The sequence below is a fragment of the Allobosea sp. MMO-172 genome (assembly GCF_037147855.1).
Lineage (GTDB): Bacteria > Pseudomonadota > Alphaproteobacteria > Rhizobiales > Beijerinckiaceae > Allobosea.
In genome coordinates this window covers 218,935-274,337 of sequence record NZ_JBBCUM010000004.1, presented here as the reverse complement: position 1 = coordinate 274,337, position 55,403 = coordinate 218,935, and the positions used below count along the sequence as shown (strand labels likewise).

Sequence of the window (55,403 nt, the reverse complement as noted above, 5' to 3'; positions counted from 1 at the left end):
CACCGGCACGCATTTCGCCCGTCCCGGCCCCGAGGCTGCACAGCGCAAGGCGATGAAGCTGATGCGCGGCAATGGCGGCAAGGTCGTGCTCGACATCGACTACCGCCCCAATCTCTGGGGCCTCGCCGGGCATGATGCCGGCGACAACCGCTATATCGCCTCGCAGGCCGTCTCCGAACGGATGAAGACCGTCCTGCCCGGCTGCGACCTGATCATCGGCACCGAGGAAGAGGTTCTGATCGCCTCCGGCGAAAGCGAATTGCTGCCGGCGCTGAAGACGATCCGTGCGCTCACGCCTGCGACCATCGTGCTCAAGCGCGGCCCGATGGGCTGCATCGTCTATGAAGGCGCGATCCCCGACGACCTCGAAGAGGGCATCATCGGCAAGGGCTTCCCGATCGAGGTCTATAACGTGCTCGGCGCCGGCGACGCCTTCATGTCCGGCTTCCTGCGTGGCTGGCTCGGCGGCGAAAGCCTCGCTACGGCCGCGACCTGGGCCAATGCCTGCGGCGCCTTCGCCGTCTCGCGCCTGCTCTGCTCGCCGGAAAGCCCGACCTTCGAGGAACTGCAATATTTCCTCAGGAACGGCAGCCCGCACCGGGCGCTGCGCAAGGATGCGGACATCAACCACATCCACTGGGCGACAACGCGCCGCCGCGACATCCCCTCGCTGATGGCGCTCGCCTGCGATCATCGCTCGCAGCTCGAAGAATTGGCCGCGAAGCTCGGAGTCGAGCCCGCCCGCATCCGCGACTTCAAGGTTCTGGCGGTCAAGGCCGCCGCCCGCGTTGCTGGTGGCCGCCCGGGCTACGGCATGCTGCTCGACGAGAAGCATGGCCGCGAGGCGATGTTCGAATTCGCCCGCCACCCCTTCGCCTGGCTCGGCCGCCCGGTCGAGCTGCCGGGCTCGCGCCCGCTGCGCTTCGAGACGAGCCAGGATATCGGTTCGCTCCTGCCGGAATGGCCGGTCGATCACTGCATCAAGGCGCTCTGCTTCTATCACCCCGACGATCCGGAAGAGCTGAAGCGCGCGCAGCAGGAGAAGCTGCGCGGCCTGTTCGAAGCGGCGCGCAAGGTCGGCCGCGAATTGCTGATCGAGATCATCGCCAGCAAGAACGGCCCGCTCGGCGCCGATACGATCGCCCGCGCGCTGGAGGAAATCTACGCGCTCGGCATCAAGCCGGACTGGTGGAAGCTGGAACCGCAATCCTCCCCCGCCGCCTGGGCCGCGATCGAGAAGACCATCGCGAAGCATGATCCCTGGTGCCGCGGCGTCCTGCTGCTCGGGCTCGATGCGCCGGCCGAGGAGCTGGAGGCCGGCTTCGCCGCCACAGCCTCGGCCCCGATCGTCAAGGGCTTCGCCGTCGGCCGCACCATCTTCATGAGCGCGGCCGAGGGCTGGCTTGCCGGCAAGCTCGACGACGAGGCCGCGATCGCCGACATGGCCAGGCGTTTCGAAGCACTGACCGGCCTCTGGCTTGCCACGCGCGGCCGCAAGGCGGCGTAAGCTTGGTTCTGCCTTTTCATCCTCGCGGGTCATCCCGGACAAGCCGCGACAGCGGCGTCGATCCGGGATCCATTCCGGAGCCTTCATCAGTTAGGCTCCGGAATGGATCCCGGGTCTCCCTGCGGTCGCCCGGGATGACACCGTCACTTGTTGCAAAGAGTCGGAAACCGAAATGACCCGCACCGTCCGCCTCACCATGGCGCAGGCGCTGACGCGCTATCTCGCCGCGCAGATGACCGAGATCGACGGGCAGCGCCTGCCGATCTTCGGCGGCGTCTGGGCGATCTTCGGCCATGGCAATGTCGCCGGCCTCGGCGAGGCGCTCTGGCATGAGCGCGAGCGCCTGCCGACCTTCCGCGCCCATAACGAGCAGGCGATGGCCCATGCGGCGATCGCCTATGCCAAGGCGAACATGCGCCGCCGCTTCATGGCTGCGACCACCTCGATCGGCCCCGGCGCGACCAATCTCGTCACCGCCGCGGCGCTCGCCCATGTCAACCGCCTGCCGGTGCTGCTGCTGCCGGGTGACGTCTTTGCCAATCGTATCCCTGATCCGGTCCTCCAGCAGGTCGAGGATTTCGGCGATGGCACCGTCTCGGCCAATGACTGCTTCCGGCCGGTCTCGCGCTATTTCGACCGCATCACCCGGCCCGAGCAGATCATCCCGGCGCTGACCCGTGCCATGCAGGTCCTGACCGATCCGGCCGAGTGCGGCCCGGTGACGCTCGCGCTCTGTCAGGATGTGCAGGCCGAGGCCTACGACTATCCCGAGAGCTTTTTCACTGAGCGAATCTGGACACCGCGCCGTCCCCGCTCCGACCGCGACGAGCTCAAGGCTGCCACTGAGGCGCTGAAGGCGGCGAAGAAGCCGCTGATCGTCGCCGGCGGCGGCGTGCTCTATTCCGGCGCCAGCGACGAGCTCGCCCGCTTCTCGGCCGCGACCGGCATCCCCGTCTGCGAGACGCAAGGCGGCAAATCCGCCCTGCCCGACGACAACCCGCTCAACATGGCCGCCGTCGGCGTCACCGGCACGGAAGCCGCCAACCGCCTCGCCGCCGAGGCCGATCTCGTGCTCGCCGTCGGCACCCGCCTGCAGGATTTCACCACCGGTTCCTGGGCGCTGTTCGGCGCGGACGAGAAGACGATCATCGGCCTCAACGTCCAGTCATTCGACGCCGGCAAGCATCGCGCGCTGCCGGTTGTCGCCGACGCTCGCGAAGGTCTGGCCGATCTGGCGCAGGCCATCGGCAGCTGGAAGGCTCCCGAGAGCTGGACGGCCAATGCCAGGGCCGGCAAGGCCGACTGGCTGAAGGAAGCCGGCAAGGCGACCGCCGCCAGCAATGCCGCCCTGCCCTCGGATGCACAGGTCATCGGCGCGGTCCAGCGCACGCTGGGTTCCGACGTCATCCTGCTCCATGCCGCCGGCGGCCTCCCCGGCGAATTGCACAAGCTCTGGCAGGCCGGCGCGCCCGGCTCCTACCACGCCGAATACGGCTTCTCCTGCATGGGCTACGAGATCGCCGGCGGGCTCGGCGCCAAGATGGCCCGGCCCGACAAGGAGGTCGTCGTCATGGTCGGCGACGGCTCCTACCTGATGCTCAATTCCGAGATCGCGACCTCGGTGATGCTCGGCCTCAAGCTCACCATCGTCCTGCTCGACAATCGCGGCTATGGCTGCATCAATCGCCTGCAGATGGCCACCGGCAGCCAGAGCTTCAACAACCTGCTCAAGGACAGCAGGCACGAAACGCTGCCGGAGATCGACTTCGTCCAGCACGCCGCCAGCATGGGCGCGATCGCGGTAAAGGCGGCCTCGGTCGCCGAGCTCGAAACCGCGCTGGCGCAAGCCAGGGCCAACACCCGCACCACCGTCGTCGTCATCGACACCGACCCGCTGATCTCGACCGGCGCCGGCGGCGCCTGGTGGGATGTCGCGGTGCCCGAAGTGAGCCAGCGCGAGCAGGTCCGCACCGCGCGGGCGAATCACGACGAACGACGCAAGCGTCAGACCATCGGCAACTGAAGCCGTTTCCATTGGCAAGAAAGACCCGACACATGATCCGCATCGGCGCGAACCCCATCGGCTGGTCGAATGACGACATGCTGGAGATCGGCGGCGACATCCCGCTCGAAACCTGCCTGAAAGAGGCCCGCGAGGCCGGCTTCACCGGTATGGAGCTCGGCAACAAGTTTCCGCGCGAGGCCGGCAAGCTGAAGCCGATCCTCGACGCCCATGGCCACGCGCTGGTCTCCGGCTGGTACTCGACCGAGCTGCTCGTCCGCGACGTCGCCGCCGAGATGGTCGCCGTGAAGGCCCATGCGACGCTGCTGCGCGACATGGGCTGTTCGGTCCTGATCGCGGCCGAAACCTCGAACGCGATCCATTCCGACATCGCCAAGCCGCTCTCGGCCCGGCCCGTGCTGCCGAAGAACCGCTGGGACGATTTCGGCACGCGCTACTCCAACTTCGCCGAGGCCGTGAAGGCCGAATACGGCCTCCAGCTCGTCTATCACCATCACATGGGCACGGTGGTGCAGACCGAGGCCGAGATCGACCGGTTCATGGGCGTCACCAGCCCGGCCGTCGGCCTGCTGCTCGATACCGGTCACGCCACCTGGGGCGGCGGCGACCCGGCCCGCATCATCAGACACTGGAAGGCGCGCATCCACCACGTCCATTGCAAGGACATCCGCGAGGCCGTGATGTGGCGCTCGAACCGCGAGGACTGGTCCTTCCTCGAATCCGTGCTTGCCGGCGTCTACACCGTGCCGGGCGACGGCCTGATCGACTATGTCCGCGTGCTCAAGGAATTGCAGGGCTATTCCGGCTGGATCGTCGTCGAGGCCGAGCAGGATCCGAAGAAGGCGGAGCCGGCGACCTATGCCAAGCTCGGCCACGCCAATCTCAGCCGCTTCATCAAGGAAGCCGGGCTGGCTTGAGTTTGACCAACAAGCCCTCATCCTGAGGAGCCGCGTCAGCGGCGTCTCGAAGGATGTTCCAGGTGGTTCCGGAGCCTCCTGGAACATCCTTCGAGACGGCCCTACGGGCCTCCTCAGGATGAGGGCTATGCTGACTTCCGGCCCGAGGAGCACCCCATGTCCCATCTCAAGGTCAAGCCGCAGGGCAAGAGCGGCCGCGTCACGCATGTCACGCCGGAAAACGCCGGCTGGACCTATGTCGGCTTCGACCTGCACCGTCTGAAACCGGGCGAGACCGTCTCGGCTGAGACCGGCACCCGCGAGACCTGCCTCGTCTTCGTCACCGGCAAGGGCAAGATGACGGCCGGCGGCGCCGCGCTCGGCGAACTCGGCCAGCGGATGAGCCCCTTCGAGGGCAAGCCCTGGTCGGTCTATCTCCCTGAGGGATCCGACTGGTCGGTCACCGCGACGACCGACCTCGAACTCGCTGTCTGCACGGCGCCCGGTCTCAAGGGCGGCCTGCCTGTCCGCGTCATCAGCCCGGACGATCTCGGCCAGGAGATCCGTGGCAAGGGCTCCAACACCCGCCACGTCACCAACATCCTGCCCGAGAACGAGCCGGCGGATTCATTGCTCGTCGTCGAGGTCATCACCCCGGCCGGCAATACGTCCAGCTACCCGCCTCACAAGCACGACCGGGACGACCTGCCGCGCGAATCCCATCTGGAAGAGACCTATTACCATCGGCTCAACCCGCCGCAGGGCTTCGGCTTCCAGCGCGTCTACACTGATGACCGCAGCCTGGACGAGGCCATGGCGATCGAGGACGGCGACGTCGTGCTGGTGCCCAAGGGCTACCACCCCTGCGCCACCTGCCACGGCTACGATCTCTATTATCTGAACGTCATGGCCGGCCCGAAGCGGACCTGGAAGTTCCACAACGCCGCCGAGCACGAGTGGCTGCTGAAGGCCTGAGCCCCCTGCCGGGAAGCCATCGAGGCGCGGTTCGTCCGCGCCTCAGGGCTTGCACTTGTAGACGGTGCCGTTGGTCTCCGGCCCCTTCCACTTGATGTCCGCGGCCTTGGCGAGGACATGGGTCCCGCCGAGTTCCCCGGCAGCGATCTTCAGGCGCACGATCACCGAATCGCGCGTCTTGTCGAGCGGCATCATCGAATGGGAGCTGTCCTGACCGTCGACCTCACCCAGCATCGTGCAATTCTCCACAACGCTTTGCGCATCGGTCACCACGACGATGCTGCTGCGCGAGGTGTGATAGGCGCAGGCGCCGAGCAGCAAGGCGGGCAGAAGGATGAAAAGGCGGGGCATCGTCACGTCCGGACTGTGCTGATCGGGTCAGCGCCATGTTCCGCCGCTGCGAGGCAAATGCAAGCCCGGACCGTCGCGAAACCGCTCCGAAGCCGCAGCCTCTCCCGCAACCTTCGCGAGATTGTCGCGATTGCAGCGGAATTGTCGCGATTTGACGTTGCGAACTTTAACGCAAAGACCGCGTCATTCTTGACCTGCCGTCCCAGCTGCTCTTAAGTCGGATCAGGCCAATGGGAGGCTGAAAAGGATAAAATATGCGTAGCATTCTGATTGTTGGCGCGATGGCTGCGCTCCTCGCCGGTTGCCAGACCGCGCAGGAGTCGATGGCCGACGCCGAAGTGACCTGTGAGTCCCAGGGCTTCCGTCCCGGCACCCGTGCCTATCAGCAGTGCCGTTCGGCGAACTATGTCGAGAACCGTCGCGCCTCGAACGAGGCCGGCTCGGCCGTCGCTGCCGGCGTGGCCGCTGGTGTCATCGGCGGCGCCCTGATCGCTGCCGACAACCGCTCCTATTACCGTGGCGGCTACTACGGCCGTCGTGGCTACTGGTGGTGAGATAACGGGGCGCCTTCCTGAGGAAGATGCCCTAGGAATAGAGAAGCCCTGCGGTGCTTTGCGCCGCAGGGCTTTTTCTTGGAATGGGTAGTAGGAGTCGCTAGCGCGATTAGCGCCGGGCAGCCCGCTTGCGGGCAGGAGCGGCCGGGCGCTCGCTGGCTGAACTCGACATCAGCAGCGAGCCGATGACATAGGCTGCAAGACCCAGCCCGACCACGACCGCCATCGGCTCCCGCTCCGCCCGCTTCGCGAGCATGCGTCCGCCGCGATCGGCATAGGCACGCGCCACCGCCGCATAATCGCCGGCACGGTCGGCATAATCATCCGCGACATCGCGCTGCGAGCGCAGCCAGCTGCCGCCTGATTTCAGGGTCCGGTTGCCGGCATCGGCCGCTTCGGAACCGTAATCCTGGAGCCAGCCCCGCCAGCGCCCGTAATCCGGCTGATAGCGCTCCCACCCGGACGAGGGCTGGCTGCGCAGCGCCGCCCAGGCGACGAGGCCGATCCCGGCGAGACCGAGGCCGAGCGCGGCGAGCGGGTGGCGCTCCACGCTGCGCACCACCGCCTGCCCGCCGTCGCGGACGGTCTCGAGCGGCTCCGCCTCGTCCCAGGCCTCCTTGGCGCGCTCGTAGCCGCCCTTGACGGTCTCGCTGGCCTTGTCCGCGAACTCCGCCGCCTTGCCGCGCAGGCTGCTCACGCTCGCGCCGATGGTCTCGCGCGCCTCGTCGGCGGGCTTCGGAACGTCGGGCGGGAAGCTGTTGCTGCTGATCGCCATGGCGGTCTCTCCGTTTCTGACAGGGAACATGACGAGAGAACGAGGCGGGCGCGGCCGGGTTCCAGCCCGCGACAAAACAACTGGGTCACGATTCGACATCTGTTCGGCCATGACCGCGTCATGATTGGATGCGAGCTACTAAAGAACAGGGGCATTCAACGAGAAGGAGACGCGCATGCACGTTCAGCACCTCCAGATCGCTCACCCGTTCGTTCTCTCAGATCCCGAATGGATCGCGCTGGAGAGCATCGAAGAGGAAACCCGTCACTTCATCTTCGACGAGACGATGCTGCATTCGCTGCAGGATCGCGGCCTCGTCGAGTCGGACGGGACCATCTGGCGAGTCACCCAGTCGGGCCAGAAGCGCCTGAGCAATCGCGACTGAAGCCTATGAAAGCCGGCTGTTCCGGCAAAGCGATCGACAATCAGGCCCGCCCTTTCGGCGGGCTTTTTCATGCGGCGCTGGCAAAGCGCCCGCCTCATGGCCATATACCGGCCTCCTTCCCTTTCCGATGAGCTGACATGGGCAAGCCGGTTTCCATCACCATCTCGCATGATCTCGGCCGGGACGCGGCGCTGGCACGCCTGCGCGGCGGCGTCGACAAGATCCGCGACCGACTCGGCATGGTCCGGATGCAGCTGGTCGAGGAGCGCTGGGAGGGCGACGCGCTGCATTTCGGCGTCGGCGCGCTCGGCCACACCGTCCATGGTCGCGTCGAGGTCGAGGATCGGCTGATCCGCGTCGAGGTGACGCTGCCCTGGATGCTCGCGGTCTTCGCCGAGAAGCTCAAGATCGGCGTCGAGAAGCAGGGCCAGATCCTGCTGGAGAAGCCGAAGGCGTGAACCGTATCGCCCGCCATTCCCGACGGCCGGAATTTTCGGCAGCCAAAGCCTGAAAAGTCGTACGTCCTTCGGTTGAAATCGACGGCTCGAAACCCCATGCTCCGAAAGTTCAAACAATCTTGATTTCTTGACCTTTCGGATTCGGGAGACCCATGCATCACGGCCCGCTGATCGCCATCATCGTTGCGGGCCTTGGCCTTGCTTTCGTCTTCGGGGCGCTTGCCCAGAGACTGCGGATTTCGCCTCTCGTCGGCTATCTCCTCGCCGGCGTCGCCGCCGGCCCCTTCACGCCCGGCTTCGTCGGAGACCAGAACCTCGCCAATGAACTGGCCGAGATCGGCGTCATCCTGCTGATGTTCGGCGTCGGCCTGCATTTCTCCCTGAAGGACCTGCTCTCGGTGAAGGCGATCGCCGTGCCCGGCGCCGTCGTCCAGATCGGCATCGCGACGCTGCTTGGGCTCGGGCTCGGCACCTGGCTTGGCTGGAGCTGGTTTTCGGGAGCGGTCTTCGGTCTGGCACTCTCCACCGCTTCGACGGTCGTGCTGCTGCGCTCGCTGCAGGAGCGGCGCCTCGTCCAGACCGAGCGCGGACGCATCGCGGTCGGTTGGCTCATCGTCGAGGACATCGCGATGGTGCTGGCGCTGGTGCTGCTGCCGGTGTTGGCCGAAATCATCAACGGCACGCCATCCGGTGGCAGCGCGCCGCTCGCCACCCGCTTCGACCTCGGCGTCTGGGGCGTGCTCGGCCTGACCTTCGCCAAGCTGATCGGTTTCCTCGCCTTCATGCTCGTCATCGGCCGGCGCGTCATTCCCTGGGTGCTGCACTGGGTCGCCCATACCGGCTCGCGCGAGCTGTTCCGGTTGGCGGTGCTCGCTGTCGCCCTCGGCGTCGCCTACGCGGCCGCGACCCTGTTCGGCGTCTCCTTCGCGCTCGGCGCCTTCTTCGCCGGCATGATCCTGTCGGAATCGCCGCTCTCGCAGCGCGCGGCCGAGGAAACGCTGCCGCTGCGCGACGCCTTCGCAGTGCTGTTCTTCGTCTCGGTCGGCATGCTCTTCGATCCCGGCATCCTTCTACGCGCACCGGGTCCGCTGATCGGCACGCTGGCCATCATCTTGATCGGCAAATCCGTCGCGGCCTGGTTGATCATGCGCGCCTTCGGCCGCTCGCAGACCGCCGCCCTGACCATCTCCGCCTCGCTTGCCCAGATCGGCGAGTTCTCCTTCATTCTCGCCGGCCTCGGCACCGCGCTCGGCATCCTGCCGGCACAGGGGCGCGACCTGATCCTCGCCGGCGCGATCCTCTCGATCCTGCTCAATCCGGTCGTCTTCGCCCTGGCCGAACGGTTGGCGCCGGAAGCTCCGGCCGCAAAGCCGAAGCCGGCGACCACTCCCGAGGCCAGCGAGCCCGAGGCCAAGGCTCCCGAGTCGCAAGCCGCCCCCCCGCCGGAGCGCGACATCACCACGACCAGCCTCGCCGATCATATCGTGATCGTCGGCTATGGCCGCGTCGGCAGCCTGCTCGGCGCCGGCCTGCTCTCGCAGGGCGCCAAGCTCCTGGTCATCGAGGACAATCCTGACGCGGTCGCGACGGCGAAGCGCGACGGCGCCGAGCTGCTCGTGGGCAATGCCGCCGATCCCGAGGTTCTCGCCGCCGCCGCCGTCGGCCGGGCCGTGCGTCTCTTCGTCGCCATCCCCGGCAGCTTCGAGGCGGGCCAAGTCTGCGAGCAGGCCCGCGCCGAGAACCCGGCCCTGCCGATCGTCGCGCGTGCGCACTCCGACGCCGAGGTCGCGCATCTCACCAAATGCGGGGCGACGCTGACGATCATGGGCGAGGCCGAGATCGCCCGCGCCATGCTCTCGCTCTGCCAGAACCTCCAGGGCACCGCCAGGCCCGCGCCGGCTGAACCGGAAGCCCCCTCCGAAGCGGCAAAGCCCGACACGATTGCCGCCTTGCCGGTCCCCAAGCCGCCCGCGGCCAAGCCAACGGAAGACCCGCCGGCCGATCCTCCGGCTGCGGCATAAGAAAAGGGCGGGGTGCCAGGCACCCCGCCCTTTCTCATATCCAGTCGCTGACCGCGCTCAGTCGACGAGGTCGAAGCGCACGTCCTGCACGCCTTCATAGAGCGTCTTGCGGCCGAGCGTGTAGAGGTTCTCAAGGCCCGAGGTCAGGGTGATGAAGTGGTTGCCGGAGAGCACGCCGGCTTTGCTGGCGAACTGCACGCCGCCATAGGCGAGCAGGATCTCGGTCTCGCTGACGCCGCCCGGATACAGGATGATATGGCCGGGGGCCGGATAGGCCGTGTTGTTCTCGTAGCCGACGCCGAAATCGAGATCGCCGAGCGGCATCCAGACGCCCTCGCCGCTCCAGCGCACATGCACCATCTTGCTGATGAACGGCATCTGCTTCTTGAAGGCGGCGCAGGTCTTCGGCGCGGCTTCCAGCTCGAACTTGGCGTCGAACTTGAACGGCCCGGCGGTGACGATCAGCTTGCTCATGAAATCCCCGTCTTCTTGGAAGCGTTTCGAACCCGCTGAATGACATCAGCCCCGAGGCCCGCGCAAGAGCACTCCCGGAACAAGTGAGACGCCGGAACGTGAAGGATGTGCGGCGCTAGCGGATTCGCCTGCGCCACCCTTTCACAAAAAAGCGCGCGTCATCCCGGACGGAGCGCAGCGGAGATCCGGGATCCATGCCTGAACCTCTTTCGGATGCGTTCGGGAATGGATCCCGGGTCTCCCTACGGTCGCCCGGGATGACCCGCCAGGTTCCATGGAAAATCACGCAGCCGCTCAGCCGATCGCTTCCCGCAGGTCGAGCGTGCCGGTCTTGCCGATCGCCTCGTAATTGCGCTTCAGCCAGCGCTTGCCGGCAGTCCGGCCCATGTCACGCAGCTTCAGCAGGAAGGACCATTCCGCATTCATCCGCGACGAAGAGGTCAGCTCCGCCAGCGGCGGCCCGCCGTCGATGCGATGCATCAGCACGCGCTTGTATTCCTCGCGCGGCAGCTTGCCGTCATCGATCAGCCGGTTGACGAAATCGATCGCGCGCAGCTCGCGCAGCATCGAGGCGTTGAAAGTGATCTCGTTCAGCCGGTCCTGAATCTCGCGCGCCTTGGTCGGCAGCTCGCGCCGCTGGATCGGGTTGATCTGGACGAGCAGGATGTCGTCGCAATGCGCCTGGTAGAACAGCGGAAACAGGGCGGGATTGCCCATATAGCCGCCGTCCCAATAGGCCTCGCCGTCGATCTCCACCGCCTGGAACACCATCGGCAGGCAGGCCGAGGCCATCACATGGTCCGGGGTCAGGTCCTTGCCGTCGAACACCGCGATCTTGCCGGTGCGGACATTGGTCGCGGCGATGAACAGCTTCACCGCGTCGCAGGCCCTGACCTTCTCGAAATCGATGAGATCGGCAACCACGCCGCGCAGCGGATTGATGTTCAGCGGGTTGACGTCATAGGGGCTCGCCACCTTCGCGAACATCTCGAAGAACAGCATGCCCGGCGGCGTGCCGTTATTGTTGCCCCAGGCGCCGAGCATCGTGTCGAGCAGCGAGCGTTCCGAGCCGCCATATTTGCCGTCGACGCTGATCGCCCGCCAGAAGGCCTCGAGCTTGGCGCGGGCACCGTCGATGCCACCGTCGATCCAGCCCTCGGCTAGCACGACGGCGTTCATCGCCCCCGCGCTGGTGCCGGTCAGCGCCTCGATGCCGAGGCGCCCGTCTTCGAGCACGGCGTCGAGCACGCCCCAGGTGAAGGCGCCATGCGCGCCTCCGCCCTGCAGCGCGAGCGAAACCGTCTTCTCCGCCTTGGGCCCGACCAGTCCCTTGACCGGCTCGGGCTTGCGGGAGGGGCGACCGCTCACGCGGCGGTCCAGCCGCCATCCATCGGCAGCGTCGTCCCGGTGATCGACTTCGCCGAATCCGTGCACAGGAACAGGGCCAGCGCCGCGACCTGCTCGACCGTGACGAATTCCTTGGTCGGCTGCGCCGCGAGCAGCACGTCGTTCATGACCTGCTCCTTGGTCATGTTGCGCGCCTTCATCGTGTCCGGGATCTGCTTCTCGACCAGCGGCGTCCAGACATAGCCGGGCGCGATGGCGTTGACGGTGATGCCCTTGGTCGCGACTTCGAGCGCCACCGTCTTGGTCAGGCCGGCGATGCCGTGCTTGGCCGCGACATAGGCCGACTTGAAGGGCGAGGCGACGAAGGCATGCGCGGAGGCCGTGTTGATGATGCGGCCCCAGCCCTTCTCCTTCATCTTCGGCAGCGCGGCGCGGATGGTGTGGAAGGCCGAGGACAGGTTGATGGCGATGATCTGGTCCCATTTCTCGATCGGGAACTCGTCGATCGGCGAAACGAACTGGATGCCGGCATTGTTGATCAGGATGTCGATGGCGCCGAAGGCCTTCTCGCCCTCGGCGATGAAACCGGCGATTTCGGCAGGCTTGGTCATGTCCGCGCCCGAGAACACCACCTTGATGCCGAATTCCTTTTCGAGATCGGTGCGCAGCTTCTCGGCATCGGCTGGGGGCATGATGCCGTTGATGACGAGGTTGGCGCCCTCGGCGGCAAGTGCGCGGGCATAGGCGAGGCCGATGCCGGAGGTCGAGCCGGTGATCGCAGCAGTACGGTCTTTGAGGAACATGAGCGTCAAGGCTCCTGACAATCGGGGAGAAAATGCTTAGGTTCGGGCCAGACAGGGCAATGGAACGGCAGGATATCGCCGCACGTTGCCCGATGACCCTTCGCAACGCAACATGACGAAAATGCAGTCAGACGCGCATATGCATGACGACCATGTGCACCACACACATGACGGGCACGATTGCCGCCACGCCGAGGATCACCGCCGCCATGCGGCGGAGGCGCTCGCCCGGGCCGAACGGATCTGCCGCGAGCGGGGCCTGCGCCTGACGCCGATCCGGCGGCAGGCGCTGGAAGCCCTCCATGCCGACCATCGCCCCGTCGGCGCCTATGACCTGGCCGACCGCATCTCGCCGGCCGGCGGGCGCCGGCTCGCGCCGATCTCGATCTATCGCGCGCTCGATTTCCTGGTCGAGCAGGGCTTCGTCCACCGCCTCTCCTCGAAGAACGCCTATATCGCCTGCCTGCACGGTCATGGCGCGGGCGAGGTCGTCGCCTTCCTGATCTGCGAATCCTGCGGCGGCGTCGACGAGGATTCCTCGCCTGCGATGAAGAAAGCGGTGGCGGCGATCGCGGAAAACCGGCAATTCTCTCCCTCGCACCAGATGGTCGAGATCGTCGGCCGTTGCGAGCATTGCCGGAATGCCGGTTCATGATAGAGCAGCCGCATGAATGAGCGCGCCTTTTCCTATCTGACGCCGGAACGTGCGGGCCCGCTGGGCCGCCAGCTCACCGTCCCCGTCAAGGTCGGCCATGTCACCGTCGGCGGCGGCGCGTCCATCGTCGTACAGTCGATGACCAATACCGACACCGCCGATATCGCGGCGACGGTAGCCCAGGTCGCCGCGCTCGCCCGACAGGGTTCGGAGCTCGTCCGCATCACCGTCGATCGCGACGAGGCGGCGGCGGCCGTCCCGAAGATCCGCGAGAGGCTCGATCGCATCGGCGTCGACGTGCCGCTGGTCGGCGACTTCCACTATATCGGCCACAAGCTGCTGACCGACCATCCGGCCTGCGCCGAAGCTCTGGCGAAATACCGGATCAACCCCGGCAATGTCGGCTTCAAGGACAAGAAAGACAAGCAGTTCGGCCAGATCATCGAGCTTGCGATCAAGCACAGCAAGCCGGTGCGCATCGGCGCCAACTGGGGCTCGCTCGATCAGGAGCTGCTGACGGCGCTGATGGACGAGAACGCGCGCGCCGTTCGCCCGCTCGATGCCCGCGCCATCATGCGCGAAGCGATGGTCCAGTCAGCCCTGCTCTCGGCCGAGCGTGCCGAGGAACTCGGCCTCGCCCGCGAATTCATCATCCTCTCAGCCAAGGTCTCCGGAGTGCAGGATCTGATCACGGTCTACCGCATGCTGGCGAGCCGGGCGAATTACGCCATCCATCTCGGCTTGACCGAGGCCGGCATGGGCTCGAAGGGCATCGTCGCCTCCTCGGCCGCGCTCGGCATCCTCCTGCAGGAAGGCATCGGCGACACCATCCGCTACTCGCTGACGCCCGAGCCCGGCGGCGACCGCACGCTCGAGGTCAAGACGGCGCAGGAGCTGCTCCAGACCATGGGCTTCCGCGCCTTCGTGCCGCTGGTGGCCGCCTGCCCTGGCTGCGGCCGCACCACCTCGACCGTGTTCCAGGAGCTGGCGCAGGACATCCAGAGCTGGATTTCCACGTCCATGCCCGAGTGGAAGACGCGCTATCCCGGCGTCGAGAACCTCAACGTCGCGGTGATGGGCTGCATCGTCAACGGCCCCGGCGAGTCCAAGCATGCCGATATCGGCATCTCGCTGCCCGGTACCGGCGAGGCGCCGACCGCCCCCGTCTTCGTCGATGGCAAGAAAGTCGCGACGCTGCGCGGCGCCGGCATCGCCGCCGAATTCAAGACCATGGTCGCGACCTATGTCGAGCGGCGCTACGGCGCCGGTCTCGGCGCCACCGGCTGATCGCGCCTTTGCGCGCCGCCCGCAACGTGCTAGAGGCCCCGGCCTTTCGCTGCACCGCAGCATGCGCGGAGATCCCTGATGGGGCATGAGAACCCGAATCCTGCGACCGTCCGGCCGGAGGATTCCCGCTTCGGCATCGATGCCGGCCATGGCGAGAATGGCGGCCACGGGCACGGCAAGATGGGCTACGGCGCGCTGGCTTTGGGCGCGCTCGGCGTCGTCTACGGCGATATCGGCACGAGCCCGCTCTACGCGCTGCGCGAAACGCTATTGGCCGCGACCGGGGGCGAACAGGGCGCGGTCATTCCCGCCAGCGTCGTCATTGGCGTGCTCTCGCTGATCCTCTGGTCGCTCGTCGTCGTCGTCACGCTGAAATATGTCGTGCTGCTGATGCGCGCCGACAATAACGGCGAAGGCGGCATTCTCACCCTCGTCGCGCTGGCCCAGCGCAGCCTCGGGCGCGCCCGCAGCCATGTCGCCCTGCTGCTCGGCATGATCGGCGCCGGCCTGTTCTACGGCGACACCGTCATCACCCCGGCGATCTCGGTGCTCTCGGCGATCGAAGGCATCAAGCTCGTCACCCCGGTGCTGAACGACTACATCCTCTGGATCGCCTCGGTGATCCTGATCGGCCTGTTCGTGATGCAGAGCCACGGCACGCATCGCGTCGCGACCTTCTTCGGCCCGATCATGCTGGTCTGGTTCCTGACGCTGGCAGGGCTCGGCATCTACCATATCGCCGACGATCTCAGCGTCTTCCGCTCGATCAACCCGTATTACGCCCTGCTCTTCTTCCGCGATCATGCCGGCGTGGCGCTGGCCGTGCTCGGCTCGGTCTGTCTCGCTGTGACTGGCGCCGAGGCGCTCTATGCCGATATGGGTCATTTCGGCCGCGGCCCGATCCGGGGCGCCTGGCTCTATGTCGTCTTCCCGGCACTCTGGCTCAACTATCTCGGCCAGGGCGCGCTGATCCTCTCCGACCCCAGCGCCATCGACAATCCGTTCTACCGGCTCGCACCGCAGGGTCTGCTGCTGCCCTTCGTGATCATGGCGACGGTCGCGACCATCATCGCCAGCCAGTCCGTCATCACCGGCGCCTTCTCGCTGACCCGGCAGGCGATTCAGCTCGGCCTCCTGCCGCGCATGGAGATCCGCCACACCTCGGAGCAGACCTCCGGCCAGATCTACGTCCCGCGCGTCAACCTGCTGCTCCTCGTCGTCGTGCTGATCCTGGTCTGGTCGTTCCGGACCTCGTCGAGCCTGTCGCATGCCTATGGCATCTCGGTCTTCGGCACGATGGTGGTCTCGTCGATGCTCGCCGCCATCGTCATCCGCCGCCACTGGGGCTGGAGCCCGCTGGCGACCGCAGCGCTCATCCTGCCCTTCTTCCTCGTCGACGTGTCCTTCTTCTCGGCCAACATGCTGAAGCTGTTCCACGGCGGCTATGTGCCGGTGCTGCTCGCCATGGGCCTGACGCTGGTGATGTGGACCTGGATGCGCGGCACCAAGATCCTGTTCGACAAGACCCGCAAGACCGACGTGCCGCTGCTCGAGCTCGTCACCATGCTCTCGAAGAGCCCGCCGGCCCGCGTGAAGGGCATGGCCGTGTTCCTGACCAGCGACCCGGAGACCGCGCCGGCCTCGCTGCTGCACAACCTCAAGCACAACAAGGTGCTGCACGAGCGCAACGTCATCCTGACCGTGCGCTCGGCCGACACGCCGCGCGTGCTGGAAGAGGAGCGCGTGCGCCTCGCCCGCATCACCGACGATTTCTGGCGGGTCGACATGGTCTACGGCTACATGGAGAGCCCGAACGTACCGAAGGGCCTGGCCATGCTGCGCAAGCAGGGCTTCAAGTTCGACATCATGTCGACCTCGTTCTTCCTGTCGCGCCGCTCGATCAAGGCCTCGCCGCAATCGGGCATGCCGGTCTGGCAGGACAATCTCTTCATCGGCCTGACCAAGAGCGCGACCGACGCGACGAACTTCTTCCAGATCCCGACCGGCCGCGTCGTCGAGGTCGGCACGCAGGTCACGGTCTGACGCGTCTTTTCGGCCCTCAATCCAGCCTGGCCGAAGCCGCTTCCTTCGGCACATGCTGCACCCGCTCGCGATAGAGCAGGTAGAGCCCGGACGAGATCACGATCCCGGCGCCGACGAAGGTCCAGCGGTCCGGCAACTGGTCGAAGACCAGCCAGCCGAGCAGCAGCATCCAGATGATCTGCGAATAGATGAAGGGCGCCAGCACCGTGGCCGGCGCCAGCCGGTGCGCCAGGATCAGCAGCCAGTGGCCGAAGCCGCCGAGCGCGCCGACGGCGATCATCAGCAGCCAGGGCAGCAGTGTCTGCGGCGTCTCCCAGATCCAGGGCAGGAGCGGGATGGTCGCCAGCGTCCCCGCCGCGCCCGAGTAGATCATCGTCGTTTCCGATGAATCATGGCCGGAGAGCATCCGGGTCGAGAGCGAGTAGAAGGCGTAGCACAGGCAGCCGAGCACGATCAGCAAGGCCGCCGGATGCATGCCGCCGATGCCGGGCCGCGTCACCACCAGCACGCCGATGAAGCCGACGCCGATCGCCGCGAGCCGGCGCGGCCCCGGCCATTCGCCGAGCAGCGGGCCGGAGGCCAGCGCCACCAGCAGCGGCGTCGCGAACATGATCGAGATCGTCTCGGCGAGCTGGAGATAGCGCAGCGCCACGAAGTTGAGCGCGGTCGAGCCGAGCAGCAGCAGCGAGCGGCTCCATTGCAGCCACGGGCGCTTGGTCCGCAACACGCCGGGCCGCGTCCACGGATTGATCACCGCGAGCACCAGGATCATGCTGCCGGCATAGCGCGCGAACACCACTTGCAGCGGGTTCATCGACTGGCCCAGCCATTTCGCGCTGGTATCCAGCATCGAGAACAGCAGAACGGCCGCGCACATCAGGCCGATAGCGGCCATGCGCGCCCGGCCCGTCTCGGAAGGCGCCACTGGAGGGGAGGACACAGAGTCTCGCCATGCTCTGGAGGAATGACGAGAGCAGATTGAACCGATTTAGACAGCCTGGCCACTACGTTGAAGCATGCGCTCCATGCAGAAATCAGGCGTCGCTATCGGCCTCGTCGAGATCGCCATCGGCGTCGTCATGCTCGGCGCCGGCCTTGGAGAGGCCTTTGGCCGCCTTGCGCAGGAGCTTGCGCAACTGCTTGCGCTCCTTGCCGTCGAGCTTGTCGAGGAGTTCTTCCTCGACCTCGTTCCAGACCGCATCGAGTTCGGCGGCGGTGCTCTGGCCGGCCTCGGTCAGGGCGACCTGAACGAGGCGGCCGTCGCGATTGCCGCCCTCGCGGGTCACGAGGCCCTGCAGCGAGAGCCGCCCGATCGTCTTCGACACGGTCGGTGGCTTGACGCGCAGCAGCGCAGCCAACTCGCCCATCGTCATCGGGGCCGGCTGCAGCGCCTTCAGCGCCTGCTCCTGCCCGGGAAACAGGCCCAGCCCGTTCAGCCTCTCGCCCATCCGCGAGCGGTGCAGCCGCGCGGTGACGAGCAGGGCACGGCCGACACTCTTCTCGATTGCCTTGGTCATGAGGTCGATCCTTCGGGCCGATCCTTGGACGGGTAAGCAGACGCTTCGCCGGCTGCGTACTCGCGCGCGAACATGACAACGAGATGACAATCGGATGTCAGAGCTACGAGAGCGTGAGTTTGGTCGCGACTTTTTTCAGGAAAGCGGCCCGGCTGGCCGGAGTCGAGAGATTCATCTCGTGATGAGCGAGATAGGTCGTGCGCGTCAGCGGGTGACAGACCGCCCGCAATGCCCGGCAGACCGCCTTGCGCGGCGGGTCGCCCATCAGGAAGGCGCGCCAGCGCGAGCCGCCATAGCTGGTCACTGCGACCAGCCGGCGAATATTGTGCAGAGCCGGCTGCGCCTTGCCGTCGACCATCTTGAACGAGACGCCGGGCAGGAAGACGCGATCGAGGAAGCCCTTGAGAATCGCGGGATAGCCGAAATTCCAGACCGGGAAGCACAGCACCAGCGCCTCGGCCCGCTTCACCCGCTCGACATAGTTAGCGACCGGCAGCGTGTTGCTGGCCGTGTCGTGATAACCGCGCCGCTCTTCCCGGCTCAGCACCGGGTCGAAGCCCTCGGCATAGAGATCGCAATCGTCGACCTCGTGCCCCGCCGCTTTCAGGCTGGCAACGACCGTCTCGTGGATGGCGGCGCCGAAGCTTTCCGGCACCGGATGGGCATAGAGGACGAGGACGCGCATGGCGGGTGTTTCCGAGAGCGGATTGCTTTCCGAAGGAGCCACGACGTCATCCCGGACAAGCCGCGAAGCGGCGCCGATCCGGGATCCATCGTAGAGCTCGGGCGGCCTTCGATGGATCCCGGGTCAAGCCCGGGATGACGTCGTGTTTCCCTGCAAACTCGACACGATCCTTAGCCGACCCCGGCCTCGCTGAGGCTGCGGAACAGGAAGGTCTTGCCCGAGCGGTAGTCGTAGGACGGGTCTTCCCAGGCGATCATCTTGCCGGGGTTGAGCAGGCCTTGCGGATCGGCCTCGCGCTTGAAGGCGAGCTGCGTCTCGTCGGTCTGCTTCATGCCGCCCTCCTCCAGCGTGTAGCGATGCGGGTTGAAGATCGGCGCGCCCATCTCCTCGTGGATCGCCATGATCTCCTCCAGCCGCTCCTCGCTGGTGAAGCGCACCAGCGGCAGGCCGAAGCAGGTGATCTTGCCGTCGAAGCGCACGAATTCGAGATGGCAGGTCACCTCGTCGCCGAAGCGGGCATGGATCTTGTCCACCAGCTCGACCTGGTTGGGATAGGGATAGAGCACCTGCAGATAGGTGATCGCCGGATCGACGCGCAAAGCCCTGAGCGTCGTGTGGTTCCAGCCGAGCTCATAGGCCGGCGGCAGCCCCTTGGCGTCCTCCGGCGCGAGCTTGTCGGTGCGCAGCAGCAGCTCCGCACCCTTGAAGCGGCGAGCATAGGCGCAGAGCGCATCGACGGCGAAATCGGCGGCCATGACGATGACGAGATGGCTGTCGCGCGGCAGGAACTTGCGATGGCGCAGGAAGTAGTCATGCGGGGCCGGGGCCGCGACGACGCAGAGATTCTTCAGCGCTAGCCCGTCCTGCTCGCCGACCGCATTGGCGAATTCGGTCGCAGCCCGCAGGTCATCGAAGCCGACGATGACATCGACCCAGTTATAGGCCGGGCCGAGCGGCATCTCGACCTCGGTGATGATGCCGTTGGTGCCATAGGCATGGGCGACCTTGTGCAGGTCCTCGCCGGAGAATTCGAGGATGCGCGGGCTTTTTTCCATCGTCGCGACCTTGAGCCGGATGATGTTGCCCCAGTCACGCAAGCCGCCCCATTTGATCGAGCCGACGCCGCCCGAGCCGCCGGCGATGAAGCCGCCGATCGAGGCCGTCTGGTAGGTCGAGGGGTGCAGACGCAGCTCCTGCCGCGAATGCGCCCGCGTCTCGTCGTCGATCCGGGCCATGATCGCGCCGGGCTCGGCGACATAGCGGCCGGCAGCGATCTCCTTGACCTTGTTGAAGCCGGAAAGGTCGAGCAGCACGCCGCCGGAGAGCGGCATGGCCTGCCCGTAATTGCCGGTGCCGGTGCCGCGCGGCGTCACGGGGATGCCGAGTTCGTGGCAGGCGGCGAGCACCTGCACGACCTCCGCCTCGCTCGTCGGCGAGACCACGATATCGCCGACGACATGGTCGAGCTGGCGCTTGAGGATCGGCGAATACCAGAAGAAGTCGCGGCTCTTCTGCTTCACCAGCGCCGGGTTCTCCTCGGTGCGGATGCCACCGAGGCGCGTCTTCAGCGTGGCGATGTCGTAGCGTGCGGTCATGATGCTCTGCCCATCAGATGGTCGAGTTCGCGGTAGTCCGGCAAGGTTCGGTCGACCGCACGGCCGGCAACCAGCACGGTGCGGTCGGCCTGCGGCCGGGAGAAGAGTTCGGTCCAGTCGCGCGCCCGCGTCAGGATGAGATCGGCCGGCGCGCCGACAGCGATGACGCCGGCTGCGATGCCCATCGTCTGCGCCGGCGTGCGCGCCACGGCATCGGCCCAGTCCGGCCCGGAATGGTCGAGCTGGAGGATGCGCGTGCCCTCGCGCAGCACCTCGACGAGATCGAGATCGCCATAGGCGTAGAACGGATCGCGCGTATTGTCGGAGGCGATCATCACCGGCACGCCGGCCGCCTTCAATTCATGCAGCGCCGTGACGCCACGCCAGCGCGGCGTACGGCCGGGCTGGCGATCCTGAAGGTACATATTGCACAGCGGCAGCGAGACCACGGCGATGCCGGCCTCGCGGACCTTGGCGATGATGCGCGCCTCGTCCTCCGGCGCCTGAAGCGCCAGGGAGCAGCAATGCCCGCAGAGGATTCTGCCCTCGAAGCGATGGCGCAGAGCCGCATCGGCGATGTGCTCCAGCGAGCGCGCCGCCGGGTCATTGGTCTCGTCGACATGGAAATCGAGATCGAAGCCGTTCTCGATCGCCGCCTGGAACAGGATGTCGAGCGCCCGGTCGAGCTCGGGGATCATATAGGTCACGCAGCCGAGCAGCCCGTCGCCATGCGCCTTCACGGCCGCGACGATCGCCTGCATATGGGCAGGGTCGAGCGCGGCATCGGCCCCGAACAGCGGCGAGGCCTGCAGCGCGATGCGCCCGGCCCATTCCGCCCGCAATTCCGCATAAACCGGCCAGGAGATGCTGATCTGCTTGCCCAGCGAGTCGAGATGCGTCCGCATCGCCGCCGTGCCGTGGGCGAAGGCACCGCGCAGCGAGAAATCCATCCGCGCCCGCACATCCACAGCCGACCAGTTCGCCTCGCGGTCCGCACCGACGGTGGCGAGCGCGCCGGGAAAGGTCCCGTCCGGATTGGGGCTGCGCGGCCAGATATGGCCCTTGTCGAGATGGACATGGGCATCGACGAGCCGCGGCAGCGCGATGCCGCCATCGAGGCTCACGACCGCCCCCACCCCGGCGGCTGCCGCCCCGGCAGGCTCGATCACGGCCACGCGGCCATCTGCGACCGCGATATCGACACGCGCCAACCCATTGCGGTCAGCGGGGAGAGCGACGCCCTCGATCAGGCAGGCGGGCACGCGCAGATCGGTCAGGCGAAAGGCAGGCGCATCGGGCAGGCGGGCGAAACCGGTCGTCACGTTGTCTCGCCTCTCCTGCCGCTCAAGCTCCGGTTCGGAGATACCGGGCCGATGGAACAGCCGCAAGCCGCGCCGGCCCCTCCTCCCCTGCTGATGGCGTCGCAGCCGGAAAAGCCTTGTATTCGGGCTTGTTCAGGCGAGCCGGATCGCGCATGAGGGCGGCGTCATCAGCCAACACGAGGTCGGACCATGACCGGCGACGCCCGCATAATCGACGGCAAGGCCACCGCGGCCGCGCTCAGGGCCGAGATCGGCCGCGAGGTCGCGGCGATCAAGGCCGCGCGGGGCATCGTGCCCGGCCTCCATGTCGTCCTCGTCGGCGAGGACCCGGCGAGCAAGGTCTATGTCGCCTCGAAGGAGAAGCTGGCCGTCGAGGTCGGCATGAACTCCGTCGCCCACCGGCTGCCGGCGGAGACCACCGAGGCGCAGCTCCTCGCCAAGCTCGCCGAACTCAATGCCGATGACAGCGTCGATGGCATCCTCGTCCAGCTGCCACTGCCGAAGCATATCGATACCGGCCGCATCATCGACGCCATCGACCCGGCCAAGGATGTCGACGGCCTGCACCCGATCAATGCCGGCCTCCTCGCCGGCGGCAAGAACGGCCTCGTGCCCTGCACGCCGCTCGGCTCCATGCTCCTCCTGAAGCAGGCGCTGCCCTCGCTGTCCGGCCTCGACGCCGTGGTGATCGGCCGCTCCGAGCTGGTCGGCCGCCCGGTCGCCCAGCTCCTGCTCCAGGCCGACTGCACCGTCACAATCGCCCATTCGCGCACGCGCGACCTCGCCGTCGTGGTGAAGCGCGCCGATATCGTCATCGCCGCCGTTGGCCGCCCGCGCATGGTCAAGGGCGACTGGATCAAGCCCGGTGCGACCGTGATCGATGTCGGCATCAACCGCCTGCCCGACGGCAAGCTGACCGGCGACGTCGATTTCGCGGAAGCCGTGAAGGTCGCAGGCGCGGTCACCCCGGTTCCCGGCGGCGTCGGCCCCATGACCATCGCCTGCCTGCTCAAGAACACGCTGACGGCCTTCCACGCGCGGCGGGGATGAGTTCAGCGGCGCGCTTGCGCGAGAAGATGTTCTATCGCCGCACGCAAGGGCGGCAGATCGTCGGTCACGACGGCCCAGACGATATCTGGATCGACGCGCCAATACTCGTGGCGAATGAGGTTGCCGATCGCCCGGATATCGACCCAGGCGATCTCCGGGCGAAGCGCGAGCAGATCGTCCGGCAGATGGCGAACGGCTTCGGAAATGATCTCCAGCAACCGCTCGATGCCACGCTGTGCAAAAGCGGCCTTGGCGAAACTTGTGCGATGATGACCTGAGGCCGCATCCTCGATCATCCCGATGGCATCGAGAATGTCTTCGAGAACGACATCGACACGCCTCGCCATCAGAAGATCCGAACGGCCTCGCTTTCGATCTGATCCCGCAGCTTCGGATGCAGGCTCGATCGCGTCGTCAGATCGATCGCAACACCGAGCTCTTCCATCAGGTAGCGCTGCATCCCCGCGAGATCGAGCAGCGAGAACTTCCGGTCGGGATCGACATCGATGAAGATATCGATGTCACTGTTCTCCCCCGCCTCGTCGCGAGCGGTCGATCCGTAGACGAAGGCTGCCTGCGCGCCACGATCGCGCAAGACCTTGGCACGGCAGATCAACTCGGCAGTGGCTTCGTCGCGGGTCATGAGACCGATCCTATATCAGATCGACCATGAACCAAAGCAAGGTTACCCGAGGCCTCAACCGACTTGGTCGGGCTTGCCCGACCATCTTGGAAACCAACGTTCTCCCGTCATTCTCGGGTCGAAGCTGCGCTTCGCCCGAGAATGACGGGAACCGCCGATCACATATGGATCTGGCGCTTCTCGACCGCCATCGCGGCTTCCTTCACCGCCTCGGCCAGCGTCGGATGGGCGTGGCAGGTGCGGGCGAGGTCTTCCGAGGAGCCGCCGAACTCCATCAGCACCGTCACCTCGGCGATCAGGTCGCCGGCATGCGGGCCGATGATGTGGCAGCCGAGCACGCGGTCGGTGGCCGCATCGGCCAGCACCTTCACGAAGCCGTCGGTATGGCGCATGGCGCGGGCGCGGCCGTTCGCCGTGAACGGGAACTTGCCGACCTTGTAGGCGACGCCGGCCGCCTTGAGCTCTTCCTCGGTCTTGCCGATCGCGGCGACTTCCGGCGCGGTGTAGACGATGCCGGGAATGGCGTCGTAATTCACATGGCCGTGCTTGCCGGCGATGATCTCGGCGACGGCGACGCCCTCGTCCTCGGCCTTGTGCGCCAGCATCGGCCCGCGCACCACGTCGCCGATGGCGTAGATGCCGGCGACATTGGTCTTGAAATGATCGTCGATGACGACGCGGCCGCGCTCGGTCGCGACGCCGGCCTTGTCGAGGCCGAGGCCATCCGTTTTCGGACGGCGGCCGATCGCGACCAGCACGATGTCCGCGTTGAGCGTCTTGGCCTCGCCGCCGGCCGCCGGCTCGACGCTGACGGTCGCGCCCTTCTTGCCGGTCTCGACCTTGGTGACCTTGGAGCCGAGCTGGAAGGTGAAGCCCTGCTTCTCCAGGATGCGCTGGAACTGCTTGGCGACCTCGCCGTCCATGCCGGGCAGGATGCGGTCGAGGAACTCGACGACGGTGACCTTGGCGCCGAGGCGGCTCCAGACCGAGCCGATCTCGAGGCCGATCACGCCGGCGCCAACCACGACGAGCTCCTTCGGCACGGAGCCGATCTCAAGCGCGCCGGTCGAGGTCACCACCGTCTTCTCGTCGATGGTCACGCCCGGCAACGGCGCCGATTCCGAGCCCGTCGCGATGACGATGTTCTTGGTCTCGATCTCCTGCGCCTTGCCGTCCTCGGCGGTCACGACGACCTTGCCCGCGGCGGGGATCGAGGCCGTGCCGTGGAAGGCGTCGATCTTGTTCTTCTTCAGCAGGAAGCCGACGCCGGTGACGTTCGCGTCGATCGTCTCCTGCTTGTGGGCCATCATCGCCTTGAGGTCGAGCTTCGGCTTGCCGACGACGATGCCGAGCTTCTCGAAGGTGTGGCCGGCTTCCTCGAACATCTCGGACGCATGCAGCAGCGCCTTGGAGGGAATGCAGCCGACATTGAGGCAGGTGCCGCCATGGGTCTTGCGCTTCTCGACCACCGCGACCTTGAGGCCGAGCTGGGCGGCGCGGATGGCGCAGACATAGCCGCCGGGGCCGGTTCCGATGACGACGAGATCGTAGGCCGCAGCCATGGTGACTTCCTTTCCTGTGTTCGAATGCGGCGGCGCTTCAGCGCCCGCCGGTCACGTTCAAGACGGTTCCGTTGGTGTAGGAGGCTTCATCCGAGAGCAGCCAGGCGATCGCCTGCGCCACCTCGCGCGCGGTGCCCTCGCGCTTCATCGGAAGCTGGTCGCGCAAGGCGGCGACGCGATCGGGCATACCGCCGCTGGCATGGATCTCCGTATCGATGATGCCCGGCCTGACGGCATTGACCCGGATGCCCTCGGCCGCGACCTCGCGGGCGAGGCCGAGCGTGAAGATGTCGATGCCGGCCTTGGCCGCGGCATAGTCGAGATATTGTCCGGCGCCGGCCAGCACCGCCGCGGCGGAGGACAGATTGACGATGCCGCCGCCCTGCCCGCCATGGCGGGTCGACATCCGCTTCACCGCCTCGCGGGCGCAGAGGAAGCTGCCGGTCAGATTGATCCGGAACATCCGGTCCAGCCTGGCAAGACTCATCTCGTCGAGGCGCTGCGGAGCGTCGATGACGCCGGCATTGTTGACCAGCGCCGTCAGGCGCCCGAGCTTGTCGGCCGCCGCGAAGATCGCGGCGACATCGGCTTCGTCGCCGACATCGCCTTTGACCGCCACGGCCTGCCGGCCTTGGCCGTGCACGGCGGCGACCGCATCAGTCGCGGCTTCCGCATTGGACTGGTAGTTGACGACGAGATCGTAGCCGCGCTCCGCGAGCAGAATCGCGGTCGCCCGGCCGATTCCCCGGCTGCCGCCGGTGACGATCGCAACGCCCGACACGTCCCGTCCCGCGCGATCAGAGATCGAGCACGAGGCGCGCCGGATCCTCCAGGCCTTCCTTGATGCGGACCAGGAAGGTCACGGCTTCCTTGCCGTCGATGATGCGGTGGTCATAGCTGACCGCGAGATACATCATCGGGCGGATCTCGATCTTGCCGTTCACGACGACCGGACGCTCCTGGATCTTGTGCATGCCCAGGATCGCCGATTGCGGCGCGTTCAGGATCGGGGTCGACATCAGCGAGCCGTAGACGCCGCCATTCGAGATGGTGAAGGTACCGCCCTGCATCTCCTCGATCGAGAGCTTGCCGTCGCGGGCCTTGCGGCCGAACTCGCCGATCTTCTTCTCGACGCCGGCAATGGAGAGCTCGTCGGCATCGCGCACGACCGGAACCACCAGGCCCTTCTCGGTGCCGACGGCGACGCCGATATGGTAGTAGTTCTTGTAGATGATGTCGGTGCCGTCGATCTCGGCATTGACCGCCGGGATCTCCTTCAGCGCCTGCACGCAGGCCTTCACGAAGAAGCCCATGAAGCCGAGCTTCACGCCGTGCTTCTTCTCGAACACGTCCTTGTACTGGTTGCGCAGCGCCATCACGCCGGACATGTCGACCTCGTTGAAGGTCGTCAGCATCGCCGCGTTGGACTGGGCTTCCTTCAGGCGGCGCGCGATGGTCTGGCGCAGCTTGGTCATCTTGACGCGCTCTTCGCGGGCGCCGTCATCCGGCGCCGACGGCGCGCGGATGGCGACCGGCGCAGCGGCCGGAGCGGCAGCACCGCCGGTCGCGATCGCGGCGAGCATGTCGCCCTTGGTCACGCGGCCATCCTTGCCGGACGCAGCGACCTTGGACGGGTCGACGCCGCTCTCGGCGGCGAGGCGCGACACGGCCGGGCCGGAATCGGCGGCCTTGGTCGCGGCAGCCTTCGGGGCCTCGGCGGCAGGAGCCGGAGCAGCGGCGGGCTTGGCCTCGGCCTTCGGAGCAGGCGCAGCGGCAGCAGCGGCGCCGCCTTCGGCGATCGTGCCGAGCAGCGCGCTGACGCCGACCGTGTCGCCTTCCTTGGCGACGATCTCGCCGAGCACGCCGGCGGCCGGCGCGTTGACTTCCAGCGTCACCTTGTCGGTCTCGAGCTCGACCAAAGGCTCGTCGGCCTTCACCGCCTCGCCCAGCTTCTTGAACCACTTGCCGATGGTGGCCTCGGAAACGGATTCGCCGAGGGTGGGTACGCGGATTTCGGTCGCCATGTCAGGCCTCTTCTTATTCGGATCTCGTGGATGTCATCCCGGGCGGAGCGAAGCGCAGACCCGGGATCCATTCCGGAACGGTTCAGGCATGGATCCCGGATCGGCGCCGCTCACGCGGCTTGTCCGGGATGACACCAAGTTTAAGCGGCAAAGGCCTCGTCGAGGAAGGCGTTGAGCTGGGCGAGATGCTTGGACATCAGGCCGGTCGCGGTCGCGGCCGAGGCCGGGCGGCCGACATAGCGCGGACGCTTCGACTTCGAGCCGGCATGGCCCAGCACCCATTCCAGATAGGGCTCGACGAAGGTCCAGGAGCCCATGTTCTTCGGCTCCTCCTGGCACCAGACCACGTCGGCGCCCTTGAAGCGCGCCAGCTCCTGCGCCAGCGTTTTCAGCGGGAACGGATAGAGCTGCTCGACGCGCATCAGGTAGACATCGTCGATGCCACGCTTCTCGCGCTCCTCCAGCAGGTCGAAATAGACCTTGCCCGAGCAGAGCACGACGCGGCGGATCTTCGAGTCCTTGACCAGCTTGGTGGTCGACTTGCCGCGCTCGGCATCGTCAGCCAGCACGCGGTGGAAGGTCGAGCCCTCGGCGAGGTCGCTGAGGTCGGAGATGCAACGCTTGTGGCGCAGCAGCGACTTCGGCGTCATCAGGATCAGCGGCTTGCGGAAGTCGCGCTTCAGCTGGCGGCGCAGGATGTGGAAATAGCTCGCCGGCGTCGAGCAGTTCGCCACCTGCATGTTGTCTTCCGCGCACATCTGCAGGAAGCGCTCCAGGCGGGCGGAGGAGTGCTCCGGACCCTGGCCTTCATAGCCATGCGGCAGCAGGCAGACGAGGCCGGACATGCGCAGCCACTTGCGCTCGCCCGACGAGATGAACTGGTCGAACACGACCTGCGCGCCGTTGGCGAAGTCGCCGAACTGCGCCTCCCACATCGTCAGCGCGTTCGGCTCCGACAGGGTGTAGCCGTATTCGAAGCCGAGCACGGCCTCTTCCGAGAGCATCGAGTTGATGACCTCGTAGCGGGACTGGTCCTCGCGGATATGGTTCAGCGAGGTGTGGCGGGCCTCGGTCTCCTGGTCGATCAGCACCGAATGGCGCTGCGAGAAGGTGCCGCGCTCGCAATCCTGGCCGGAGAGGCGCACCGGATTGCCGTCGAGCAGCAGCGAGCCGAAAGCCAGCGCCTCGGCGGTCGCCCAATCGATGCCCTCGCCGCTCTCGACCGCCTTCTTGCGGTTGTCGAGGAAGCGCTGGATCGTCTTGTGGACGTTGAAGCCGGCCGGAACGGCCGTGATCTTCTCGGTGATCTCCTTGAGCGTCTCCACCGGCACGCCGGTGGCGCCGCGGCGCGGATCGTCCTCGTCGGCGCGGATCGCCTTCATGCCGGCCCAGCGGCCGTCGAGCCAGTCGGCCTTGTTCGGCTTGAAGGCCTGGCCGGCGTCGAACTCGACCTCCAGCTTGCCCTTCCAGGCGGCGCGCATCGCGTCGAGCTCGCCGGCCTCGATCACGCCCTCGGCGGCGAGCTTCTCGCCATAGAGCTCCAGCGTCGACTTGTGGCCGCGGATCTTGCGGTACATCAGGGGCTGGGTGAAGCCCGGCTCGTCGCCTTCGTTATGGCCGAAGCGGCGATAGCAGAACATGTCGATCACGACAGGCTTGTGGAACTTCTGCCGGAATTCGATCGCGACCTTGGCGGCGAAAACGACCGCTTCCGGATCGTCGCCGTTCACATGGAAGACCGGAGCCTCGACCATCTTCGCCACGTCGGACGGATAGGGCGAGGAGCGCGAATAGCGCGGATAGGTGGTGAAGCCGATCTGGTTGTTGATGATGAAATGCAGCGAGCCGCCGGTGCGGTGGCCCTTCAGGCCCGACAGGCCGAGGCATTCCGCCACGACGCCCTGGCCGGCGAAGGCCGCGTCGCCATGGATCAGCAGCGGCAACACCTTGGAACGCTCGACGATGTCGCCGAACTGGTCCTGCTTGGCGCGCACCTTGCCGAGCACGACGGGGTCGACGATCTCCAGATGCGACGGATTGGCGGTCAGCGAGATATGGACGTTGTTGCCGTCGAACTCGCGGTCGCTGGACGCCCCGAGATGGTACTTCACGTCGCCCGAGCCCTCGACATCGTCGGGAGCGAAGGAGCCGCCCTTGAACTCGTGGAACAGCGCGCGGTGCGGCTTGCCGAGGACCTGGGTCAGCACGTTGAGGCGGCCGCGATGGGCCATGCCGAAGACGATGTCGCGCACGCCGAGCGCGCCGCCGCGCTTGATGATCTGCTCCAGAGCCGGAACCAGCGCCTCGCCGCCATCCAGGCCGAAGCGCTTGGTGCCGGTGAACTTGAGGTCGAGGAACTTCTCGAAGCCCTCGGTCTCGACGAGCTTGTTCAGGATCGCCTTCTTGCCTTCCTTGGTGAAGGCGATCTCCTTGTCCGGCCCCTCGATGCGCTCCTGCAGCCAGGCCTTCTGCTCGGGGTCGGAGATATGCATGAACTCGATGCCGACCGTGCCGCAATAGGTCCGCTGCAGGACCGCGACCATCTCGCGGACGCTGGCGAACTCCATGCCGAGCACGTTGTCGATGAAGATCTTGCGGTCGAGATCGGCGTCGGTGAAGCCGAAGGCGGCCGGCGACAGCTCTTCATGGTCGTTGCGGCTCTCGATGCCCAGCGGGTCGAGCTTGGCATGGAGATGGCCGCGCATCCGGTAGGCGCGGATCAGCATGATCGCGCGCACGGAATCGCGGGTCGCCTGCTGCACGTCGGCCGCGGAAAGCGCGGTGCCGGCGGCCTTGGCCTTGGCGCCAAGCTTGTCGGAGATCACCTTCTCGACGACGGCCCAGTTGCCGTCCAGCGCCGAGACCAGCTCGCCATTGGCGACGACCGGCCAGTTCGGCTTCTTCCAGGACGCGCCCTTGGCGTTCTGCAGGACGGCTTCCTTGTCGTCCTTCAGCGCGCCGAAGAAGCTCTGCCACTGCTCGTCGACCGACTTGGGGTCGGCCTCGTAGCGGGCATAGAGATCCTCGATATAGGCAGCGTTGCCGCCATAGAGGAAACCGGTTTGCGCGAGAGCCTCGTTGATGTCCTGGCGAGCCATGATGCTCCTGCCTTCCTTCGCCGCTTAAGCCATGTCCGAACCCTTGCCCGGACATCCTTTTAGTTCGCTCGGTCGGGCCTGAGCCCGACCTAATCGTTTCGCAACCAAAGACCGCTCACGGCGTGGCCGGGATCGACCCGGCCGCGCCGCTGGCGTCTCAGCCCTTCAACACTTCGACCAAGGTCTTTCCAAGGCGCGCCGGCGAGGGCGAGACCCGGATGCCGGCCGCTTCCATCGCCGCGATCTTGTCCTCGGCGCCGCCCTTGCCGCCCGAGATGATCGCGCCGGCATGGCCCATGCGGCGGCCGGGAGGAGCCGTGCGGCCGGCGATGAAGCCGACCATCGGCTTCTTGCGACCACGCTTCGCCTCGTCCTTGATGAACTGCGCCGCGTCCTCTTCGGCCGAGCCGCCGATCTCGCCGATCATGACGATCGACTCGGTCTTCGGGTCCGCCAGGAACATCTCGAGCATGTCGATGAACTCGGTGCCCTTGACCGGGTCGCCGCCGATGCCGACGGCCGTGGTCTGGCCGAGGCCCTCGTTCGTGGTCTGGAACACTGCCTCATAGGTCAGCGTGCCCGAGCGCGAGACGATGCCGACATTGCCCGGCTTGAAGATGTTCGCCGGCATGATGCCGATCTTCGACTGGCCGGCGGTGACGACGCCGGGGCAGTTCGGGCCGATCAGGCGGGTCTTGGAGCCGACGAGCGAACGCTTGACGCGGACCATGTCGAGCACCGGGATGCCTTCGGTGATGCAGATGACGAGCGGGATCTCGGCATCGATCGCCTCGCAGATCGCGTCCGCCGCGCCCGGAGGCGGCACGTAGACGACCGAAGCATCGGCGCCGGTCTTGGCCTTGGCCTCGTGCACGCTGTCGAAGACGGGCAGGCCGAGATGGAGCGAGCCGCCCTTGCCCGGCGAGGTGCCGCCGACCATCTGCGTGCCATAGGCGATCGCCTGCTCGGAGTGGAAGGTGCCGTTCTTGCCGGTGAAGCCCTGGCAGATGACCTTGGTGTTCTTGTCGATCAGGATGGACATGTCTGCTCCTCAGGCCTTCTTGATCGCGGCGACGATCTTCTGCGCGGCGTCGTCGAGGTCGTCGGCGGGGATGACGTTGAGGCCGGACTCACGGATGATCTTCTTGCCTTCCTCGACATTCGTGCCTTCGAGGCGCACGACCAGCGGAACCTGAAGACCGACCGCCTTCACCGCCGCGATGACGCCGCGCGCGATGACGTCGCACTTCATGATGCCGCCGAAGATGTTGACGAGGATGCCCTTCACCTTCGGGTCGGCGGTGATGATCTTGAACGCCGCCGTGACCTTCTCTTCGCTGGCGCCGCCGCCGACGTCGAGGAAGTTGGCGGGCGATTCCCCGTAGAGCTGGATGATGTCGAGCGTCGCCATCGCGAGGCCGGCGCCGTTGACCATGCAGCCGATCGTGCCGTCGAGCGCGATATAGGCGAGGTCGTACTTGGAGGCCTCGATCTCCTTCTCGTCCTCTTCCGTCGTGTCGCGGAGCGCGACGATTTCCGGGTGACGATAGAGCGAGTTGGAGTCGAACGAGACCTTGGCGTCCAGGCACTTGAGCTGGCCCTGGGTCGTCACGATCAGCGGGTTGATCTCCAGCATGTCCATGTCCTTGGCCACGAACGCGTTGTAGATCTGGCCGAGCACGGTGCCGGCCTGCTTGGCGAGATCGCCCTGCAACCCGAGGATGCGCGCCATGGCGCGGCCGTGATGCGGCATGATGCCGGTGGCCGGATCGACCGAGAAGGTCTCGATCTTCTCGGGCGTGTCATGGGCGACGGCCTCGATGTCCATGCCGCCCTCGGTCGAGACGACGAAGGCGATGCGCGAGGTCTCGCGGTCGACCAGCGCCGAGAGGTAGAACTCCTTCTCGATGTCCGAGCCGTCCTCGATATAGAGGCGGTTGACCTGCTTGCCGGTCTCGCCCGTCTGGATCGTCACCAGCGTGTTGCCGAGCATTTCCTTGGCGTGGGCCTCGACCTCGGCCACCGACTTGGCGAGGCGGACACCGCCCTTGGCATCGGCCGGCAGTTCCTTGAACTTGCCCTTGCCGCGCCCGCCGGCGTGGATCTGCGACTTCACGACGTAAAGCGGCCCCGGCAGCTTCTTGGCGGCCTCGACAGCCTCCGCAACCGTCAGTGCCGGGAAACCGGCCGAAACAGGCGCGCCGAATTCCTTGAGGATGGCTTTGCCCTGGTATTCGTGGATGTTCATGTGCTCGGTTTCCCTGGCAGCGGCAAAAATTGACGAAAGGGCGGCCGCGCGTCTCCGCGCCGCCGCCCTCGCTCTAGATCACGCGAGTGACGGGTCGATGTTCTTGCAGGCGTCGATTAGGCCCTGCACCGAAGCCACCGACTTCGCCAGCATCTCCTTCTCGGCGCCGTTGAGGCGGATCTTGACGACGCGCTCGACCCCCTTGGCGCCGATCACGACGGGAACGCCGACGAACATGTCCTTGACGCCGTACTGGCCCTTGAGAGCCGCAGCGGCCGGCAGCACGCGCTTCTGATCCTTGAGATAGCTCTCGGCCATCGCGATCGCGGAAGCCGCCGGCGCGTAGAAGGCCGAGCCGGTCTTGAGCAGGTTGACGATCTCGCCGCCGCCCTTGCGGGTGCGCTCGACGATGGCGTCCAGCTTCTCCTGCGTGGTCCACTTCATCTTGACGAGGTCCGGCAGCGGGATGCCGGCGACGCCCGAATAGCGGACCAGCGGCACCATGTCGTCGCCATGGCCGCCGAGCACGAAGGCAGAGACGTCCTTGACCGAGACCTGGAACTCTTCGGCAAGGAAGTGGCGGAAGCGGGCCGAGTCGAGCACGCCGGCCATGCCGCAGATCATGTTGGGCTTCAGGCCCGAGAACTTCTGGAGCGCCCAGACCATCGCATCGAGCGGGTTGGTGATGCAGATCACGAAGGCCTTCGGAGCATACTGCTTGATGCCCTCGCCGACCGACTTCATCACCTTGAGGTTGATGCCGATCAGGTCGTCGCGGCTCATGCCGGGCTTACGCGGCACGCCGGCGGTGACGATGATCACGTCGGCGCCCTTGATGTCCTCGTAGGAATTCGTGCCCTTGTAGCCGGCGTCGAAGCCGTCGACCGGCGCGGACTCGGCGATGTCCAGGCCCTTGCCCTGCGGAATGCCCTCGGCGATGTCGAACAGGACGATGTCGCCCAGTTCCTTGAGGCCGGCGAGGTGGGCGAGCGTGCCGCCGATCTGGCCGGAGCCGATGAGGGCGATCTTCTTACGGGCCATTGCCTAGTCCTTTGTTTCTGGCGCTACCATCGATCCGGCCACTGCCGGCTTCGACATTCAAAATGCCTTGGCGCTGCGACAGGCCGGGGACCCGGCCAAACCGTGCGTTCCTTTGGCCCAAACCGGCCTTTTGCCGCAACCCTCGCCGCAAAAGCGGCTTTTCTCGGGCATCGGGCGCCTCGCGCGACACCGCGCGAGGCCGACTTATATTTTTCAATAGCTTAGAAGAGGCGGATATTCGCACTCGGTTCCAGAAGGAACGAAATCCGACAATTACAATTTACAGAAATTGTAATTGGTCACCAGATTATTCACACGATCCCGCTGCCGAGCACCCGTAGGATCACGCGGATCAGGGTCGAGAGCCGCGTATCGACCGATGCCTGCGGCACATCCGCCTCCAGCGCCAGCGAGGCCGGATGGATGAAGCGGTTGGTGGCGTCGATGACGAAGGCGATCGCCCGGTCGCGGTCGCGCGGCTCGAACACGCCGGTCGCCATGCCCTCATCGACAACGCGCTCGAACAGCGCGCGCACGCGGGTGCGGTTGCGCCGGCTGATCGCATGCCGCTTGGCCACCGCCAGCGACAAGGCCGCGAAGAGATGCGGCTCCTCGGTCAGGAGATCGCGATTGGCCTTGGCCAGCGCCAGGATCAGGCGCTCCAGCTTGTCGTCGGCCGGGTCCGGGCCATCGGCGACATCGGCGAGGCGGCGCTCGGTCGCCTTCAGCCAGACATCGACGACGGCGTCGATCAGCGCCCCCTTGGAGGGGAAGTAGCGATAGACATTGGCATGGGTCATGCCCGCCTCTTCCGCCACGGCGACGACGGTGAAGCGCTTCAGCCCGAACTTGCGCAGATGCTCGCCGGCGACCGTGAGGATGCGGGTCTCGCTCGGCTCGCGCTGGACCATGGCTCAGGTCTCGACCAGGCCGGTGGTGTTGCCGCTCGCTGCCGAATCCGGCCGGCCATGCGGCATCGCGAGATAGTCTTCGGAACGCATCTCGATCAGGCGGGAGACGGTACGGTCGAACTCGAAGGCCTCGCGCCCCGCGCTCGCGCGATAGAGTTCATGCGGCTCGGCCGCCGCCGAGGCGACGAGCTTCACATGATGCTCGTAGAGCGTGTCGATCAGGATGATGAAGCGCTTGGCCTCGTTGCGCCGGTCGAAATCAAGGATTGGGATGTCGTCCAGCACTAGCGTGTGGAAGCGCTGCGCCAGCGCGATATAGTCCGACGCGCCATAGGCCTGCGCACAGAGATCGGCGAAGCCTGCCCGCGCCACGCTGCCGGCCGCCTGCGGCAGGACGAGGTCGTGGCCCTGCACGGTGAGCACCGTGCGCTGCCCCTGCGCCTTGCCTGACAGTGCCTTGAAGGCGGCATCGAGCGCGGCCTTCGCCTTCTCGTCGGCCGGGACATGATAGACCGGCGCGCCGCCGAGCTTCTCCAGCCGGAAATCGGTGCGCGCATCGAGCTTGAGCACCTCGACCTTGGTCTGCAGCAACTCGATGAAGGGCAGGAACAGCGCCCGGTTGAGCCCGCCTTCATAGAGGCGCGACGGCTCGACATTCGAGGTCGCGACCACGACGACACCGGCGGCGAACAGCGCCGTGAACAGCCGGCCGAGGATCATCGCATCGGCGATGTCGGTCACGGTGAACTCGTCGAAGCAGAGCAGATAGGCCTCTTCCGCAAGGTCCGCCGCGACGGGCGCGATCGGATCGGAATCCTTGACCTCGCCGCTCTTGATCTTCTGGCGATAGGCGTTGATCCGGCCATGGACGTCGGCCAGGAACTCGTGGAAATGCACGCGGCGCTTGCGCTTCACCGGCGCCGCCTCGAAGAACATGTCCATCAGCATGGTCTTGCCGCGGCCGACCGAGCCCCAGACATAGAGCCCCTTCGGTGCCGCCGCGGTGTCGGGCTTGCGGCCGAAGAGCCAGCCGAGCGCGCTGCCCTTGCGGGCGAGCCGGCGGGCGGCGAGCGTCTCCGTCAGCGCCTGAAGCTTCCTGACCACCGCGACCTGCGCGGGATCGCGCTCGATGGCGCCCGCCTCGACCAGGGCGGCGTAACGGTCGGTGATCGAGGCTGACATGACGGCGGGCGCTGGCGATCCGGATGAGACCTGACCGGGTTACGGCAGCGCAGCCGCCCGGGCAAGCCCGAGACGAAAATCCCGGCGCAGGCAAGGCCTGGCCGGGATCGGATTGTCGTGCTGAGCGCCGAGGCTGGCTCAGCCGGCCTCGGCCGGGCTCACTTGCCCTGGTTGATGGTGACCGGCTTCACCGCGTTGTTGGCGAGGCCATACTTCTCGATCAGCTTGTCATAGGTGCCGTTCGCCTGCAGCCGGTCGAGCGCGCCCTTGACCGCGTCACGCAGCTGCGTGCCTTCCGCCGTCTTGGCGAAGGGGATGCCGGCCAGCGAATGGGTGAACGGCTTGCCGAGCGGGATATAGGTGTTCGGCTCCAGCTTCTGGAAATGGCTCATCGTCTCGCTGCCCTGGACGCCGCCCTGCAGGCGCTGCGTCTTGAGCTGGGTGCGGGCGTCGACCGAGCCCTCGGTGCCGACCACGTTGATCGCGGGCTTGCCCTTGGCGACGCAGTTCGCCTCGCTCCACTCGCCGATCTGGCGCGGCCAGTTGGTCGCGCGGCTGGCGCCGACGCTCTTGCCGCAGAGGTCCTCGGGGGTCTTGATCGTGTCCTTGAAGGCGGTGACCGTGTAGAACTGCGCGCCGGAATCCATGTAGTCGATGAAATCGGCGGTCTCGCGCCGGGCCGGCAGGTCGCTCATGCCCGCCATGACGGCATCGACGCGGCCGGTCTGCAGCGAGGGCAGCATCTGGGCGAAGGCGGTCTCCTGCCACTCGACCTTGACGCCGAGCTCCTTGGCGATGGCCTCGCCCAGCTCGATATCGAAGCCCGAAAGCTGGTTGGTGGCGACATCCTTGAAGGCGATCGGCGGATAGTTCGGCTGGGTCGCGATCACGATCTTGCCGGCGGTCTTGACGCGCTCAGGCAGGGCCTGGGCCTGCGCGGCGAGCGCGGTGCCGGCGAGCAGCGCGGCAGCGATGGTCAAACGAAGCATGTGGTCTCTCCCTCTCTTGAAACGAATACCGTCGCCGTCACTTCAGGACGGCGGCGATGAAGTCGCGCGTGCGCGCCTGGCTGGGCGAGACGAGCACGGTCTGCGGCGGCCCCTGCTCGACGATCTCGCCCTTGTCCATGAAGACGACGTCGCCCGCGACCTCGCGCGCGAAGCCGAGCTCGTGGGTGACCACGATCATGGTCATGCCGCTGGCCGCGAGATCGCGCATCACGTTGAGCACCTCGCCGACGAGTTCCGGATCGAGCGCCGAGGTCGGCTCGTCGAACAGCATCAGCTTGGGCTTCATCGCCAGCGCCCGCGCGATGGCGACGCGCTGCTGCTGCCCGCCCGACAATTCGCTCGGATAGGAATCGCGCTTGTCGGCGAGGCCGACGCGCTCCAGCAGCGCCATCGCCTCGGCGACGATCTGCTTGCGCGGCTGCTTCAGCACCGTGAGCGGCCCCTCGATGATGTTCTGCAGCGCCGTCATGTGGTTGAACAGGTTGAAGCGCTGGAACACCATGCCGGTGACGAGGCGCTGGCGCGCGATCTCGACATCGGTCAGTTCGTGCAGTTCGTCGCCGACACGGCGATAGCCGATCAATTCGCCATCGACGCGGATCGCGCCCTGGTCGATCTTCTCGAGCTGGTTGATGCAGCGCAGCAGCGTCGACTTGCCCGAACCCGACGGCCCGATGATGCACTGGACCGTGCCGGGCTCGATCGAGAGCGAGACGTTGTTCAGCGCCTTCAGGTCGCCGAAGAGCTTGCTGACATTGGCGATCGTGACGATCGCGCTGTCGGCCTTGGCCTGGGTCTCGACCGCGCTCATGCCGCGTCCTCCTGCACCGCCGCGCGTTTGGCGCGCCGCCCTCCCCGCCCCTTCGAGAAATGGCGTTCGAGGAAATACTGTCCGACCTGCAAGATCGTGACCACGAGCAGGTACCAGCCGGCCGCGACGATCAGCAACTCGATGACCCGCGCATTGGCGTAGTAGATGGTCTGCGCGTTGCGCAGGATCTCGGCATACTGGATCACGCTGGCGACCGAGGTCAGCTTGACCATGCTGATCACCTCGTTGCCGACCGGCGGGATGATGACGCGCATCGCCTGCGGCAGCACGATGCGGCGCAGCGTCGTGAGCCGCGTCATGCCGATCGACTTGGCCGCCTCGGTCTGCCCGGTATCGACGGAGAGGATGCCGCCGCGCACCACCTCGGCGGTATAGGCGCCCTGGTTCATGCCGAGGCCAAGCAGCGTCGCCATGAACGGCCCGATGATGTCGATCGTCCGCCAGGAGAATACGCCGGGGATGCCGATGGTCGGGAAGACAAGCGCCAGGTTGAACCAGATCAGCAGCTGGAGCAGCAGCGGCGTGCCGCGGAAGAACCAGATGTAGAACAGCGCGACGCTGCGCAGCACCGGGTTCGGCGACATGTACATGATCGCGAAGACGACGCCGAGCACGATGCCGAGTGTCATCGCGCAGACCGTCATGATCAGCGTGTTGCCGAGGCCGGAGATGATCGCCGGCGCAGTGAAGAACTGCCGGACGACCGGCCAGGCGATGTCGCCCTCGACGAAGGCCATCACGATCCAGGCGAGGATCGCGAGGATCACGGCCGAGGCGAGCCAGCGCCCGTAGAAGCGCCGCGGCACGATCCGGAGCTGCGAGACCGCCGCGAGGTCGCGGCTGCTGATCGAAGATGTCGCGTCGCTCATCGCCCGCCCTCCCGGCTCCAGGTTTCGAGATCGGCGAGCTTGCCGCGGAAGCGCACGATCTGCTCGCGCACCCGCTCCGGCGCCGTGCCGCCACGGCCGCTGCGCGCGGCGACCGCGGCATCGAGCGTCAATTGGTCGAGCACGCCGGCATCAAGCCGGGGATCGACGGCCCGGAGATCAACCGCATCGAGCGATTCAAGCTCGCGCCCCATCTCCTCGCAGTAACGGACCAGAGCGCCGGTGATCTCATGCGCCTCGGCGAAGGGCACGCCCTGGCGCGCCAGATGATCCGCCACTTCGGTCGCCAGCGCGAAGCCGGAGCCGGCCTGCGCGCGCATCACCGCGGGGTCGGCGCTCATGCTGGCGATCAGCCCGGCAAAGGCCGGCAGCACCTCTTCGAGCACATCGACGGCGTCGAAACCCGTACGCTTGTCCTCGGCGAGGTCGCGATTATAGGACAGCGGCAATCCCTTGAGCGCGCCGAGCATGGTGACGAGGTCGCCGGCGAGCCGCGCCGCCCGGCCGCGCGAAATCTCGGCGATATCCGGGTTCTTCTTCTGCGGCATGATCGAGGAGCCCGTCGCGAAGGCGTCGTCCAGCGTCACCCAGGCGAACTGGCGGGAGGTCCAGAGCGTCACCTCCTCCGCCAGGCGCGACAGGTTCGTCGCCAGCATCGCCGCGACGAACAGGAATTCCGCGACATGGTCGCGCGCGCCGACCGCATCGACCGAGTTCTCGAACGGCCCATCATAGCCGAGCGCCTTGGCGCTGAGCTCCGGGTTCAGCGTGATCGCAGAGCCCGCGAGCGCCGCCGCGCCGAGCGGGGACTGGCCGGAGCGCTTCTCCCAGTCGGTCAGGCGCGAGGCATCGCGCATCAGCACCTGGCCATGCGCCATCAGCCAATGGCCGAAGGTGACGGGCTGCGCGCTCTGGAGATGGGTGAAGCCGGGGCAGACGGAGGTCGCATGCTCCTCCGCCTGATCGGCGATCGCGGTGAGCAGCTCCGCCAGCATCCCGGCGAGCGAACGCGACTTCCCCCGCAGATAGAGCTTCAGATTGTTCGCCGCCTGATCGTTGCGCGAGCGCCCAGCGCGGAGCTTGGCGCCGGTCGAACCGATACGCTCGGTCAGGATGCGTTCGATGAAGGTATGGACGTCCTCGTCATCCGGCCCCGGCGCGATCCGCCCCTCGACCGTGTCGCGGGCGATCCCGTCGAGCGCGGTCAGGATGGTCTCGAGCTCCTGCGCCGTCAGCAGGCCGGCGCGCCCGAGCTCGGCCGCATGGGCCTTGCCGCCCGCGACGTCCTGCGGCACCAGCCGGGCATGCTCGCCGGCGGCGCTCGACAGCTTCATCAGGCGCGGATCCGGCTGCTTGCGGAAGCGGCCGCCCCAGAGACGGGTCGTCTGGTTCATGATGTCGTTCTCCCCTCAGGGAAGAATGGCCTCTTGACCGAGAGACCGGCAAACGAAACGATCTCCGCCGCGATAGTCCAAAAAGGAATACCCCATGGCGGCCGGCCGGCCCCCTCCGTCATCGACTGCGCTCAGGGCCTTCGCGACCGTCGCAAGGCTCGGCTCGACGGCGCGCGCCGCCCAGTCGGTCAACCTGACCCAGAGCGCGGTCTCCAAGCAGATCCTCTCGCTGGAGCATCATCTCGGCACCGTGCTGTTCGACCGCAGCCCGCTCGGCCTCAAGCTCACCGAGGCCGGCGCGATCTACCTGCCTTATGCCGAGGCGGCGCTGGAGCAGATGGAGCGCGGCGCGCGGCGTCTCGTGGAGCGCAACGCCATCGCCCGGCCGATCCGCCTGCATATGATCGCTATTGCCGGCGAACGCTGGCTGATGGCGCGCTTCCCCGCCTTCGCCGAGGCCCACCCCGGCGTCGACGTGCAGTTCACCAACTATGTCAGCGAAAGCGAGACCGAGGAGCCGGATATCGAGATCGCCCATGGTGTCGAACCCTGGCCCGGCAAGGAGGCGCATTACCTCTTCGGCCGCGATGTCGCGCTCGTCGCCGCGCCCAACCTGATCGAGCGCATGGGCGGCTTCCGTCGCGCCGCCGACATCCAGAAGGCGACGCTGCTACAGCATTACCAGATGCCGACCTTCTGGGCCGAGTTCACCGAGGCGCACGGCCTGCGCGGCGCAGTGCCCGAGCACACCGTGCGCTACGGCTATTATTCGGTGATCACCAGCGCCGCCGTAGCGGGCCTGGGCTTCGCGCTGGCGCCACGCTGCTATGTCTCCGACGAGCTGGCCTCCGGCGCGCTGGTCAATCCGCTGGGCCTCGGCTTCACCAGCGCCATCGGCTGCTGGCTGACGCGCCCGCTCGACCAGCCCTCGCGCCCGGGCCTAGATGCCTTCATCGCCTGGCTGAAATCAGAAGCCGCGCAATTCGACGCCGCCACCCGGGCACCCGCCTGACCCGGCCGACGAAACCTCCCCTTCCTCGGCGCGTTGATGCTGGGGAGGAGGAGCCATGCTGACCATTCTGCCCGCGCCGGACCATGTCGCGGCCTATCGCCTGATGCAGACGCTGACCGGAGAGGATGTCGACGCGATCATGGCCGATATCGGCACCAAGCTCGCCCGCCACGAGAAGGTCGGCGTGCTCGTCGATCTCACCGATTTCACCGACATGACGCTCACCGCCGCCTGGAAGGACGCGCGCTACAGCATCGGCAAGCTCTGGGAACTGAAGCGCTTCCCGAAGGAGGCCGTGATCACCAACAAGGGCTGGCTCGCCGGCTTCATCGATCTGCTCGATCCGGCGATCCCCTTCGTCAAGGTCCGCGCCTTCAAGCCCGAGGACTTTGAGAAGGCGCTGGCCTGGGCCGGCGATATCGAGGGTGGCCCGGACGCCTAAGGCTTACGCGGCGCCGCCGCGCGCAAAGGTTTCATCGAAGGCATAGCCGGCGCCGCGCACCGTGCGCAACGGGTCCTTCGCATCGCCGGGCGTAATCGCCTTGCGCAACCGCCCGACATGAACGTCGACCGTGCGCTCGTCGATATAGACGTCGCGGCCCCAGACGGCATCGAGCAGCTGGGCGCGGGAGTATACCCGGCCCGGCGCCTGCATCAGGAATTCCAGCAGGCGGAACTCGGTCGGCCCGAGATGCAATTCGCTGCCCGCCCGGCGGACGCGCCGCGTCGTGCGGTCGAGTTCGAGATCGCCGGCCGCAAGCAGGCCCGCGACATGCCCGGGCTTGGCCCGGCGCAGCAGCGCCTGGATGCGCGCGATCAGTTCCGGTAGCGAAAACGGCTTCACGACATAGTCGTCGGCGCCGGTCGCGAGCCCGCGCACACGCTCGGTCTCTTCGCCGCGCGCCGTCAGCATGATGATCGGCACGCGCTCGGTATCGCGGCGCGAGCGCAGTCGGCGGCAAAGCTCGATGCCGGACAGGCCCGGCAGCATCCAGTCGAGCAGGACGAGATCGGGCGTGTGATCGCGCAGGTGCAATTCCGCATCGTCCCCGCGCGCGACGCTGTCGACCTCGAAGCCCTCGGCTTCGAGATTGTAGCGCAGCAGCAGGGTGAGCGGCTCCTCGTCCTCGACGATCAGGATGCGTGCGGCCATGTTGGCTTTGACCTTAGTTTCCCGTCACCGCTTCGACCTCGATATTGGTCGTGTCGAGCTTGGGGCGGTTCGCATCGAGGGAATCGCCGGTGACGAGGTAATGGATGGTCTCGGCGATATTGGTGGTGTGGTCGCCGATGCGCTCGATGTTCTTGGCGCAGAACAGGAGATGCGTGCAGAAGGTGATGTTGCGCGGATCTTCCATCATATAGGTCAGGAGTTCGCGGAACAGCGAGGTGTAGAGCGCGTCGATCTCGTCGTCGCGCTTCCAGACCTCGAGCGCCTTCTGCTCGTTGGTCGCGGCATAGGCGTCGAGCACGTCCTTGAGCTGGGCCTGCACGAGGCGGCTGATATGCTCGAGGCCGACGACCGCGCGATGCGGCGGCTGGAACTGCCCGGCAATGGCGACGGCGCGCTTGGCGATGTTCTTGGCGAGGTCGCCGACGCGCTCGATATCGGAAGCGAGGCGGATCGCCGAGATCAGCTCGCGCAGGTCCTGCGCCAGCGGCTGGCGCCGGGCGATGGTGAGCACGGCCTTTTCCTCGACCTCGCGCTGGAGATTGTCGAGGCGCTGGTCGGCCGAGATGATCTTCTGGGCAAGCGCGGTGTCGCGGCGAACGAGCGCGACCGTGGAATCGCCCAGCATGCGCTCGGCCATGCCGCCCATTTCGGCAAGGCTGCGGCGGATGCCTTCGAGATCGGCGTCGTAGGAGCGGACGATGTGGTCGGTCATAGGGGTGTCCTCCTCGTCGCCGCTTAGCCGAAACGGCCGGTGACGTAGTCCTGGGTCTGCTTCTTGGCGGGGTTCATGAAGATGGTGTTGGTCGGCGCGAACTCGATGACTTCGCCGAGATACATGAACGCCGTGTACTGCGAGATGCGCGCCGCCTGCTGCATGTTGTGCGTGACGATGGCGATGGTGAAGTCGCTCTTCAATTGCTCCAGCAGGTCCTCGATCTTGCCGGTCGAGATCGGGTCGAGCGCCGAGGTCGGCTCGTCGAACAGGATCACTTCCGGCTTCTGCGCGATGGTGCGCGCGATGCACAGGCGCTGCTGCTGGCCGCCGGAGAGGCCCATGCCGGAACTCTTCAGCTTGTCCTTGACCTCGTCCCAGAGCGCGGCGCGGCGCAGCGCGCCCTCGACACGGTCGTCGAGTTCCGACTTCGGCGGCTTCTCGTAGAGGCGGATGCCGAAGGCGACGTTGTCGTAGATCGACATCGGGAACGGCGTCGGCTTCTGGAAAACCATGCCGACGCGCGAGCGCAATTCGTTCACGTCGACGTCGTTGGAGATGATGTTGCGGCCGTCGAGCATGATCTGCCCTTCTGCGCGCTGCTCCGGATAGAGCGAGTAGATGCGGTTGAAGATGCGCAGCAGGGTCGACTTGCCGCAGCCCGACGGGCCGATCAGCGCCGTGACATGGCGGTCGCGGAAGTCGAGATTGATGTTCTTCAGCGCCTTGTGCTCGCCGTAGTAGAAATCGAGGTTCTTCACCGCGATCCGGACGGGCGCCTCGGCATCGAGCGACTGGGGGGAGAGTTCAAGGGTCGAAAGCATCGACTTAGGTCCTCAAGGTCGGTCGCGACCGGGTTGGTTTCAGGCTCACTTGCTGCCGGCGACGATACGCCGGGCAACGATCGAGAGCACGAGGATCGAGACGGTGATGATGAGCGAGCCGGCCCAGGCGAGCTGCTGCCAGTTCTCGTAAGGGGCGGAGGCGAACTGGTAGATCGTCACCGGCAGGTTGGAGACGCCGCCGACCAGCGTCGGCGAGAACCAGAAATTGTTGTTGAGCGCGGTGAAGAGCAGCGGCGCGGTCTCGCCGGCGATGCGGGCGAGCGCCAGCAGGATGCCGGTGACCATGCCGGCCTTGGCCGCGCGCCAGGTCACCGAGGTGATGACGACAGAGGGCGGCGCGCCGAGCGCCGCACCCGCCTCGCGCAAGGGGCCGGGGACGAGGTTCAGCATGTCCTCGGTGGTGCGCACGATCACCGGGATCGCGATGATGCCGAGCGCGACGCCGCCGGCCCAGCCGGAATAGCCGCGGAACGGCTCGACCAGGATGACGTAGACGAACAGGCCGATCAGGATCGACGGCGCCGAAAGCAGGATGTCGTTGATGAAGCGGATCAGGTTGGCGAGCTTCGAGCCGCGGCCATATTCCGCAAGCCAGGTGCCGGCGAGCACGCCGATCGGCGTGGCGATGGCGATGCCGAGGAAGGTCAGCACGAAGGAGCCGACGATAGCGTTGGCGATGCCGCCGCCTTCCGTGCCGGGGCCGGGCGTGACCGCCGTGAAGGTCGCGACCGAGAGTCCGCCGATGCCCTTCACCAGGAGCATGCCGAGGATCCAGAACAGCACGAAGATGGCGGTGAAGGTGAAGCCGGTGGCGATGATCTTCATCATCCGGTCGGCGGTGCGGCGCGACTGGCGCACGCGCCCCCAGGGAGCGTGGGGGAGTTCGCGGGGCGAGGTCGTCATGGTCATGGGGTTGAGCCTCAGTAGCGCTTGACGCGGGCGACCAGCAGTCGCGCGATGACGAGGACGACGAAGGTGACGAAGAACAGGATGCAGCCGAGCGCGATCAGCGCGTTGAGCTGCAGGCCCATGGCCTCGTTGAACTCGTTGGCGATGCGCGAGGCGATGGTCGAGCCGGGATCGAGGATCGAGGCCGAGAGCCGGTTGGCGTTGCCGACAACGAAGGTCACCGCCATGGTCTCGCCGAGCGCGCGGCCGAGGCCGAGCATCACCGCGCCGATGATCGAGACGCCGGCCTGCGGCACCAGGACGTGGCGCACGACCTCCCAGGTCGTCGCGCCGATGCCATAGGCGCTCTCGCGCAGCACCGAGGGGATCTGCTCCAGCATGTCGCGGGTGATCGAGGCGATGAACGGCACGATCATGAAGGCGAGGATGATGCCGGCGGTGAAGATGCCGAGCCCCGAAGGCGAGCGCGAGTAGAGCACCGTACCGACGATCGGCATGCCCTCGACGATGTTCGAGAGCGGGATCTGCACATAGGCCGCGAAGAGCGGCACGAATACGAACAGGCCCCACATGCCGTAGATGATCGAAGGCACGGCGGCGAGCAATTCGATCGCGGTCGCGACCGGCTTCTTGAACCAGGCCGGGGCGAGCTGCGTCAGGTAGACAGCAATGCCCAGCGAGAGCGGCACGCCGATCACCAGCGCGATCAGCGCCGTGGAGAGCGTGCCGACGATCGCCGGCCAGGCGCCGTATTGCTCGTTCTGGGTATCCCAGACGCTCGAAGTGATGAAGCCGAGGCCGAACTCGCGGAAGGCCGGCCAGCCACCGATGACCATCGAGGCCATGATGGCGGCAAGCAGAACCAGCACCAGCAGCGCAGCGGCGAAGCTGGCGTTGCGGAAGGCGAAATCGAAGGTCGCCTTTGGCGTCTTTCTGACGATCGGCGTCGCGCCGGGAATGCTCGACATGTCGGTTGCTGCGGTCATCCGCGGAGGCTCCGGTATCGTGGCCGGGATCGGCGGCGGTATCCGCCGAACCCCAGCCTTCATCCTGAAGAGCCCCGTCCGGTCAGGCTCTTCAGGATGAAGGCTTCAGGAAGTGCGGCGAGGCGGGAAAACCCGCCTCGCCCTGTCGATGGCCGCGATCAGAAGATCGGCTTGCCGGAGTTGTCGGTCACGCCCTTCCAGGCATTGCGGACCTGGTCCTTCACGTTCGCCGGCAGGGCGACGTAGTCGAGGTCGCTGGCGAGCTTGTCGCCGTTCTTGTAGGTCCACTCGAAGAACTTCAGCGCGGCCTGCACCTCTTCCGGCTTCTCCGGCTTGGCATGGACCAGGATGAAGGTCGCCGAGGTGATCGGCCAGGCTTCCGCGCCCTTCTGGTTGTTGAGCGAGATGCCGAAGCCCGGCTGCTCGTTCCAGTTGGCGTTGGCAGCGGCGGCCTGGAAGGCCTTCTCTTCCGGAGCCGGGAAGTTGCCGTCGGCGTTCTTCACCAGGGCGTGGGAGAGCTTGTTCTGCTTGGCATAGGCATACTCGACATAACCGATCGAGTTGGCGACCTGCTTGACCGAGGCCGAGACGCCCTCGTTGCCCTTGCCGCCGATGCCGACCGGCCACTGCACGGCGGTGTTGGTGCCGAGCTTCGCCTTCCAGTCAGCCGAGACCTTCGAGAGATAGTCGGTGAACACGAAGGTCGTGCCCGAGCCGTCCGAGCGGTAAACCGGGTTGATGTTCGCGTCCGGCAGGGTCACGCCGGCATTGAGAGCCACGATCTTCGGGTCGTTCCACTTCTTGATGTCGCCCATGTAGATCTGGGCGATGATCTCGCCGGAGAGCTTGAGCTTGCCCGGCTCGACACCGGCGATGTTCACGGCCGGCACGACGCCGCCCATGACGGTCGGGAACTGGATCAGGCCGTCCTTGGTCAGGTCCTCGCCCTTGAGCGGGGCGTCGGTCGCGCCGAAGGCGACGGTCTTGGCCTTGATCTGGCGGATGCCGCCACCCGAGCCGATCGACTGGTAGTTCAGGCCGGTGCCCGTCTCCTTCTTGTAGGCCTCGGCCCACTTTGCGTAGATCGGGAAGGGGAAGGTCGCGCCGGCGCCGGTGATGTCGGCAGCCTGGGCGGAACCGGCGATCCCGACGGCAGCAGCCGCGAGAACGAGAATCTTGCGCATGTGAGATGTCCTCATCTGGTCGCTCTATCTAGCGGCCCTGTCAGAACACCCTCTGTATGACAGCCAAATGACAATCCGTCATGAAAGCTGTCATAGATGCCCGGCATGCACCAGCTAGCCGTTGGCGTGCCCGGCCTCGAAACGCGGCAGGATCGCCTTGAAGGTCGCGCCCTCGCCCGGCTTGCTCTCGATCGTCAGGCGCCCGCGATGGCGCAGCACGATATGCTTGACGATGGCGAGGCCGAGGCCCGTGCCGCCGGCCTCGCGGCTCGCGGCCGTATCGACGCGGTAGAAGCGCTCCGTCAGGCGCGGCAGGTGCTCGGGCGCGATGCCCGGCCCGTCGTCGCGCACGCTGAAGCTGGCCTCGCTCTCGCCGGTCTCGACGGTGATCGCGACCTCCCCGCCGGGCTTCCCGTACTTGATCGCGTTCTCGACGAGGTTTTCCATCAGGCGCAGCAACTCGTCACGGTCGCCCGGCACCTGCAACGCCTCGCGCGGCGTCCTCAATGCCAGTGTTACGTCGCGCTCCCTCGCCATCAGCGTCAGCGAATCCACGATCTCGCGAGCGATGCCGGCGAGATCGACCGGCGTATCCGGCGCGACATGGGCGCGCTGCTCGATCCGCGACAGCGAGAGCAGGTCGTCGACGAGGCGCGCCATGCGCAGGCCCTGCTCGCGCATGATGCCGAGAAAGCGCTCGCGCGCCCGCTCGTCGTTGCGCGCCGGCCCTTGCAGGGTCTCGACGAAGCCGAGCAGCGAGGCCAAAGGCGTGCGCAGTTCGTGGCTGGCATTGGCGACGAAATCGACGCGCATGCGCTCGATCACGCGCTGCTCGCTGAGGTCCTGGAAGGTCAGCAGCGTCGCATGACGCAGCCCGCTGTCGCGCAGCGCGGCGATATGGATGCGGAAGGTCCGCTCCACCGGAACGCGCTCGACCAATTCGACGGTCTTGCGTCCACCTTCCAGGGCCACATGCTCGATCGCATCGTTGAGATCGGGGTCGCGCAGCACCAACGCGAGAAGCTTGCCAACCGCCAGCCCCGGAATCAGGGCGGGCATGGCCGGGCTCAACGCCTGCGCCACGCCCTGCCCGTCGAGCAGCACGGCCGGCGCGCCGAGCGCCTCGACCACGTCCCGCACCAGCGCGGCATTGGAAGCGGAAAGATTGACCATGGAACGCCCGGAGACAGACGGCGGATGCCGACGGGGCCTCTTCCTGAGCGGAAGCGCGGCGGGCGTCAATTCCCTTCCGCGAGCTAGCCGGCTAGGCTGCCCACGAAGCGGAGATATGACGATGGCAAAGAAATTCTCAGGCTCGGACTCGAAGGAAGCCATTGTCGTGCCGTCACCAGATCACGCCAAACCGACCAAGGCCCGCGCCAAATCCCGCAAGACGAAGGGCTTCGACATCGAGGCCGACAGCCTGCCGGAAGCCATCATCGACGCCGCCTATCACAGTGGCGACTACCCCTATGGCAAGCGGATGAAGCGCAAGCGCTACGACCGCGAGATGGAGCCGCTGCAGATCGAACTGCAGAAGCTGATGCGCTGGGCCGCCAAGCATGGCGAGCGCATCGTCATCGTCTTCGAAGGCCGCGACGGCGCCGGCAAGGGCGGCACCATCGCCCGCTTCACCCAGCATCTCAATCCGCGCCAGGCCCGCATCGTCGCCCTGTCGAAGCCCTCCGACACCGAGAGGGGCCAATGGTATTTCCAGCGCTATGCCGCGCAGATGCCGACAGCCGGCGAGATCGTGTTCTTCGACCGCTCCTGGTACAACCGCGCCGGCGTCGAGCGCGTCATGGGCTTCTGCAAGCCCGAGGAGACCGAGCATTTCCTCGATGAGGCGCCGGCCTTCGAGGGCATGCTCGCCCGCGACGGCGTCCGCCTGATCAAGCTCTTCCTGACCATCGGGCGCGAGATGCAGATGACGCGCCTGCATGCGCGCTGGCACGATCCGCTCAAGCGCTGGAAGCTCTCGCCGATCGATTTCGAGTCGATCCCGCGCTTCGACGACTATTCCCGCGCCTTCGACGAGATGCTGTCGCGCACCTCGACCGAGGCCGCGCCCTGGCATGTCGTGCGCAGCAACGACAAGCTCCGCGCCCGGCTCAACGCCATCCGCCACGTCCTGCGCATGGTCCCCTACAAGGACAAGGACGAGGCGGCGATCGGCACGCTGGACGAGGAGATCGTCATCCCCGTGAGCCGCTATCTCGACAATGGCGGCGAGCCCGAGGGGCGCTGATCGCGAGCCTCGGAAGGCTCCTGCCGGATTCCGGTCACAGAATCGGGTGATCTTCCGGCCATGGCGACCATGGCTTTCGCAGCCCTGCGGCGATCCCTCGCATCGAAGCTGGCGATCGGCATCGGCGGCTTGCTGGCGCTTGGCCTGACCACGGCACAGACCCTACGCGAGGCCATGCCTCCAGCGAGCCTTCCCGTCGCGCGGGCCGAGCAGCCGATCGAAGCCGGGCGCTGGCAGCTCGTCATCCGCAACGCCGGGTTGGACAAGGCCCCGCGTCCCGACGGCTCTCGCGGACGCCCCGGCATGAAGGCGCTCAGCGTCGATCTCGACCTGATGAACCGTAGTTCCGAGAGCAGCAATGCCTTTTCCCGCATCCTCAGTTTCGCCCCGCCGATCGCGGGTCTTTCACCCTCGCCGACCGCCTATCTGCTGCGCGACGGCGCCATCCTCGGAGCCCTGCAGCCGGGCTTGCCGGAACGCATCCGCATGGTCTGGGATTTGCCGGAAGCGGCGGCGATTCCTGAGACCATCCGCGTCGTCGTCACCGGAGAGACCTTCAAGCCGCGCGACAATCTCCTCGCAGCGCCCGGCTGGTTCAACCCGAAGCCCATAGCCGCAGTCACGCTGCCGCTGCGCTCGGAAAGTTCCGGCTCGTGATCCGCATTCTCACCCGCGTCGTCGCGCTCGCCATCGCCGCGCTGCTCCTGTTTGCCCTTCAGCAGACCACGCCGGGCTATAGCGAGATCACCGGCCCGATCACGCAGCAGGGCGTTGCCGGGACGCGCATCAACGCCCGCAGCTTCACATTGCGCGTCGAGAAGGTCGTTCTGGCCGAACGCCTGCGCTGGCAAGCCTTTGGCCGCAGCTACGACCGTGACACCGGCGGGCTCTGGGCCGTGGCTCTCGTCGAGGCCGAGGGCACGCCGTCCACAGCGACGCTCGGCGGGGCTGTCTGGCAAGCGGCGTCGGGCCTGCGCTTCGAAGCGAGCCAGCGCGCCGAGCAGGCCGGCGGCTTCCTGCGCGGCAAGCGGCTCGAACCCGGCCTGCCGCAGCGCGGCCTGCTGATCTTCGAGATCGGCCGCGACGCGGCGCGCGGCGCCGCTCTGCTCGTTTCCGAATCACGCTGGCCCCGCCTCGACACGCAATTGCGCATCGCCCTGCCTGATGACCGCATCGAACAGGCCGAGACGCTCGACCTCGATACGCTGAAATGACCGACGCGACCGCAGCCCCGCCCATCGCGAAGTCGCCACCGAACTGGCGCAGGCGCTGCCTGTGGGCGCTGCCTGTCATCCTGCCGCTCGCGCTGTTCGTGCAGGCCCGCGAACCCGTCTCGACCTGGGCCGGGGCAAACGAGCTTTTCGTAGAGCGCACACCCTTCGATCGTCCGGCCACGCTCGCCGGCGCCGAATGGCGTGTGGTCAGTCTTCAGCGCGTCGCCGAGCGGCCGGATGGTTCCGCCGTCGCCCTGCTGCGGATCGAGGCCAAGGTGCTCGACGCGCAGGCCGTCGCGCAACCGCCTTGCCGCATCGCCCTTCTCGCCCCCGACGGCCGGCGCTGGCAGCCTGCTTTCCTGACGCCGAACGAGGCGAGACGCGTTCTCAGTCGCGACAAGGACGAGGGCAAGAGCTGCGGCCCCGCCTTCCTCGGCAAGCCGCCCGTTGGCGCGACCGTCGCGATCACCGAGAGCTTTATCCTGCCTGCCGCAGCCTTCGCGACGGCCGATGTCACGCTCAGCCTGCCGGCGTCGCGACCGCGCTATCTTCGCTTTGCGCGGACGAACTGAGCGCCTCGGCCCGCTTCGCCGAAGCCTGCTCGACGACGGCCGCGACAAGGCAGATGCGCAAGGCATCGACGAGAATGCCGCCGCGGATATCGCTGGGCCCGCCGAGGAAGAAGGCGATGATGCTGGCCAAAGCCTGCCAGGCTGGCAGCTCCTGCGGGCCGATGAGATGCGCAAGCCCGATCCAGCCCCAGGCCGCCGCCCAGCCTATCAAGCGATAGAGCAGGACGAAGCCGATCAGCACGGCAAGCCCGGCCCCGAAGGCGAGCCGCACGCTGTTGGCGATCGGCAGGTAGCGCGAGCGGTAGCCGGCGACGAAATGATCGATGAACTCGCGCAGGAATTTCGGCAAGCGCCCATAGTGCGACAGGGCCGCCGCGGTACGCCGATGGCTGCTCAGCGCCGCCGCATCCTTCATGTCGAAGCCGTAGATCACCGCCGCCATCAGGAGCCAGACCAGCGGCAGCAGGGCATACAGGAAGAGCCCTTGCGCGCTGCTCTGCAAGGAAGGTGGCGCGAGATCGACCGCGACGGGCGTCGCGGCCTGCGCCTTGCCGATCAGCCCAAGGAAAAGATCGCGCACCCGCATGAGATAGGGCAACGGCCCGCCGGCGCCGATCCAGGCCCAGACGGTGTTCTTCCAGCCGGTGAGCGCATAGAGGCCGACGAAGATCCAGTTGGCGTCGCAAAGCACGATGACGAACTGCCAGGCCGGCCGAGAGCTGCGTGTCTGCATCAGCTTGGCCAGCCGCCGCATGCCGAAGGCGAACGCGACGGCGATGCCGAGCCAGAGCGTCGCCGGAACATCGAACAGCGAGAGCTTCTGGCCGAACTCGGCCATCTCCAGCGCCAGCAGCGAGTGGTCGCGCACCGTGTCCCCGAGAAAGCCCCAGGCCGCGTAATAGGCGAAGAAGGGAATGATCGCGATCGCGACCACACCGAGCCAGTCCGGCTCCTTAGGCTTCCCCTCGGCCGTCCCGGCAACGGGTTTCGCCGGAAACAGCGCGGCGACGCCCGGCATGGCCGGGCGCAATGACAGGCACATCGCGACCACCGTGACGAGCTTCGCCAGCACGATGGCCGAGAGCACGGCGAAGCCGGCGAGCGCATTGGCGAAGCCGGCCTTCACCGCCAGCGGCAGCAGCAGATCGTTGACGAGCGCTCCGCAGGCCGCGATGCACAGGAGCATCGGCCAGCCGAAGCGCCAGAGCTGGAAGAATTGCCGGGTGAGGTCGCCGATCGCGCGCATCGGCGCCAGTCTAGGCGATCGCTCCGCCCCGGCGAACCCGGCAGGGACGCGTTGCTGACACGCCCTGCCAGGAACGACGCGCTCTAGCGCCCCATGATGAGCTGCGGCAGCCAGGTCGTCAGCGGCGGCCAGAGCGTGATCGCGATCAGCACGGCGACGAGTGGCGCGAGCCAGGGCACGATCGCCCGCGACATCGCCTCGAAGGAGATGTTCGCGACCTTGGACGTCACGAACAGCACCACGCCGACCGGCGGCGTGATCGTGCCGATCATCAGGTTGAGCACGAAGATCAGCCCGAACTGGATCGGATCGATGCCGAACTGCGCCGCGGCTGGCGTCAGGATCGGGATCAGGATCAGCATCGCCGCCAGCGCCTCCATGAAGCAGCCGACGAAGAGCAGCAGCAGGTTGACGATCAGCAGGTAGACCAGAGGGCTGCCGGCGAACTCGACGAGAGCCGGCCCGACCACCTGCGGGATGCGCGAGATCGAGAGGCACCAGCCGAGCGCCGCCGCCGCCATCACCAGCGCCAGCACGACGCCGGTGGTCTCGACCGTCTGGACCACGAGTTCGGGCAGGCTCTTCAGCGTGAAGCTGCGATAGACGAAGAGGCCGAGCACCAGCGCATAAGCGGTCGCGACGGCCGCCGCCTCGGTCGGCGTGAAGACGCCGCCCATCATGCCGCCGAACAAGATGACCGGCGTCATCAGCGCCCAATGCGCCTCCTTGTAGGCGACCCAGAGCTGGCGGAAACCGGGAAACGGGTGCCGCGGCAGATCGCGCTTCCGGGCGATGTAGACGACCATCGACATCAGCGCGCCGGCCATCAGCAGGCCCGGAATGATGCCGGCGATGAACAGCCCGCCGATCGAGACGTCGGCGGTGACGCCATAGATCACCATCGGCAACGAGGGCGGGATGATCGGCCCGATCGTCGCGGAAGCGGCCGTGATCGCTGCGGCCGTCTCGGTGTCGTAGCCCTCGTCCTGCATCGCCTTGATCTCGAGCGTGCCGACGCCGCCGGCATCCGCCACGGCCGAGCCCGACATGCCCGCGAAGATCACGCTGGCCAGGATGTTGGCGTGGCAGAGCCCGCCGCGCATGAAGCCGACGCAGGCCGTGGCGAACGCGAAGATCCGGTCCGTGATCCCCGCCGAGTTCATGATGTTGCCCATCAGGATGAACAGCGGCGCCGCCAGCATTGGGAAGGAATTGGCGGATTGCGCGATCTTCTGCGGCACGATGCCGAGCGGGAAGCCACCGAGGAAGACGAAGGCGATGGCCGCCAGCCCCATCGAGACGAAGAGCGGCACGCCGATCATCAGGGCCAGGAACCAGACCGGCAGGATCTGCAACATCAGTGTGGTCATAGCGCCTGCGCTCCGGGCTCTGCGACCGCGACCTTGCGCCCGGCGAATACGTCGCCGATCTCGGCCAGCGCCTGCAGGATCAGCGCCAGCGCCGCGAAAGGCATGACGATGTAGAGCGCGGCCGACGTGATCGGCAGCGCGATCGATTCCACGTCCCAGGTCCGTTCGATCAATGCCCAGGAGTAGCGCAGCAGGACGCCGGCGAAGACGATCACCGCAACTTGCGTCGCGATTTCCAATGCCGCCTGCAACGGGCGCGGCAGCTTCTCGGCAAAGACCATGATGCGGATATGCGAACGCCGCCGCGCCGCGATGATCCAGCCGACGAATCCGGTCCAGACCAGCAGGTACTGCGCCAGCTCGTCGGACCAGGCGAGCGGCTGGTTGATCTGGCGGAAGAACACGCCGAGCACCACGACGGCGAGCAACATGAGCAGCAGGACGACCGCGGCCCAGTAGACCAGCCTGTCCGCCAATGCGGCGAAGGATTTCATCGAATGACCAGCCATGTCCTGATGCTCGAATGAACGGAACGGCGCAGATCTGCGGCTCGCGCCGTCATGCTCGCCCTTGTGGCGAGCATCCACGTCTTGAACCAAACCGTCGGAAACGAAGGCGTGGATGGTCGGGACGAGCCCGACCATGACGAGGTGGTTCCGTCGCTGACAGCGCCCTAAAGCGCCGCGAGCGCGTCCCAGGTGCCCTTGCCCCATTTGCTTTCGAACTGCTTCGGCAGGCTCGCCAGCACGGGCTTGGAGAAGCTCTCCAGGTCGGGCTCGGTCACGGTCATGCCGGCCGCCTTCAGCGTGGCGACGAGGCTGCTTTCCTGGCTCGCCAGCTCCGCGTCCTGCCAGGTGACGCCATCCGCGATGGCCGCTTCCACCACGCTGCGGTCGGCATCCTTCAGCCCCTTCCAGAAATCGCTGTTCACGATGACGAGCCGCGGCGTGATGATGTGGCCGGTCAGGATCAGGTGCTTCTGCACCTCCTGCAGCTTGGCGCTGTGGATCGTCGGCAGCGGGTTCTCCTGCCCGTCGACCGCGCCCTGGCTCAGTGCGAGATAGAGCTCGTTGAAATTGACCGGTGTCGCCTTGGCGCCCCAGGCCTCGACCATGGCGCGGAAGGTGTCGACCGGCGGCACGCGCAGCTTGAGCCCGGCGACATCGGCCGCGCTCTTCACCGCCTTGGAACCGGTCGTGAGGTGGCGCTTGCCGTAATAGGTCACGGCGGCCATGCGCATGCCGCGCTTCTTCTCGAGATCGGCATTCATCTGCGTGAACACCGGCGCCTTGGCGACCTTCGCCATATGGGCGGCGTCGCGCCAGAGATAGGGCGCCTCCACCACCGAGAGCTGCGGCAGGAAGGAGCCGAGCGCCGCCGCCCCGTCCGTCGTCATGGTCAGCGCGCCCGACGCAACCGCTTCCATCATGTCCTTACCGGAGCCGAGCTGGCCGGCCGGGAAGGACTGGATATCGACGCGGCCGGAGGTCTTCTCCTTCACCTGCTTGGCGATGCGCTCGACCATCTGCACCTGCGGATGCGTCGCCGGCAGCATCTCGCCCCAGCGCAGCACGGTCGCCTGCGCGCGTGCGATCGCCGGCATGAACACGGCGGCGCCAGCCGCGGCGGAACCCTGGAGAAAGCTGCGTTTCGTCAGTTTCGTCATCGTCGTTTCCCTCCCGTGCGGCCGGTTTTCCGGCTCGTCGTCATGGCTGTGCTGCGTCCGTCGTCCTTAAGTCGTCAGTACTGCATCGCCCGCGTACGGGCGTTGCCGATATGGATGCTCATTTCGTCCGCGGCGCGCTCGGGATCGCGGCTCTCGATCGCGGCGATGATCTTGAGATGGTCCTGCATCACCGGCACCAGGATGTGGTTCTGGATGCGTGTCTCGTATTGCCGGATCAGCCTGATCTTCAGCCAGGTCACGCGAAAGGCCTGGCTGACGATGTCGTTGTCGAGATGGTCGATGATCGCCTCGTGCATCAGGCGGTCGATATCCTCGGCATCCTCGATCAGGCGCTCGTCGCCGCCGGCCTCGGCCCGCGCGATGATCGCCTCGTGGCGCGCGCGCTGCTCGGCGATCTCGTCGTCGGTCGCGTTCTGCGTGTAGAGTGCCGTCGCCTCCTTCTCCAGGAAGAGCCGGAACTGGAAGGCGTTGCGGATCAGGTTGAGATCGACATGGGCGACCTGCATGCCGCGCTGCGGCACGGTCTTGATCAGCCCCTCCGCCTCCAGTCGCGGCACCAGCTCGCGGATGGCGCCGAGCGGGAAGCCCGTCATCGCGACAAGCTCACGCTGGGTCACGAACTGGCCGGGCTTGATCTCGCGCGCCAGCAATCGCTCGGTGAAGGAGACATAGGCGCGCTCCCTCAGCTT

At 66.7% G+C, this 55,403-nt stretch carries 55 protein-coding genes (2 of these 55 only partly in view); 18 read left to right on the top strand and 37 right to left on the bottom strand.

Going from position 1 to position 55,403, the window contains the following annotated elements; all coding sequences use genetic code 11:
• The 4 genes from WFK61_RS08490 to iolB form a co-directional block, all read left to right on the top strand.
• Window positions 1-1,507 carry the 3' portion of a bifunctional 5-dehydro-2-deoxygluconokinase/5-dehydro-2-deoxyphosphogluconate aldolase gene (locus WFK61_RS08490; protein ID WP_336811093.1) on the top strand. 428 nt of this gene lie to the left of the window's left edge, so only the last 1,507 of its 1,935 coding nucleotides appear in the window; its start codon lies beyond the left edge, outside the window; it ends in the stop codon at window positions 1,505-1,507.
• A gap of 172 nt (window positions 1,508-1,679) precedes the next feature.
• Window positions 1,680-3,530, top strand: a complete 1,851-nt coding sequence (gene iolD, locus WFK61_RS08485; protein WP_336811092.1) for a 3D-(3,5/4)-trihydroxycyclohexane-1,2-dione acylhydrolase (decyclizing) — start codon at window positions 1,680-1,682, stop codon at window positions 3,528-3,530.
• A 32-nt stretch (window positions 3,531-3,562) separates the two neighbouring features.
• A complete protein-coding gene (gene iolE / locus WFK61_RS08480; protein ID WP_336811091.1) occupies window positions 3,563-4,447 on the top strand; it encodes a myo-inosose-2 dehydratase in 885 nt (294 codons plus the stop codon).
• 156 nt (window positions 4,448-4,603) lie between these two features.
• Complete coding sequence (gene iolB, locus WFK61_RS08475; RefSeq protein ID WP_336811090.1) at window positions 4,604-5,401, top strand: 5-deoxy-glucuronate isomerase; 798 nt, start codon at window positions 4,604-4,606, stop codon at window positions 5,399-5,401.
• Between the two features lie 42 nt (window positions 5,402-5,443).
• Here iolB and WFK61_RS08470 read toward each other — a convergent pair whose 3' ends face one another.
• Complete coding sequence (locus WFK61_RS08470) at window positions 5,444-5,752, bottom strand: hypothetical protein (protein WP_336811089.1); 309 nt, start codon at window positions 5,750-5,752, stop codon at window positions 5,444-5,446.
• Window positions 5,753-6,006: 254 nt separating this feature from the next.
• On the opposite strand from WFK61_RS08470, the gene WFK61_RS08465 reads away from it, so the two are divergent.
• Window positions 6,007-6,306, top strand: coding sequence for a hypothetical protein (locus WFK61_RS08465; protein WP_336811088.1), 300 nt, complete (start codon window positions 6,007-6,009; stop codon window positions 6,304-6,306).
• Between the two features lie 109 nt (window positions 6,307-6,415).
• On the opposite strand, the gene WFK61_RS08460 is transcribed toward WFK61_RS08465, so the two are convergent.
• Window positions 6,416-7,081, bottom strand: coding sequence for a hypothetical protein (locus WFK61_RS08460; protein ID WP_336811087.1), 666 nt, complete (start codon window positions 7,079-7,081; stop codon window positions 6,416-6,418).
• A 175-nt stretch (window positions 7,082-7,256) separates the two neighbouring features.
• On the opposite strand from WFK61_RS08460, the gene WFK61_RS08455 reads away from it, so the two are divergent.
• The 3 genes from WFK61_RS08455 (at window position 7,257) to ybaL (ending at window position 9,945) form a co-directional block, all read left to right on the top strand.
• Window positions 7,257-7,466: a hypothetical protein gene (locus WFK61_RS08455; protein WP_336811086.1), complete on the top strand. Its 210-nt coding sequence runs from the start codon at window positions 7,257-7,259 to the stop codon at window positions 7,464-7,466.
• Window positions 7,467-7,603: 137 nt separating this feature from the next.
• The gene (locus tag WFK61_RS08450) at window positions 7,604-7,924 is read left to right on the top strand and encodes a polyhydroxyalkanoic acid system family protein (protein WP_336811085.1); all 321 of its coding nucleotides are present in this window, start codon (window positions 7,604-7,606) and stop codon (window positions 7,922-7,924) included.
• A 152-nt stretch (window positions 7,925-8,076) separates the two neighbouring features.
• Window positions 8,077-9,945: a YbaL family putative K(+) efflux transporter gene (gene ybaL / locus WFK61_RS08445; protein ID WP_336811084.1), complete on the top strand. Its 1,869-nt coding sequence runs from the start codon at window positions 8,077-8,079 to the stop codon at window positions 9,943-9,945.
• 57 nt (window positions 9,946-10,002) lie between these two features.
• Here the strand turns inward: ybaL and WFK61_RS08440 are convergent, their stop codons facing one another.
• The 3 genes from WFK61_RS08440 to WFK61_RS08430 all read right to left on the bottom strand — a co-directional run bounded on the left by WFK61_RS08440 (window position 10,003) and on the right by WFK61_RS08430 (window position 12,569).
• A complete protein-coding gene (locus tag WFK61_RS08440; protein WP_047578809.1) occupies window positions 10,003-10,419 on the bottom strand; it encodes a DUF3830 family protein in 417 nt (138 codons plus the stop codon).
• A gap of 294 nt (window positions 10,420-10,713) precedes the next feature.
• Window positions 10,714-11,787 carry a patatin-like phospholipase family protein gene (locus WFK61_RS08435; protein WP_336811083.1) on the bottom strand — a complete coding sequence of 358 codons (1,074 nt, stop codon included), beginning with the start codon at window positions 11,785-11,787 and terminating at the stop codon, window positions 10,714-10,716.
• Window positions 11,784-12,569: a 3-hydroxybutyrate dehydrogenase gene (locus WFK61_RS08430; protein ID WP_336811082.1), complete on the bottom strand. Its 786-nt coding sequence runs from the start codon at window positions 12,567-12,569 to the stop codon at window positions 11,784-11,786. The genes WFK61_RS08435 and WFK61_RS08430 overlap by 4 nt, the downstream gene beginning before the upstream one ends.
• Window positions 12,570-12,681: 112 nt before the next feature.
• On the opposite strand from WFK61_RS08430, the gene WFK61_RS08425 reads away from it, so the two are divergent.
• From WFK61_RS08425 to WFK61_RS08415, 3 genes are all read left to right on the top strand, one after another.
• On the top strand, window positions 12,682-13,224 hold the full coding sequence (locus WFK61_RS08425) for a Fur family transcriptional regulator (RefSeq protein ID WP_336811081.1): 543 nt from the start codon (window positions 12,682-12,684) through the stop codon (window positions 13,222-13,224).
• Window positions 13,225-13,236: 12 nt separating this feature from the next.
• On the top strand, window positions 13,237-14,511 hold the full coding sequence (gene ispG / locus WFK61_RS08420) for a flavodoxin-dependent (E)-4-hydroxy-3-methylbut-2-enyl-diphosphate synthase (protein WP_336811080.1): 1,275 nt from the start codon (window positions 13,237-13,239) through the stop codon (window positions 14,509-14,511).
• A gap of 78 nt (window positions 14,512-14,589) precedes the next feature.
• A complete protein-coding gene (locus WFK61_RS08415; RefSeq protein ID WP_442896277.1) occupies window positions 14,590-16,554 on the top strand; it encodes a potassium transporter Kup in 1,965 nt (654 codons plus the stop codon).
• A 16-nt stretch (window positions 16,555-16,570) separates the two neighbouring features.
• Here WFK61_RS08415 and WFK61_RS08410 read toward each other — a convergent pair whose 3' ends face one another.
• The 5 genes from WFK61_RS08410 to WFK61_RS08390 all read right to left on the bottom strand — a co-directional run bounded on the left by WFK61_RS08410 (window position 16,571) and on the right by WFK61_RS08390 (window position 21,673).
• Window positions 16,571-17,494: a DMT family transporter gene (locus WFK61_RS08410; RefSeq protein WP_336811079.1), complete on the bottom strand. Its 924-nt coding sequence runs from the start codon at window positions 17,492-17,494 to the stop codon at window positions 16,571-16,573.
• A 94-nt stretch (window positions 17,495-17,588) separates the two neighbouring features.
• A complete protein-coding gene (locus WFK61_RS08405; protein ID WP_336811078.1) occupies window positions 17,589-18,071 on the bottom strand; it encodes a MarR family winged helix-turn-helix transcriptional regulator in 483 nt (160 codons plus the stop codon).
• A gap of 103 nt (window positions 18,072-18,174) precedes the next feature.
• Window positions 18,175-18,756 (bottom strand): NAD(P)H-dependent oxidoreductase, encoded by a 582-nt coding sequence (locus WFK61_RS08400; protein ID WP_336811077.1) that lies wholly within the window; start codon window positions 18,754-18,756, stop codon window positions 18,175-18,177.
• A 170-nt stretch (window positions 18,757-18,926) separates the two neighbouring features.
• Entirely contained in the window at window positions 18,927-20,351 is a 1,425-nt protein-coding gene (locus WFK61_RS08395) for an FAD-binding oxidoreductase (protein WP_336811076.1), read from the bottom strand.
• The gene (locus tag WFK61_RS08390) at window positions 20,348-21,673 is read right to left on the bottom strand and encodes a cytosine deaminase (RefSeq protein ID WP_336811075.1); all 1,326 of its coding nucleotides are present in this window, start codon (window positions 21,671-21,673) and stop codon (window positions 20,348-20,350) included. Before WFK61_RS08390 ends, WFK61_RS08395 begins: the two co-directional genes overlap by 4 nt.
• 189 nt (window positions 21,674-21,862) lie before the next feature.
• Between WFK61_RS08390 and folD the strand changes: the two genes are divergently transcribed.
• Window positions 21,863-22,723 carry a bifunctional methylenetetrahydrofolate dehydrogenase/methenyltetrahydrofolate cyclohydrolase FolD gene (gene folD / locus WFK61_RS08385; protein ID WP_336811074.1) on the top strand — a complete coding sequence of 287 codons (861 nt, stop codon included), beginning with the start codon at window positions 21,863-21,865 and terminating at the stop codon, window positions 22,721-22,723.
• Window positions 22,724-22,725: 2 nt separating this feature from the next.
• Here the strand turns inward: folD and WFK61_RS08380 are convergent, their stop codons facing one another.
• The 15 genes from WFK61_RS08380 to argH all read right to left on the bottom strand — a co-directional run bounded on the left by WFK61_RS08380 (window position 22,726) and on the right by argH (window position 39,555).
• On the bottom strand, window positions 22,726-23,070 hold the full coding sequence (locus WFK61_RS08380) for a HepT-like ribonuclease domain-containing protein (protein ID WP_336811073.1): 345 nt from the start codon (window positions 23,068-23,070) through the stop codon (window positions 22,726-22,728).
• Window positions 23,070-23,366 carry a nucleotidyltransferase family protein gene (locus tag WFK61_RS08375; protein ID WP_336811072.1) on the bottom strand — a complete coding sequence of 99 codons (297 nt, stop codon included), beginning with the start codon at window positions 23,364-23,366 and terminating at the stop codon, window positions 23,070-23,072. Before WFK61_RS08375 ends, WFK61_RS08380 begins: the two co-directional genes overlap by 1 nt.
• Window positions 23,367-23,524: 158 nt before the next feature.
• Window positions 23,525-24,928, bottom strand: coding sequence for a dihydrolipoyl dehydrogenase (gene lpdA / locus WFK61_RS08370; protein ID WP_336811071.1), 1,404 nt, complete (start codon window positions 24,926-24,928; stop codon window positions 23,525-23,527).
• Window positions 24,929-24,965: 37 nt separating this feature from the next.
• A complete protein-coding gene (locus WFK61_RS08365; protein WP_336811070.1) occupies window positions 24,966-25,709 on the bottom strand; it encodes an SDR family oxidoreductase in 744 nt (247 codons plus the stop codon).
• Between the two features lie 16 nt (window positions 25,710-25,725).
• Window positions 25,726-26,952, bottom strand: coding sequence for a 2-oxoglutarate dehydrogenase complex dihydrolipoyllysine-residue succinyltransferase (odhB, locus tag WFK61_RS08360; RefSeq protein WP_336811069.1), 1,227 nt, complete (start codon window positions 26,950-26,952; stop codon window positions 25,726-25,728).
• A 140-nt stretch (window positions 26,953-27,092) separates the two neighbouring features.
• Window positions 27,093-30,050 (bottom strand): 2-oxoglutarate dehydrogenase E1 component, encoded by a 2,958-nt coding sequence (locus WFK61_RS08355; RefSeq protein ID WP_336811068.1) that lies wholly within the window; start codon window positions 30,048-30,050, stop codon window positions 27,093-27,095.
• Between the two features lie 157 nt (window positions 30,051-30,207).
• Complete coding sequence (sucD, locus tag WFK61_RS08350) at window positions 30,208-31,092, bottom strand: succinate--CoA ligase subunit alpha (protein ID WP_257731093.1); 885 nt, start codon at window positions 31,090-31,092, stop codon at window positions 30,208-30,210.
• Between the two features lie 9 nt (window positions 31,093-31,101).
• Window positions 31,102-32,298 (bottom strand): ADP-forming succinate--CoA ligase subunit beta, encoded by a 1,197-nt coding sequence (gene sucC / locus WFK61_RS08345; RefSeq protein WP_336811067.1) that lies wholly within the window; start codon window positions 32,296-32,298, stop codon window positions 31,102-31,104.
• 78 nt (window positions 32,299-32,376) lie between these two features.
• Window positions 32,377-33,339 (bottom strand): malate dehydrogenase, encoded by a 963-nt coding sequence (gene mdh, locus WFK61_RS08340; RefSeq protein WP_336811066.1) that lies wholly within the window; start codon window positions 33,337-33,339, stop codon window positions 32,377-32,379.
• Between the two features lie 311 nt (window positions 33,340-33,650).
• Window positions 33,651-34,250: a TetR/AcrR family transcriptional regulator gene (locus WFK61_RS08335; RefSeq protein WP_336811065.1), complete on the bottom strand. Its 600-nt coding sequence runs from the start codon at window positions 34,248-34,250 to the stop codon at window positions 33,651-33,653.
• A 3-nt stretch (window positions 34,251-34,253) separates the two neighbouring features.
• Window positions 34,254-35,432, bottom strand: coding sequence for a cell division protein ZapE (zapE, locus tag WFK61_RS08330; protein WP_336811064.1), 1,179 nt, complete (start codon window positions 35,430-35,432; stop codon window positions 34,254-34,256).
• A gap of 158 nt (window positions 35,433-35,590) precedes the next feature.
• Window positions 35,591-36,421, bottom strand: a complete 831-nt coding sequence (locus WFK61_RS08325; RefSeq protein ID WP_336811063.1) for an ABC transporter substrate-binding protein — start codon at window positions 36,419-36,421, stop codon at window positions 35,591-35,593.
• 37 nt (window positions 36,422-36,458) lie between these two features.
• Window positions 36,459-37,253, bottom strand: coding sequence for an amino acid ABC transporter ATP-binding protein (locus WFK61_RS08320; protein WP_336811062.1), 795 nt, complete (start codon window positions 37,251-37,253; stop codon window positions 36,459-36,461).
• Window positions 37,250-38,143 (bottom strand): amino acid ABC transporter permease, encoded by an 894-nt coding sequence (locus WFK61_RS08315; RefSeq protein ID WP_336811061.1) that lies wholly within the window; start codon window positions 38,141-38,143, stop codon window positions 37,250-37,252. The genes WFK61_RS08320 and WFK61_RS08315 overlap by 4 nt, the downstream gene beginning before the upstream one ends.
• The gene (gene argH, locus WFK61_RS08310) at window positions 38,140-39,555 is read right to left on the bottom strand and encodes an argininosuccinate lyase (protein ID WP_336811060.1); all 1,416 of its coding nucleotides are present in this window, start codon (window positions 39,553-39,555) and stop codon (window positions 38,140-38,142) included. Before argH ends, WFK61_RS08315 begins: the two co-directional genes overlap by 4 nt.
• A 94-nt stretch (window positions 39,556-39,649) precedes the next feature.
• Here argH and WFK61_RS08305 point away from each other — a divergent pair, with 94 nt between their 5' ends.
• Both WFK61_RS08305 and WFK61_RS08300 read left to right on the top strand, forming a co-directional pair.
• Window positions 39,650-40,567: a LysR substrate-binding domain-containing protein gene (locus WFK61_RS08305; protein WP_336811059.1), complete on the top strand. Its 918-nt coding sequence runs from the start codon at window positions 39,650-39,652 to the stop codon at window positions 40,565-40,567.
• Between the two features lie 55 nt (window positions 40,568-40,622).
• Window positions 40,623-41,009 carry a SpoIIAA family protein gene (locus WFK61_RS08300; RefSeq protein ID WP_336811058.1) on the top strand — a complete coding sequence of 129 codons (387 nt, stop codon included), beginning with the start codon at window positions 40,623-40,625 and terminating at the stop codon, window positions 41,007-41,009.
• Between the two features lie 3 nt (window positions 41,010-41,012).
• Here WFK61_RS08300 and phoB read toward each other — a convergent pair whose 3' ends face one another.
• The 7 genes from phoB to WFK61_RS08265 form a co-directional block, all read right to left on the bottom strand.
• Window positions 41,013-41,720: a phosphate regulon transcriptional regulator PhoB gene (gene phoB, locus WFK61_RS08295; RefSeq protein WP_047576054.1), complete on the bottom strand. Its 708-nt coding sequence runs from the start codon at window positions 41,718-41,720 to the stop codon at window positions 41,013-41,015.
• Window positions 41,721-41,733: 13 nt separating this feature from the next.
• Window positions 41,734-42,453 carry a phosphate signaling complex protein PhoU gene (gene phoU, locus WFK61_RS08290; RefSeq protein ID WP_336811057.1) on the bottom strand — a complete coding sequence of 240 codons (720 nt, stop codon included), beginning with the start codon at window positions 42,451-42,453 and terminating at the stop codon, window positions 41,734-41,736.
• A 23-nt stretch (window positions 42,454-42,476) separates the two neighbouring features.
• Window positions 42,477-43,277, bottom strand: a complete 801-nt coding sequence (gene pstB / locus WFK61_RS08285) for a phosphate ABC transporter ATP-binding protein PstB (protein WP_199091950.1) — start codon at window positions 43,275-43,277, stop codon at window positions 42,477-42,479.
• Window positions 43,278-43,322: 45 nt separating this feature from the next.
• On the bottom strand, window positions 43,323-44,207 hold the full coding sequence (gene pstA, locus WFK61_RS08280) for a phosphate ABC transporter permease PstA (protein WP_336811056.1): 885 nt from the start codon (window positions 44,205-44,207) through the stop codon (window positions 43,323-43,325).
• 11 nt (window positions 44,208-44,218) lie between these two features.
• Complete coding sequence (gene pstC / locus WFK61_RS08275) at window positions 44,219-45,193, bottom strand: phosphate ABC transporter permease subunit PstC (RefSeq protein ID WP_336811055.1); 975 nt, start codon at window positions 45,191-45,193, stop codon at window positions 44,219-44,221.
• Between the two features lie 158 nt (window positions 45,194-45,351).
• A complete protein-coding gene (pstS, locus tag WFK61_RS08270) occupies window positions 45,352-46,377 on the bottom strand; it encodes a phosphate ABC transporter substrate-binding protein PstS (protein WP_336811054.1) in 1,026 nt (341 codons plus the stop codon).
• A 114-nt stretch (window positions 46,378-46,491) separates the two neighbouring features.
• Window positions 46,492-47,550, bottom strand: coding sequence for an ATP-binding protein (locus WFK61_RS08265; RefSeq protein WP_336811053.1), 1,059 nt, complete (start codon window positions 47,548-47,550; stop codon window positions 46,492-46,494).
• A 121-nt stretch (window positions 47,551-47,671) separates the two neighbouring features.
• On the opposite strand from WFK61_RS08265, the gene ppk2 reads away from it, so the two are divergent.
• The 4 genes from ppk2 to WFK61_RS08245 all read left to right on the top strand — a co-directional run bounded on the left by ppk2 (window position 47,672) and on the right by WFK61_RS08245 (window position 50,411).
• Window positions 47,672-48,625 carry a polyphosphate kinase 2 gene (gene ppk2, locus WFK61_RS08260; protein ID WP_336811052.1) on the top strand — a complete coding sequence of 318 codons (954 nt, stop codon included), beginning with the start codon at window positions 47,672-47,674 and terminating at the stop codon, window positions 48,623-48,625.
• 69 nt (window positions 48,626-48,694) lie between these two features.
• Window positions 48,695-49,282, top strand: coding sequence for a hypothetical protein (locus tag WFK61_RS08255; protein ID WP_336811051.1), 588 nt, complete (start codon window positions 48,695-48,697; stop codon window positions 49,280-49,282).
• Window positions 49,279-49,839, top strand: a complete 561-nt coding sequence (locus WFK61_RS08250) for a hypothetical protein (RefSeq protein ID WP_336811050.1) — start codon at window positions 49,279-49,281, stop codon at window positions 49,837-49,839. The genes WFK61_RS08255 and WFK61_RS08250 overlap by 4 nt, the downstream gene beginning before the upstream one ends.
• A complete protein-coding gene (locus WFK61_RS08245; RefSeq protein ID WP_336811049.1) occupies window positions 49,836-50,411 on the top strand; it encodes a hypothetical protein in 576 nt (191 codons plus the stop codon). Before WFK61_RS08250 ends, WFK61_RS08245 begins: the two co-directional genes overlap by 4 nt.
• Here WFK61_RS08245 and WFK61_RS08240 read toward each other — a convergent pair.
• The 5 genes from WFK61_RS08240 to WFK61_RS08220 all read right to left on the bottom strand — a co-directional run.
• Window positions 50,359-51,657: a hypothetical protein gene (locus WFK61_RS08240; RefSeq protein ID WP_336811048.1), complete on the bottom strand. Its 1,299-nt coding sequence runs from the start codon at window positions 51,655-51,657 to the stop codon at window positions 50,359-50,361. The two genes, WFK61_RS08245 and WFK61_RS08240, sit on opposite strands and share 53 nt — an antisense overlap.
• Before the next feature lie 83 nt (window positions 51,658-51,740).
• Window positions 51,741-53,027, bottom strand: coding sequence for a TRAP transporter large permease (locus tag WFK61_RS08235; RefSeq protein ID WP_336811047.1), 1,287 nt, complete (start codon window positions 53,025-53,027; stop codon window positions 51,741-51,743).
• Complete coding sequence (locus WFK61_RS08230; protein WP_336811046.1) at window positions 53,024-53,536, bottom strand: TRAP transporter small permease; 513 nt, start codon at window positions 53,534-53,536, stop codon at window positions 53,024-53,026. The genes WFK61_RS08235 and WFK61_RS08230 overlap by 4 nt, the downstream gene beginning before the upstream one ends.
• Before the next feature lie 164 nt (window positions 53,537-53,700).
• Window positions 53,701-54,693, bottom strand: coding sequence for a sialic acid TRAP transporter substrate-binding protein SiaP (locus tag WFK61_RS08225; protein ID WP_336811045.1), 993 nt, complete (start codon window positions 54,691-54,693; stop codon window positions 53,701-53,703).
• A 74-nt stretch (window positions 54,694-54,767) separates the two neighbouring features.
• Window positions 54,768-55,403: the 3' portion of a GntR family transcriptional regulator gene (locus tag WFK61_RS08220; protein WP_336811044.1), read on the bottom strand. The gene runs 42 nt beyond the window's last position; 636 of the gene's 678 nt are visible here — the last part of the coding sequence; the start codon falls outside the window, past its right edge; its stop codon occupies window positions 54,768-54,770.

Bases quoted from the DNA above. Each gene is read 5' to 3' on its own strand.
- iolD (WP_336811092.1), top strand. From the start codon at position 1,680: ATGACCCGCACCGTCCGCCTCACCATGGCGCAGGCGCTGACGCGCTAT.
- iolE (WP_336811091.1), top strand. From the start codon at position 3,563: ATGATCCGCATCGGCGCGAACCCCATCGGCTGGTCGAATGACGACATG.
- iolB (WP_336811090.1), top strand. From the start codon at position 4,604: ATGTCCCATCTCAAGGTCAAGCCGCAGGGCAAGAGCGGCCGCGTCACG.
- WFK61_RS08470 (WP_336811089.1), bottom strand. From the start codon at position 5,752: ATGCCCCGCCTTTTCATCCTTCTGCCCGCCTTGCTGCTCGGCGCCTGC.
- WFK61_RS08465 (WP_336811088.1), top strand. From the start codon at position 6,007: ATGCGTAGCATTCTGATTGTTGGCGCGATGGCTGCGCTCCTCGCCGGT.
- WFK61_RS08460 (WP_336811087.1), bottom strand. From the start codon at position 7,081: ATGGCGATCAGCAGCAACAGCTTCCCGCCCGACGTTCCGAAGCCCGCC.
- WFK61_RS08455 (WP_336811086.1), top strand. From the start codon at position 7,257: ATGCACGTTCAGCACCTCCAGATCGCTCACCCGTTCGTTCTCTCAGAT.
- WFK61_RS08450 (WP_336811085.1), top strand. From the start codon at position 7,604: ATGGGCAAGCCGGTTTCCATCACCATCTCGCATGATCTCGGCCGGGAC.
- ybaL (WP_336811084.1), top strand. From the start codon at position 8,077: ATGCATCACGGCCCGCTGATCGCCATCATCGTTGCGGGCCTTGGCCTT.
- WFK61_RS08440 (WP_047578809.1), bottom strand. From the start codon at position 10,419: ATGAGCAAGCTGATCGTCACCGCCGGGCCGTTCAAGTTCGACGCCAAG.
- WFK61_RS08430 (WP_336811082.1), bottom strand. From the start codon at position 12,569: ATGTTCCTCAAAGACCGTACTGCTGCGATCACCGGCTCGACCTCCGGC.
- WFK61_RS08425 (WP_336811081.1), top strand. From the start codon at position 12,682: ATGACGAAAATGCAGTCAGACGCGCATATGCATGACGACCATGTGCAC.
- ispG (WP_336811080.1), top strand. From the start codon at position 13,237: ATGAATGAGCGCGCCTTTTCCTATCTGACGCCGGAACGTGCGGGCCCG.
- WFK61_RS08415 (WP_442896277.1), top strand. From the start codon at position 14,590: ATGGGGCATGAGAACCCGAATCCTGCGACCGTCCGGCCGGAGGATTCC.
- WFK61_RS08405 (WP_336811078.1), bottom strand. From the start codon at position 18,071: ATGACCAAGGCAATCGAGAAGAGTGTCGGCCGTGCCCTGCTCGTCACC.
- WFK61_RS08400 (WP_336811077.1), bottom strand. From the start codon at position 18,756: ATGCGCGTCCTCGTCCTCTATGCCCATCCGGTGCCGGAAAGCTTCGGC.
- WFK61_RS08395 (WP_336811076.1), bottom strand. From the start codon at position 20,351: ATGACCGCACGCTACGACATCGCCACGCTGAAGACGCGCCTCGGTGGC.
- folD (WP_336811074.1), top strand. From the start codon at position 21,863: ATGACCGGCGACGCCCGCATAATCGACGGCAAGGCCACCGCGGCCGCG.
- WFK61_RS08380 (WP_336811073.1), bottom strand. From the start codon at position 23,070: ATGGCGAGGCGTGTCGATGTCGTTCTCGAAGACATTCTCGATGCCATC.
- WFK61_RS08375 (WP_336811072.1), bottom strand. From the start codon at position 23,366: ATGACCCGCGACGAAGCCACTGCCGAGTTGATCTGCCGTGCCAAGGTC.
- lpdA (WP_336811071.1), bottom strand. From the start codon at position 24,928: ATGGCTGCGGCCTACGATCTCGTCGTCATCGGAACCGGCCCCGGCGGC.
- odhB (WP_336811069.1), bottom strand. From the start codon at position 26,952: ATGGCGACCGAAATCCGCGTACCCACCCTCGGCGAATCCGTTTCCGAG.
- WFK61_RS08355 (WP_336811068.1), bottom strand. From the start codon at position 30,050: ATGGCTCGCCAGGACATCAACGAGGCTCTCGCGCAAACCGGTTTCCTC.
- sucD (WP_257731093.1), bottom strand. From the start codon at position 31,092: ATGTCCATCCTGATCGACAAGAACACCAAGGTCATCTGCCAGGGCTTC.
- sucC (WP_336811067.1), bottom strand. From the start codon at position 32,298: ATGAACATCCACGAATACCAGGGCAAAGCCATCCTCAAGGAATTCGGC.
- mdh (WP_336811066.1), bottom strand. From the start codon at position 33,339: ATGGCCCGTAAGAAGATCGCCCTCATCGGCTCCGGCCAGATCGGCGGC.
- WFK61_RS08335 (WP_336811065.1), bottom strand. From the start codon at position 34,250: ATGGTCCAGCGCGAGCCGAGCGAGACCCGCATCCTCACGGTCGCCGGC.
- zapE (WP_336811064.1), bottom strand. From the start codon at position 35,432: ATGTCAGCCTCGATCACCGACCGTTACGCCGCCCTGGTCGAGGCGGGC.
- WFK61_RS08325 (WP_336811063.1), bottom strand. From the start codon at position 36,421: ATGCTTCGTTTGACCATCGCTGCCGCGCTGCTCGCCGGCACCGCGCTC.
- WFK61_RS08320 (WP_336811062.1), bottom strand. From the start codon at position 37,253: ATGAGCGCGGTCGAGACCCAGGCCAAGGCCGACAGCGCGATCGTCACG.
- WFK61_RS08315 (WP_336811061.1), bottom strand. From the start codon at position 38,143: ATGAGCGACGCGACATCTTCGATCAGCAGCCGCGACCTCGCGGCGGTC.
- argH (WP_336811060.1), bottom strand. From the start codon at position 39,555: ATGAACCAGACGACCCGTCTCTGGGGCGGCCGCTTCCGCAAGCAGCCG.
- WFK61_RS08305 (WP_336811059.1), top strand. From the start codon at position 39,650: ATGGCGGCCGGCCGGCCCCCTCCGTCATCGACTGCGCTCAGGGCCTTC.
- WFK61_RS08300 (WP_336811058.1), top strand. From the start codon at position 40,623: ATGCTGACCATTCTGCCCGCGCCGGACCATGTCGCGGCCTATCGCCTG.
- phoB (WP_047576054.1), bottom strand. From the start codon at position 41,720: ATGGCCGCACGCATCCTGATCGTCGAGGACGAGGAGCCGCTCACCCTG.
- phoU (WP_336811057.1), bottom strand. From the start codon at position 42,453: ATGACCGACCACATCGTCCGCTCCTACGACGCCGATCTCGAAGGCATC.
- pstB (WP_199091950.1), bottom strand. From the start codon at position 43,277: ATGCTTTCGACCCTTGAACTCTCCCCCCAGTCGCTCGATGCCGAGGCG.
- pstA (WP_336811056.1), bottom strand. From the start codon at position 44,207: ATGACCATGACGACCTCGCCCCGCGAACTCCCCCACGCTCCCTGGGGG.
- pstC (WP_336811055.1), bottom strand. From the start codon at position 45,193: ATGACCGCAGCAACCGACATGTCGAGCATTCCCGGCGCGACGCCGATC.
- pstS (WP_336811054.1), bottom strand. From the start codon at position 46,377: ATGCGCAAGATTCTCGTTCTCGCGGCTGCTGCCGTCGGGATCGCCGGT.
- WFK61_RS08265 (WP_336811053.1), bottom strand. From the start codon at position 47,550: ATGGTCAATCTTTCCGCTTCCAATGCCGCGCTGGTGCGGGACGTGGTC.
- ppk2 (WP_336811052.1), top strand. From the start codon at position 47,672: ATGGCAAAGAAATTCTCAGGCTCGGACTCGAAGGAAGCCATTGTCGTG.
- WFK61_RS08255 (WP_336811051.1), top strand. From the start codon at position 48,695: ATGGCTTTCGCAGCCCTGCGGCGATCCCTCGCATCGAAGCTGGCGATC.
- WFK61_RS08245 (WP_336811049.1), top strand. From the start codon at position 49,836: ATGACCGACGCGACCGCAGCCCCGCCCATCGCGAAGTCGCCACCGAAC.
- WFK61_RS08240 (WP_336811048.1), bottom strand. From the start codon at position 51,657: ATGCGCGCGATCGGCGACCTCACCCGGCAATTCTTCCAGCTCTGGCGC.
- WFK61_RS08235 (WP_336811047.1), bottom strand. From the start codon at position 53,027: ATGACCACACTGATGTTGCAGATCCTGCCGGTCTGGTTCCTGGCCCTG.
- WFK61_RS08230 (WP_336811046.1), bottom strand. From the start codon at position 53,536: ATGGCTGGTCATTCGATGAAATCCTTCGCCGCATTGGCGGACAGGCTG.
- WFK61_RS08225 (WP_336811045.1), bottom strand. From the start codon at position 54,693: ATGACGAAACTGACGAAACGCAGCTTTCTCCAGGGTTCCGCCGCGGCT.